Genomic DNA, 54,969 nt, shown 5'->3' on the forward strand with positions numbered 1-54,969 from the left:
CGCCACCACGATCACCCCCGACGGAGAAGTCATCGCTGAGCACATCATCAACCCGAACAAGGGCTACCAAGCCAAAGAATGAAAAACGGGCGAACCCCGAAAATGGGGGTTCGCCCGTCCACGATGTCGTGAGACATCACATGGTGCCCCTGGAGGGACTCGAACCCCCAACCCTTTCCTTAGGACGGAACTGCTCTTCCATTGAGCTACAGAGGCGGGGCCCGGGCCGCAGCCCGAGCGTGGTTCTAGCCTAGCCGCGACACCTCGGAGCGCGACTTCAACGATGCCGCCAGGCGCAAACCGCCCGCCGCGTACCGCCGCGCGCTGCTCACAACCGACCCTCGAGCGGTGCCAAAAGCGCGATCTGAGCGCGCAACATCGCACCTTTCGCACCGCTCGAGGGGGTATCGCACGCGCACGCGGTGCCCGCGTTCACAACTGCGGGGAACGACAGCTATGCGACGGCGGCGGTGATCAGCTCGACAACCCGCTTCTCGACCGCGGGCGTCCACTCGACGATCGCGAACGCGGTCGGCCACATGGCCCCGTCATCCAGGTTCGCCGCATCGTTGAAGCCGAGCGTCGCGTAGCGCGCCTCGAACTTCGAGGCCCCCTGGAAGAAGCAGACCACCTTGCCCGCCTCGGTCGCGTAGGCCGGCATGCCGTACCAGGTCTTCGGCAGCAGGCTCGGGGCGTGCTCGAGCACCAGCACGTGGATGCGTTCGGCGAGCGCCCGGTCGGCGTCCGGCATGGCGGCGATCGCATCGATCACGGCCTGAAGGTTGTCGGCCTTCTTCTGCCCGCCGCGGCCCTGCGCCCTCAGCTCGGCCGCGCGCTCTTTCATGGCGGCGCGCTCGAAGTCGGAGAAACCATCCGATGTGTCGGCCAAGACAACCTCCCGTGATGAGAGCTCCAGGCTAGCTGGGCGGCGCGAGGAACGCACTGACGCTCGACGCGGGAATGGTGCGCTGGCCGTACATGTGGGTGCCGCCCCAGTTGTACTCCTCGACGACGATCGTGCCGTCGCCGTTCACCGTCTTCACGTAGGCGACATGGTTGCCGCCGCCGAACCAGGCGACCCATCCGGGCTTCGGGGTGTTGGTCACGGCCCAGCCGTGCGACTCCCACTGGTACTTCCAGCTGATCGCGCTGCCGCCGCCCGGCGTCATCGAGCTCCAGTCCCACTTGAACGGCTCGCCATAGGAGCCCTGGTCGCGGTTGAGGCGCCAGGCGACGAAGTCGACGCATTCGCGGTAGTAGTAGCGCAGCGGCGACAGCCCGCCGCCCTGGCCGAGGTGCAGTGCCGCCGGCCACGGGTAGTCGTCGCCCGCCTCGCGCGCGCCGGAGCGCAGGTAGATCGCCAGGTTCGTGTCGGCGAGCGAGCTGCGGTACTGCGCCACCAGCTCAGCGGCGCTCGTCGCGTCGTACGAGTCGCGCTCGATGGCCGTCTCGCTCGCGGCCTCGCTCACCTCGAAGCTCTGCACGGCGGCGGCATCGGCGATCGCCACCTCGGCGGAGTCATCGCCCTCCGCGTAGGCGGGCAGCCCGAGCGCGGCGAACAGCCCTCCGATGATGACCATGGTGCCGGCGGCGGTGGCGCGGGCGCGGATCGGATGCCGCACCGTCTGGCGCCGGAACGACATGACGGGCACGACCGGGGCGGCCTTCTCGGCCGCGGGCGGAACCGTCGGCGCGACGGTCTCGGCCGACTCAGCCGGCTCGGAGGCCGCGGACGAGGTCAGCTCCGCGGCGCGCAGCGAACGCCGCGTCGGGTACGTCGCAGGAGCGACCGACGTCTCCTGCGGGGAAGCGAGGCCGCCAAAAAGGTCGCCCAGATTGTCTGAGCCCTCGGGTTCCGTCAAAAGTTCCTCCGGTGTGGCGCCGGAACAGACTACGTGACGAACCTGGAAAAATCACGTTGATGTAACGGTCCGTCCACCCGGCGGACACCTGGAGGATCAGGCCGCGGGGGCCAGGAATTCCTCCCACTGCGGCAGCGCGCGCTCGGTGCCGCGCACCATCCACGAGGTGCCGTGCGGCGCTCGGGGCTGCACCCGCAGGTTCCAGCCCATCTCCTGCGGCGTGCGGTCGCCCTTGATGTTGTTGCACTTGAGACAGCAGGCCACGAGGTTCTCCCACGAGTCGGCGCCGCCGCGCGAGCGCGGAACGATGTGGTCGATCGTGGTCGCGCTGACCCCGCAGTAGCCGCAGCGCTGGTTGTCGCGGCGCAGCACCCCGCGGCGCGAGACCGGCACCAGCCGGCCGTGCGGGATGCGCACGTAGCGGGTGAGCAGGATCACCGACGGTCGATCCCATGCTCCGGATGCGCTCAGCACCGGGTGATCATCGTCGCGCGCGACGATCGTCGCCTTCCCGCCCAGCACGAGCACCAGAGCTCGCTTGAAGGACACGACGGCCAGCGGCTCGTAGCCGGCATTCAACACCAGGGTGCGCACGGTTCTCCTCTCGAAGGCGCCCGCACGGCTTGCGGGCATTCGATGCATCCCGAGCCTCGGGACGTCAGGAGGAGCGCAAAAAAGGCGCCGTCGCGAACGACAGCGCCTTTTTCAGTCCCGGTCCGAACAGTGCACGACCGGGCGGATGCTCCGCCGTATTCCGAGCATCGCGCGCGCATCCATGGTGAGGATGTTGCGTGAGTTCGGCATCGGCTCTCCTGAGATCCGTTGGTTCAAGGCCTTCAGAATAGCCGACGGCGACTGAACAGCCGGCAAACGACGCGTTGCGCGTCATCGTGCCGGATCGGGCTCAGTACCGGACGAAGTAGTGGTTGCTGGTGTAGATCGCGCGCGCCTGGACCGTCTTGCCGGGGTACGGGGCGTCGATCATCTGGCCATTGCCGAGGTAGATGCCGATGTGGCCGCCGCCATCGAGCACGACCAGGTCGCCGGGCTGGGCGGCCGAGGCGGCGATCCGGGTGCCGCCGGAGGCCTGCGAGGCCGAGCCGTGCGGCAGAGAGATGCCCACCTGCGCATAGACGTACATGGTGAAGCCGGAGCAGTCGAAGCCCGCCGGGGTGGAACCGCCGAAGACGTAGGGCACGCCTTGGTACTGCATCGCGATCGACACGATCGTGCCGAGGTTGGCGCTCGCCGCGCCCGGGTTGGCGACGCCCGCGTAGGACGCAGCTGCCGCGGCCGCGGCCGCCTCCGCCGCGCGGATCTCGGCGAGCTCCTCTTCGGTGGTGGCCGAGATCTCGGAGCGCTCGACGGGCAGCTCGGTCACGGCGCTGTCGACGCGGAACGACTGCACCGCGGCGGCGACGCTCTCGGGGGTGGTCGCGTCGACCTCCGCCTCCGAGTCGGGGAGGGCGGCGTAGGCCGGCAAGGCGATCGTGCCGAACAGGCCGGGCATGATCAGCGACACGGCAGCAAGACGAATGGGTAGAGCCACGGGAGATCTCCGGCGCCTCGACCGCTGCTGAGGGCGGTCCCATCCTGAAATGGATCAGGTGCGCGAGCTCAGAGATGGGGTTGAGACGTCCGGCTCACGGTGCACCGCCGTACGGGGGGGGTGGCGATGCGACTCGGCGACACTACGTCGGGTCTTGCTGAGATCACGAACCGATAACGGGCATTCCGGGCTATTCCCAGCAACACCCAGGCGACTCACATGTCAGCTGGCGACGTAGATGTGCACCGCGACCTCGCGCGGCAGCTCGAGCCCATCGCCCACTTCGGGGGCCTCGATCGCGACGTAGGAGTCGGCACGCGTCAGCGTCACCGTCGCACCGGGGACGATTCCCGCGGCGTGCAGCTGCGCCAGCAGTTCCGGCTCGAACTGCACCGGCTCGCCGAGGCGGCGGATGACGCCCGTCACGGCCTCGTCGGCGTCGGCGACCGCATCCACGATGCTCGTCACGCCCTCCAGGAAGCGCCCGGCCGGAGTGTCGCCCAGCTCATCGAGCGCCGGGATCGGGTTGCCGTACGGCGACTCGGTGGGGTGGTCGAGGATCTCGAGCAGTCGCCGTTCGACCTGCTCGCTCATGACGTGCTCCCAGCGGCACGCCTCGTCGTGCACGTACGCCCAGTCGAGGCCGATCACGTCGGCGAGCAGCCGTTCGGCGAGACGGTGCTTGCGCATCACGTGCAGCGCGCGGGTGCGGCCGGTCGGCGTCAGCTCGAGATGGCGGTCGCCCTCGACGCGCACAAGACCGTCGCGCTCCATGCGGGCGATCGTCTGCGAGACCGTCGGGCCGGAGTGCCCGAGGCGCTCCGAGATGCGAGCCCGCAGCGGAACGATCGCCTCTTCCTCCAGGTCGAGGATGGTCCGCAGGTACATCTCCGTCGTATCGACGAGATCGGTCACGGCGTCCTCCTGAAAATCGCGCGGGCGTCAGAGGCCAGCCTATCCTCACCACGCTCTCCGGCGGTCGCGCTCCGGCGGTCGCATGCGAGGCCGCGGGCCATAGACTCGTGGCATGCCTGGCACGACGATTCCCGCCGAACTGCTGCCCGCCGACGGGCGCTTCGGCTGCGGCCCCTCGAAGGTGCGCCCCGAACAGCTCGCCCATCTCGCCGCGCACGCCGAGCTCCTCGGCAGCTCGCACCGGCAGGCGCCGGTCAAGGACCTCGTCGGGCGCGTGCGCACGGGCGTCGCCGACCTGTTCCGACTGCCCGAGGGCTACGAGGTGCTGCTCGGCAACGGCGGCTCGACCGCGTTCTGGGACGCGGCCGTCTTCTCGCTCATCGATCAGCGCAGCGAGCACCTCAGCTTCGGCGAGTTCGGGGCCAAATTTGCCGCTGCCTCGAAGGCCGCGCCGTTCCTCGACGAGCCGCACGTGGTGACGGCCCCCGGCGGCTCGCGCAGCGAGCTCGAGATCGTCGAAGGCGTCGACGTCTACGCCTGGCCGCACAACGAGACCTCCACCGGCGTGATGGCCCCCGTGCGCCGTGCCGCCGGCGACGCGGGCGCGCTCACCGTGATCGACGCGACGAGCGCCGCGGGCGGTGTCGACGTCGACCTCCGCGAAACCGACGTCTACTACTTCGCCCCGCAGAAGAACTTCGCCAGCGACGGCGGGCTCTGGTTCGCCATCGTCTCGCCCGCCGCGATCGAGCGCATCGAGACGATCGCCGCCTCGGTGCGCTGGATTCCCGAGTTCCTGAGCCTCAAGAACGCGGTCGACAACTCGCGCCTCAATCAAACCCTCAACACGCCCGCGCTCTCGACGCTGCTCATGATGGAGGCACAGCTCGACTGGATGAACGGCAACGGCGGGATCGCCTGGGCGGATGCCCGCACGCGCGAGTCGTCCGGCGTGCTCTACGACTGGGCGGCCGCCTCGAGCGTCGCAACCCCGTACGTTGAGAACCCGGAACACCGCTCGCAGGTCGTCGTCACGCTCGACTTCGACGACGCCATCGATGCCGCGGCAATCGCGAAGACGCTGCGCGCCAACGGCATCGTCGACACCGAGCCCTACCGCAAGCTCGGTCGCAACCAGCTGCGCATCGCGACCTTCACCGCGATCGACCCCGACGACGTGCGCAGCCTCACCGGCGCGATCGACTGGGTGATCGAGCACGCCGACGTCGCGGCCAAGTAGGAGAACCCGATGCGGCTCTGGATCCCCAAAGACGAACGGCGACCGACGCCGCCGCCGGTGGAGACCGACGACCGCACGCCCGTTCTGGTCGGCCTAGGCCTCTGGCTTCTGGCCACCCTGGGGCTGCTGAGCGCGCTTCCGGCGCTGACGGCGACCGGGAACGGCGACTGGCTCTGGATCGGCGTCAGCGGACTCGGCATCGGCCTCGTCCTGCTCGCCTACACGATCATCCGTCGGCGCTGACTTCTCGGCGGGCGCAGCCTCGGTCGGCGACTCCTCGTCATCGGGCTCGAAGTCGATGAGTTCACGCAGGTCAACGCCCGGCTTGTCGAGCTCATCCACATCGTCGAGGTCGTCATCCTCGTCGATCGCGTCGTCCTCCGCCGCGCTCTCAGCGTTCGCCTCCGCGGCGGCGGCCTGAGCGGCGCGGTACTCCTCGAGGCGCTCCGACCACGGCACCCAGTCGGGAGCGAGCAGGGCGCCCTCGTTCGGCAGCAGTTCCGCCTCGAGAACGGTCGGCTCCTCGCCCGGCAGCTCGGCGACCGCGACCGTCCAGCGCCAGCCCGGGTAGCCCAGCTGGGTGGTGGCAAAACTCAGCGTCGACAGGCCGTCGTCCGACGTCTGCTCCTCGAGCAGGTCGCCGACGTCTCCGGCGGCGGTGAACTCGGCGAGCGCCGCACGGGCGACCGCCTCGCGGGCAGCACTCCGCGGGTCAGGCATCCAGGTCGTCCGCGACCTTGCGCAGCACGGCCGCGATCTTCGCGCCGTGGCTCCGGTCGGGGTAGCGACCCCGGCGCAGGCCCGCGCCGATCCCGTCGAGCAGCTTCACCAGATCTTCCACCACGATCGCCATGTCGTCGGCGGAACGGCGCGACATCTTGGACAGGCTCGGCGCGGCCTCCAGCACGCGCACCGACAGCGCCTGCGCGCCGCGCTTGCCGTCGGCGATGCCGAACTCGAGGCGCGAGCCAGCCTTGACCGTCACTCCCGCGGGAAGTGCCGAGGCGTGCAGGAAGACTTCCTGCCCGTCGTCGGAGGAAATGAAGCCGAAGCCCTTTTCCTCGTCGTAGAACTTGACCTTGCCGGTAGGCATCGCAGGCCTCTCTCGATGTCGCGCGTGGGTGGTGGTGCGCACGCGGCCCGTATCCTGGTCAAGTGACCGACGAAACCCGCGTACCCCTCAATCGTATCGAACGGATCCTCGCCACGATGATCGCGACAGTCGGTGGACTGTCCGTCATCGCCATCGCGAGCGTCTTCATGGGGCGCGCGGCCGGCGCCGACATGGCGAGCGGGGTGTGGCCGGCGGTCGCGTTGCTGCCCTCGCTCGGGCTGCCGATCACGTTCGCCCTGATCGTCGCGTTCCTCATTGTGAGCGTGGTGCGCCGACGTCGTCTCGCGCAGGATGGCGCCGAGTAGTGGTTCGGCGCTCGCGCTCGCGGCCACGCTGCGGGCGCTCGATGACGATGCCCTCGAACGACTGATCCGCGAGCGCCAGGTCAAGCGCCAGGGCATCCGCGACTACTTCGATCTGGCCGAAGCGCTACTGGATCGCACCTCGATCCAGTCCGCGCTCTCGCGACTGGATCGCCCCACGCTCGCCCTGCTCGCGCTCGCGGGCGAGCTCGCCGGCGACACCGGCGCGCCGACGCTCGACCGGCTGAGCTCCACCCTGGGCTCGAACGCGGCCGACACCGAGGAGCGCGTCGAGCGCGCCTTTGCGGCGGGACTGCTCGGCCGTGAGTCGGGTCGCATCGTGCCGTGGGATGCGGTGGTCGAGCAACTGCGCTCCTGGCCGTCCTTCGGACTGCCGAGCGGCGCCGAGTTGCGACGCATCCCCGCCCCCGCCGCCCTGGAACCGGTGAGCGACGCGGATGCGCGTTTCGTCGACCGCGGTGCCGCCGAGCGGGCCTTCAGCACCGTCTCCACCGTGTTCGAGATCGTGCAGGCCCTGCGGGCGGAACCGGCGCGACGCGTCAGCCGCGGCGGCCTCGCCCTGCCCGATGCCCGCCGCCTCGCCGCCGCTGCCGACATCGAGGTCGAAGAACTCGACGTCATGCTCGACCTCGCCGAGCGAGCCGGACTCGTCACGGCCGCGCCACGCGCCTGGTCGGTCACCGATGAACCGGCGAGCTGGCTGGAGGCGACGCGCCTCGAGCGTTGGCGGGTCCTCGCGGCGGCCTGGCTGTCTCGCCTGCCCGAGGAGCTGCGCGAACTCCTGCACCAGCGCGCGCACGCCGTCTGGGGCGAGGGACTGCTCGACTACCTCGACTGGCGCTATCCGGCCGGGCGCGAGTGGGTGCGCGAACGCATCTCGCTGGCGCTCGCGGGCGCCGAGAAGCTCGGGATCATCGGCTCGAACCGCCCGAGCACCGCCGGATCCACCCTGCTCGCCGAGGGTCCCGATGCCGCCGCGGCCGTCCTCGCGGCGCACTTCCCCGCCGAAGTGGAGAAGGTCTATCTGCAGCACGATCTCTCGATCGTCGCCCCGGGACCGCTCGCCCCCGAGCTCGATCGGCGGCTGCGCCTCGTGGCCGACATCGACGCCCGCGGGCTCGCCTCCAGCTATCGCGTCACCGCCGCGACCGTCACTCGCGCGCTCATCGCGGGCGAGACCGGGGAGACGCTGCTCGACTTCCTCGCCGGCATCTCGCTCACCGGGGTGCCGCAACCGCTCGACTACCTGGTGCGCGACACGGCGAGCCACTTCGGCACCCTGCGGGTCGGGCCGGCTGGCGAGGTCGCCGAGGCGCAGTCGGTGATCCGCTCCACCGATCGTGCCCGCACTCACCAGCTGCTGGTCGATCCGAACCTGGCGCCGATCGCGCTCCGCGAGCTGGAGGATGGGCGACTCACCTCGCGATTCGCTCCCGAGGTCGTCTACTGGAGCCTGCACGACGCGCGCTACCCGGTGGTCGCCGAGAACGCGGCCGGGCAGATCGTCACCCTGCAGCGGGCGCGCGCCGTGGGGGATGCCGGTGGGGTCAGCGACGACACCGCCGCGATCGTCGTGGCGCGCCTGCGCGACTCCACCGGCTCGGTCGCCGAAAGCGGCGACGAGGGTTGGATCGCCCGCCAACTCGAACTCGCCGCCAAGAACAAGGTCGCCGTCGCGGTGCGCGTGCAAATGCCCGACGGCACCGAGCAGGAGTTCGTGCTCGAACCGGCGGCCGTCGCGGGCGGCCGCGTGCGCGCGCGCGACCGCAAGTCGGATCTGGAGCGCACGCTCCCGCTGTCCTCCATCACGGCGGTCGAACCGGTGGGCGACTAAACTCGATCGGATGACCGGACCCCTGATCGTGCAGAGCGATCGCACGGTGCTTCTCGAAGTCGCGCATCCGCAGGCCGAGGAGGCACGGCACGAACTCGCCGTGTTCGCCGAGCTGGAACGCGCCCCCGAGCACATGCACAGTTACCGCATCACGCGGCTGGGTTTGTGGAACGCACGGGCCGCCGGCCACGAGGCCGCGCAGATGCTCGAGACCCTTGAGCGCTACGCCAAGTTCCCGGTGCCGCAGTCGGTCGCGATCGACATCGAAGAGACCGTCGGGCGCTACGGGCGGCTCATCATCGACCGCGAGAAGAACGACGACGGCACCCCGGGCGAACTGATCATCACGACGACCGACCCGGCGGTGCTGCACGAGATCACCCGCAGCGGCAAGGTCGCGCCGCTGCTCGGCATCCGGCGCACCTCCACCGAGTGGACGTTGCAGCCGTGGGCCCGCGGGCAGATCAAGCAGGAGCTGCTGAAGCTCGGCTGGCCCGCCGAAGACCACGCCGGTTACACCCCCGGCACCCCGCACGACATCGACCTGGTCGAAGACGGCTGGGCGCTGCGTGCGTACCAGAAGCAGGCCGTGTCGAACTTCTTCGACGGCGGCTCCGGGGTCGTCGTGCTGCCCTGCGGCGCGGGCAAGACGCTCGTCGGCGCGGGCGCGATGGCCGAGGCCGACACGACGACGCTGATCCTGGTGACCAACACGGTGAGCGCACGGCAGTGGAAGGCCGAACTGCTGAAGCGCACCACCCTCACCGAGGACGAGATCGGCGAGTACTCCGGTCAGGTCAAGGAGATCAAGCCGGTCACGATCGCGACCTACCAGATCCTCACCGCGCGCCGGAAGGGCGAGTACGCACACCTGGCACTGCTCGACGCGCTGGATTGGGGCCTCATCGTCTACGACGAGGTGCATCTGCTGCCCGCGCCCGTGTTCAAGCTCACCGCCGAACTGCAGGCGCGCCGCCGGCTCGGCCTGACCGCGACGCTGGTGCGCGAAGACGGCCGCGAGTCGGACGTGTTCTCGCTCATCGGACCGAAGCGCTTCGACGCCCCGTGGAAGGAGATCGAGGCGCAGGGCTTCATCTCCCCCGCCTCCTGCTTCGAGGTGCGCATCGACCTGCCGCCGACCGAGCGCCTGGAGTACGCGGCGAGCGCCGACGACGAGCGCTACCGGATGGCCGCCACCGCGCCCGCGAAGCTCCGCGTCGTGCGCGACCTGGTCGCCAAGCACGCGGGCGAACGCATCCTCGTCATCGGGCAGTACCTCGACCAGATCGAAGAACTGGCGGATGCGCTGGGTGCCCCGCAACTGACCGGCAGCACGCCCGTCACCGAGCGCGAGCGGCTCTACCAGGAGTTCCGTGACGGCACGACGAAGGTGCTCGTCGTCTCGAAGGTCGCGAACTTCTCGGTCGACCTGCCGGAGGCGACCGTCGCGATCCAGGTCTCGGGTTCCTTCGGCTCCCGCCAGGAGGAGGCTCAGCGCCTCGGCCGACTGCTGCGGCCGAAGGAGAGCGGTCTGCCCGCCAACTTCTACACCCTCGTTGCGCGCGACACGGTCGACCAGGATTTCGCCCAGAACCGGCAGCGTTTCCTGGCCGAACAGGGCTACAGCTACACGATCCTCGACGCCGACACCCTCGCCGCGGCGTAGCCCCGGGTGCTCTCCCCCGCAGCCAGCGATCGGCCGCGGCAGTCCGGCCGCCGCTCCCTGGCTGATCCCGCGCCTCCTCTTCGCTGCCTCGCTGCCTGACGCAAAGTCGGAAGTCCGGCAAGTTCGCCCACGACTCGTGGACGAGGTGCGCAATTCTCCGACTTTGCGACGGGGGATGCCTCCACGAACGCCTGCCCGCGTCGCCCGTTCACCGGGTCGCGGGCCGGAGCGCCTACCGCGCCGCGCGCACCACGTGGCTGCGCGCGTGCGCGACGGCCGCATCCAGCTCGTCGAAAAGGTGGTTCTCGTGCCGCAGTGCGCGCAGCACCCCGGCGCGCGTGGCGAGCTTCAGGTGCTCGGGTTGGATGCCCTTCACCAGCACCGTGATGCCGCGCCGCTCAAGCGTCGCCATGAGCTCGGAGACGACGCGCGCGCCGGTCGCGTCGAGCATCTCCAGCTGCGACATGCGCAGGATGACGACCGTGACCCCCTCGATCGAGCCCACCTTCTCCAGCAGCTGCTCCGCACTCGCGAAGAACAGCGCACCGTCGAGGCGCAGCAGCGCGATGCGATCATCGCCCGGCTCGGCCGGGCCGGGCAGCGGCTCGCGGTGCACCGCCCCGGAGCGCGACAGCGTCCACAGCGCGAACGCCGCAGCGACCGCGATGCCGATCCCGACCGCGACGATGAGATCGAAGGCGACCGTCACGATCGCCGTCAGCACGAACACCACGGCGCTTGAGCGCGACGATCCGAGCACGGCGCGCATCGTCGAGACCGAGATCATCCGCACGGCGGTCACCATCAGCACTCCGGCGAGCGCCGCGAGCGGAATCTCGGAGACCCACCCCGCGGCGAGGGAGACGACCGCGAGCAGCACGACGGCGTGCGTGACCGCGGCGAGGCGGCTGCGGCCGCCCGCGCGCACGTTGACGGCGGTGCGCGCGATGGCGCCGGTCGCCGGCATGCCGCCGAAGAATCCGGAGGCGATCGAGGCGAGGCCCTGCCCGACGAGTTCCCGGTCGGCGTCGTAGGCCCCGGTGTCGGCGAGCGAGGCCGCCACGCGTGCCGAGAGCAGCGACTCGATCGCCGCGAGGGCGGCGATGGCGAAGGCGGGGCCGACGAGCGCCGAGAGCAACTCGGGCGTCACGGCGGGGATCGCGGGGGCGGGAAGCCCCTCAGGCAGCGCGCCGATCGTCTCCAGCGGCAGCGACGCCAGACTCGCCATCACCGTCACCACAAGAATCGCAATGATCGACCCGGGGATCCCCCGGTGGAGGCGCGGGGCCCCGACCATCACCACGGCGACGAACGCGACCGCCGCCAGCGCCCAGGCGAGGTGTTCCGCCTCGACGTGCTGGAGGGCATCCGCCGCCTCGAGAACAGCGCTCGAACTCGCCCCGGTCTCGACGCCGAGCGCCGAGGGAACCTGCTGCAAAAAGATGATGACGGCGATGCCGAAGGTGAAGCCCTCGATGACCGGCCACGGGATGATCGTGACCAGGCGACCCCAGCGCACGGCACCGACCGCCAGCACGATCACCCCCGCCATGAGGCTCAGCAGCGGCACGACCCCCGCGCCGGAGGTGGCGACGATCGGCCCGAGCACGACCACCATGGCCCCGGTCGGCCCCGAGACCTGGACGTGCGATCCGCCGAAGACGCCGGCGACGATGCCGGCGACGATCGCGGTGACGAGCCCGGCGGCGGCGCCGACGCCCGAGCTGACCCCGAAGGCGAGGGCGAGGGGCAGCGCCACGATGCCCACGGTGACCCCGGCGACGAGGTCACCGCGCCAGGTGCGCCCGAGGCGCGCGTAGTCACGCCGCGAGGGCAGCAGGGTGAGCGGTGAACGGCGCGTCATGGACGCGGGTCGTTCGACGGCGGGAGGGCGGGCAGCGCCCCGGCCTCGCTGAGGTCGTCGCGCGCGGCCATCAGAACCTCGGTGAGCAGTGCGCGCGCCACGGCGAGCAGGTCGGCGACCTCGGGAAAGGCGAGCCGGTAGTAGGCCTGGCTCGCGCGCCGCTCGGAGGCGACGAGTCGGTGGCGCTTGAGCACCCCGAGGTGCTGCGAGAGGTGTGAGGCCTCGAGTCCGGTCTCGGCCAGCAGTTCGCTCACCGAGACCTCGTCCGCCCCGGCCAAAACTTCGAGGATGCGCACCCGCACCGGGTGCGCGAGGCCTTTGAACAGGCCCGCCTTCACCTCGTAGAGCGGTCGCTGCGTGCGGGACGACCAGAGCGCGGCGCGCTCGTCATCACGAATGGATGAATTCATCAATTCATCATATGGCGATGCGCCCACGGGCGCAGGCTCCCAGATAACACACAGGCAACGCGCAGATACTGGCCCCATGAGCGACGGACCCAAGATTCTCATCGTCGATGACGAGCCCAACATCCGCGACCTGCTGACCACGAGCCTGCGTTTCGCCGGCTTCGCGGTCCGCGCCGTCGCCAACGGCGCCCAGGCGATCTCGGCGGTCCTCGAAGAGGAGCCCGACCTGATCATCCTCGACGTGATGCTGCCCGACATGAACGGATTCGGCGTCACCAAGCGCCTCCGCTCCTCCGGCTACACCGCGCCGATCCTCTTCCTCACCGCCAAGGACGACACGGAAGACAAGATCACCGGCCTCACGGTCGGCGGCGACGACTACGTCACCAAGCCCTTCTCGCTCGACGAGATCGTGGCGCGCATCAAGGCGATCCTGCGCCGCACCATGAACGACGAGCAGGACGCGATCATCCGCACCGGCGAACTGACGATGGACCAGGACACCCACGAGGTCACCGTCGGCGACGAGCCGATCGAGCTCTCCCCCACCGAGTTCAAGCTGCTGCGCTACCTCATGCTGAACCCCAACCGGGTGCTGTCGAAGGCGCAGATCCTCGACCACGTCTGGGAGTACGACTTCAACGGCGACGCCGGCATCGTCGAGAGTTACATCTCGTACCTGCGTCGCAAGCTCGACCAGTTCTCGACCGAGCCGATGATCCAGACCAAGCGCGGTTTCGGCTACATGCTCAAGACGCCCTCCAAGGCGTAGCCCGCCTCGGCGTGGGAGGATCGCCTACGTGTCTCCCCTCTCAGCGTCGTTCGACCGGTGGTGGAACGGCATCTCGCTGCGCGCGAAGATCACCGGCGTCACGGTCCTGCTGCTGACCTTCGGGCTGACCGTCGCGGGCGCCGGCACCATGACGGTGCTGCGCACCTACCTGCTGGAGCGAGTGGATGCGGAACTCGTCACCGAATACTCTGAACTCGACACGGTCATCCCGTTCCAGATGATCCAGGACTTCGACGAGGTCGACTCCGGCAACACCCCGTTCTACATCGCCGCCGTTTCCGCCTCCGGCCGTCTGATCGACGACAACCTCTCGAGCGCGCAGGCCGACCTCGGCCCCGACGTCTCCCGCCTCACCCTGCAGTACGTCATCGGGCTCGAGGGCGGGCTGACCCTCACCAACGAGGCGAAGACCAGCGAGTGGCGCGTGATCACCGCCCCGCTGCGCATCGGTGGCGGCTCCGAGCAGGCGACCCTCGTGATCGGGCTGAACCTACGCGAGACGAACGCCATCATCGCGCGCTACACGCTCATCTACTTCCTGTTCGCGCTCGCCGTCGTCATCTTCGGCGCGGCGACGACACAGCTGCTGGTCACGAGCACGTTCGCGCCGTTGCGCGACGTCGAAGAGACGGCGGCGAGATTCGCCAACGGCGACTTCGCCCAGCGCCTCGGCGGGGCGACACCCAACACCGAGGTCGGCCGCCTGAACCGCTCCCTCAACACGATGCTCGCGCGCATCGACCGCGCCTTCGCCGAGCGACAACGCGCCGTCGAACAGATGCGGCGCTTCGTCGGCGACGCCTCCCACGAGCTGCGCACCCCGCTCGTGTCGCTGCGCGGCTACGCCGAGCTGTACCGGATGGGCGCGATTCAGAAGCCGGAGGACGTCGCCCAGGCGATGGACCGCATCGAGCGCGAAGCGATCCGCATGGGCGGTCTGGTGGAGGACCTGCTCGAGCTCGCACGCCTCGATGAGGATCGGCCGCCGCAGCTCGTCGCCCTCGACCTGCTGCCGATCGCCCACGACGCCGCCCTCGATGCCGCCGCCTCGAACCCCTCGCGTCAGATCCGCGTGGTCACCCGGCCCGCGGTGGAAGCCCCCCGCGAGACCCCCGAGCACCCCACCGCCGACGCGCCCCCCGTTGAGGATGCGGCGACCGCCAAGCCGGCGCGCCGCGGCTCCCGCGGACGCGGCCGCAAAGAGTCCCCGGCCGAGCCGCCGGTCACCACCGGCGCGATCGCGATCGCGGGCTCCACCTGGGCGCGGCTGCGTCGCCGTCGTGGCGCGAAGGATCCGGTGCCGCCGCCGGTTCGGCCGCTTCCTCCGGCGCCGGAGCCCGACGCGATCGGCCCGATCGTTCTCGCCGAGGAGAACAAGATCCGCCAGGTCGTCACCAACCTGCTCGGCAACGCAACCCGCTTCAGTCCCGACGGCAGCCCGATCGAGGTGGAGGTCGGCGTGGACCGGGCCGGGGGCTACGGGCAGATCGCGATCATCGACCACGGCGAGGGCATCCCGCCGCAGTTGCGCGAGAAGATCTTCCAGCGCTTCTGGCGCGCCGACACGTCGCGCACGCGCGAGACCGGCGGCAGCGGTTTGGGCCTCGCGATCGTCGCCGGGATCGTGCAGAAGCACAACGGGCACGTCGAGGTGCTCGAGACGCCGGGCGGTGGCGCGACCTTCCGGGTGAGCCTTCCGCTCGTCCCCAGCGCGCCGTCGGTCGAGGTCTCACCCGACGAGGCAGCCGAGGGCGCGGAGCCGACCGCGCGCCCCTAGCCTCGCCGCATGACGCGATACCAGGTGGACAGTGAGGCGGTCGTCGCGGCGACCGCGAACGTTCGGGCGGCGATCGCCCGCATTCAAGGCGAAGTGAGCGCGCTGCACGCGCAACTCGTCGATCTTCAGTCGTCGTGGACCGGCCCTGCGGCCACGGCGTTTCACGGCGTCGTCGGCGAATGGCGTGCGACCCAGCAGCGGGTTGAAGAGAACCTCGCCGCGCTCAACGCGGCGCTCGCCCAGGCCGGCCAGCACTACGCCCAGGTCGAGGAGCAGAACGCGCGCATGTTCCTGCGCTGACCGCGGGGACGCGAAACGGGCGGCCCCTCCGTGAGGAGGGACCGCCCGTTCGTTGAGGCTGGGTTGAGATCTCGATACGGCCGTCGGCCTACTCGATCTTGACCCTTCAGCTGAACCTTCTACGAAGCTTCAGCTTGCGGGTCAAAAGTCCATGCCGCCCATGCCACCCGACGGGTCACCCATCGGGGCCGGGTTCTTCTCCGGCTTGTCGGCGACGACCGCCTCGGTGGTGAGGAACAGACCGGCGATCGAGGCCGCGTTCAGCAGCGCCGAACGGGTGACCTTGACCGGGTCGCTGATGCCCGCCGAGAGCATGTCCACATACTCACCGGTCGCGGCGTTGAGGCCCTGACCGACGGGAAGGTGGCGCACCTTGTCGACGACAACGCCGGGCTCGAGCCCCGCGTTGAGCGCGATCTGCTTGAGCGGCGCGTCGATGGCGACCTTGACGATGTTTCCACCGGTCGCCTCGTCGCCCACGAGCTCGAGCTTCTCGAACGCGGTCTTGCCGGCCTGGATCAGGGCGACGCCACCACCGGCGACGATGCCCTCTTCGACGGCGGCCTTCGCGTTGCGGACGGCGTCCTCGATGCGGTGCTTGCGCTCCTTGAGCTCGACCTCGGTCGCGGCACCCGCCTTGATGACGGCGACGCCACCGGCGAGCTTGGCGAGGCGCTCCTGGAGCTTCTCGCGGTCGTAGTCGGAGTCGGTGTTCTCGATCTCCTGACGGATCTGCTTCACGCGACCGGCGATCAGGTCGGCGTCGCCGGAGCCCTCGACGATCGTGGTCTCGTCCTTGGTGACGATGACCTTGCGCGCCTGGCCGAGCATCGAGAGGTCGGTGTTCTCGAGCTTGAGACCGACCTCTTCGCTGATGACCTGTCCACCGGTGAGGATGGCGATGTCCTGCAGCATGGCCTTGCGGCGGTCGCCGAAGCCGGGAGCCTTGACGGCGACCGACTTGAAGATGCCACGGATCTTGTTGACGATGAGGGTCGCGAGAGCCTCGCCGTCCACATCCTCGGCAATGATCAGGAGCTGCTTGCCCGCCTGGATCACCTTGTCGACGACGGGGAGCAGGTCCTTGATGTTCGAGACCTTGCCGTTGACGATCAGGATGTAGGCGTCCTCGAAGATCGCCTCCTGGCGCTCCGGGTCGGTGACGAAGTACTGCGACAGGTAGCCCTTGTCGAAGCGCATGCCCTCGGTGAGCTCGAGGGTCGTGCCGAAGGTGTTCGACTCCTCAACGGTGACGACGCCCTCCTTGCCGACCTTGTCGATCGCCTCGGCGATCAGGTCGCCGATCTCGGTGTCGGCCGCGGAGATGCTCGCGGTGGCCGCGATCTCTTCCTTGGTCTCGACCTCCTTGGCGTTGGCGACGAGCTCGGCCTCGACGGCCTTGACGGCCTTCTCGATGCCGCGCTTGAGGCTGATCGGGTCGGCGCCGGCCGCGACGTTGCGCAGGCCCTCGCGCACGAGCGCCTGGGCGAGCACGACCGAGGTCGTGGTGCCGTCGCCGGCCACGTCATCGGTCTTCTTCGCGACCTCCTTGACGAGCTCCGCGCCGATCTTCTCGAACGGGTCGTCGAGCTCGATCTCCTTGGCGATCGAAACGCCATCGTTGGTGATCGTGGGGGCGCCCCACTTCTTTTCCAGCACGACGTTGCGACCGCGCGGGCCGAGCGTGACCTTGACGGCGTCAGCGAGAATGTTCAGGCCGCGCTCGAGGCCGCGGCGGGCCTCTTCGTCGAAAGCAATGATCTTTGCCATGGGTTGGTGTCGTCCCTCCCGGACGTTGTCCACTTCACGTGGATCTGCACTGAGTCAGCGAGCGCCCGTTTCGGGCGTCCTTTAGCACTCACAATGCGCGAGTGCCAGAGGCCATTCTGGCACTCGCCCTAGGCGAGTGCAAGCCGCGTCACGAGCCGGACGGCGCGTCGATCGAAAGCGAGCCGGAGTTGGGCATCAACTCGATCCAGGTGTTGCCCGGTGCGAGCCGCACCACGAACCCATTGAGGTCGGTCAGAACGATCGGCGCGGTCTGCGACGACTTGGACCAGCGCACCGCCAGCGACTGGCCACCCGAGAACACCCAGGCGTCGCCGCCGCCGATCATCTCCGTCTTCGGCACGCCGAGTCCGTACGAAATCGGGACTGTCATCACGAGCACATTGGTGGCGCTCAACTGGTCGCCCTGGGAGTCGCGGTCGACGTTGCCCAATTGCGACCGCAACCAGGTTCCGGACTCCTCGTCCCACCGCCACGAGGGAGAGGACGCATCGCTGAAGCGGGCCGTGAGACCCGTGGCCGGCGTGCCCTCGACGACAGCGCTGGATGAGGACGCATCCGGCGCGAACGCGAACTGCTGCGCCGGGGCCGCGATGTCCAGGTGGCGGTCCACGAGCGTGCTCGCCTTCACGAGCACGTTGTGCGGCGAAGTCTTCGTCGGCGTGCGGAACATCAGGTCGTCGGTGTCGGCCGCGCCGTGAATCGCGTTGTAGACGTTCGTCTGCTGCATGAGCACAACGAAGCGGTACTGGCCGCCGGAATACGCGATGATTCCGCCGAGCGGCGAAACGATGTCGGGATCCATCGGTCGGATCGATCGGACCGGACCGATCTCGCCGGGAATGTCGGAATGCCAGACGGCGACATACCGCGTCAGCCCGCCCTCGACCAGTTCCTCGAAGACGATGTCGGTGCGCTCGAGTCCGACCTGCGGGCGGGCCAGCTCGTGGTTGTCGATCTTGGCGGCGAGCGAAGGATGCGCGAGCGATCCCGCCTCGACGACCTCCCCGGTCAGGGGCGCAAGATCGTAGGGCGCCGGGGTCAGGTAGCTCGAGCTGTAGCTCGGCGTCGGGGTGGGCGCCGGGGCGGCGGTCTCGGTGCTGGCGCACGCGGCGAGCGCGGTGGCGAGCGCGCCGATCAGCCCGAGGGTCACCCCTCGACGAACAGTTCCCGCACCCCGCATGGGCTCATCGTAGGGTGCGCCCGCGGGAGCCCCCCGAGCACGCCTCGGCGCGCCTTCGTGAGCGGTCGGGTGGCTCAGGCCGGTCGCACCGACTCGGCCTGCGGCCCCTTGGAGCCGGTGCCGACCTCGAAGGTCACCGCCTGGCCCTCTTCGAGAACCTTGTATCCGCTCATGTCAATGGCGGAGTAGTGCACGAACACGTCGGCCCCTCCACCGTCCACGGTGATGAAGCCGAAGCCCTTCTCCGCGTTGAACCACTTGACGATTCCGTTCGCCATTGCGTTACTCCTGCCGTGTTTCTGCGGGCCGAACACGGCTCCACAACGGGAAGCGTACTGGCGCAGATTGCCCGGTCAACGGGCAAGTTCCCGTCGGCGAGGGAAATTTACGAGGAAATACCGAAGCTTAAACACGCGCGAAACATCGCGGCCGCTTCGGCATCGCCACGGCGCGGATGCCGTCCGCGCAGACCTCAGCCGGCGGAGGGTGCGAAGTCGGCACCGAGCAGCACCGTGATCGGCGCTCCCTGGTACGCATCCGAGAGCACGACGGTCCCGACCCCGAGCGCCTCGGCAACGCCGCGCGCGAGTCCTTCGAAGTCGGCGTTCCAGTAGTAGATCGTCGTCGACTCGATGTCGGCGGCGGCGGCGCGGGCGCGCACCGCATCCGGCCACCCGGCGGCGACGAGCTGGTCGGCCGCGACGTCCTGCTGCCCGGTCGTCTCGGTGCCGTTCAGAATCGACAGCGTCAGCTCGGGATCGGTGGAGACGGTCGACGGATCGGTCACCGCGTCGGCGACGGGCAGCGGCGACGCCGAGACCTCGACGGTCGCGTCCTCGCTGAAGTCGGGGAGGTCGAGCGTGAAGCTCGGGTCGAGCCGGGAGAGCCCGTACAGGCCGGCGACGACGAGCACGGCCGCCGCGAGGATGCCGAGGCCGAGGTTGATCCATCCGCGGCCCTTGCGGCGCGGGGCACGGTGCGCGCCGACACGCTCAAGGTCGCTCGGGATGTTGTCGAACTCGTCCTGAGGGAATCTGGCCATCTACTCGGTCTCGTCCTGGCTCGTGGTCGTGGGGCCGGGTCCGAACGTGCGCGAGCGACGCGCACGAACCCGGCTGTCACGCAATCGCTGGAGCCGACGGACGAGAAGCGGGTCGTGGCGCAAAGCCGACGGTCGCTCGATCAGCGTGTACAGCAGTTGATAGTAGCGGGCCGAACTGAGTCCCAACTCTGCGCGGATGGCGGCCTCCTTGCTGCCCTGCCGGTCCGGCCAGCGCCGTTCGAACTCGAGCAGTTCAAGGTCGCGCTCGCTCAACTCCGCATCCACGAGGGGCGCGGAGGGCTGGCGCGCCGCCTGCGTCATCCGTACCTCCGTCGCGCCGAGTGTAGGCACGACGCCGCGTCCCGTTGCGGTGGCGCGCGGGCGGGAGGCATCCACGCGGATTGCGCCGCGTTGCGGGAACACAGCAGACCTCGGCAACGCTGATTAGAGTGACCAAGCGAAAGGCGAGGAGAAACCGATGGCCTACGAAGTCGAAAAGACCGAAGAGCAGTGGCGCGAGGAGCTGGGCGAGGAGCGCTACCGCGTGCTGCGGCAGGCGGGCACCGAGCGCGCCTGGACGGGCGAGCTGCTCGATGAGTCGCGCGCGGGCCTCTACACCTGCGCCGCCTGCAACGCCGAGCTGTTCAAGAGCGGCACCAAGTTCGACTCCGGTTGCGGCTGGCCGAGCTTCTACGACTCCGTCAATCCGGATGCGGTGGAACTGATCGAAGACACCTCCCTCGGGATGGTGCGCACCGAGGTGCGCTGCGCCAGTTGCGGTTCGCACCTGGGCCACGTCTTCGACGACGGCTTCGGCACCCCGACCGGACAGCGTTACTGCATGAACTCGCTCTCGCTCGGGTTCCAGGCCGAGCCCGAGGCATGACGGACTCCCCCGGCCCTGTCTTCAGGGCGGTCGAGGCGCGCCGCTCGCACCCGTCGGTCGGCGGGTCCGCCCCGAGCGACGACCAGCTTCGACCGCTGATCGCCGCCGCGGGGGCGGTCGCCGATCACGGGGCGTTGCGCCCGTGGCGCGTGATCGCGCTGCGCGGGGAGGCTCGCGAGCGGCTCGGAGCGGCGATTGCGGTGGCCGCGGGCCTGGAGGGCCCGGCGGCCGAGAAGCTCGCCGCCAAGCCGCTGCGCGCTCCCCTGCTGCTCGCGATTGTCGCGAGCCCCACGCCGAGCTTCAAGGTTCCCGACTGGGAGCAGGAGGCGGTCGCCGCGGGCGTCGCCCACACCCTCTCGCTCCTGCTCGACGAGGAGGGCTGGGGCGTGATCTGGCGCACCGGCATCCACACGCGAAGCGCGCCGGTCGCGACGCTGCACGGCCTCGCCGAGGGCGAGCGACTGCTCGGCTGGCTGTACGTCGGTGAGCGCCTGCCGGACGCGAAGACCTCGCGGCGCGCGCCGATCGACGTCGACGCGCACTTCGGCACGATCTAGCGCCGCACGGTGGAGCCCCCTGTCGGATTCGAACCGACGACCCTCGCTTTACAAGAGCGATGCTCTGGCCAACTGAGCTAAGGGGGCGGGTCGGCCCGATTGTAGTCGGGCCGGGAACTACTCGGTGGGCGTGGGCGTCGGGGTCGGGGTGGCGTTCTGGGTGAATTCCTCGCCGGCGGCCCGCAGCACGAACTGGCGGAACTCGTTGGCGTCGAAGCCGGCGGTGTAGTTGAACTGCTCGCCGTTGACGAGGATCGTCGGCGTGCTCACCACCGCCTCGACCTCAGTGCCGGGAATCGGGCCACTGATCGCCCGCGCGGTCGCCGCGCGCACCCAGGAGCGGAAGCGTCCGTCCTCGATGCACTGGCCGACGGTCGTGAGGTTCGAGACGCCCACCGCGGTCGCCCGTGCCAGCAGCTCCTCGTCGCTCAGTCCGACGGAGCCCTCCTCGGGCTGATCGGTCAGAAGCGCCTCGTGGAAGTCGAAGAACGTGTCCGGCGAGAGCTCGGCGACGCAGGCCGCCGCGTTGGCCGCCCGCAACGAATACTGGGTGCCGGCCGACTTGGTCGTCAGCACCGCGATCGGGTGGATCTCGACCGTCGCAGCGCCCGACTCGATCCAGGCGCGGATGCTTTCGCCGTTGTTCTCCTCGAACTGACCGCACTTGGCGCAGAGGTAGTCGACGTAGATCTGGATGTCGATGACGTCGGTCGGGTTCTCGGCCGAGGGGGTCGGGTCGTTTCCGGCCGCAAGCGCTCCGGTGCGCTCGGCGACGTAGTCCTGACCGATCTTGATTCCGTCGCTTTGCATGTTGAGCGGCCCGCGGCCGCCCGGCTGATTGAGCGCCAGCAGCACGAACGAGACGATCACCAAGATCGCGAGGATGCCTCCCGCGACGCTTCCGCGCACGATCAGCTTCCGACGTCGATCCTTCTTGCGGTGGAGTTCGCGCAACTCCTTGGCGCGCTCGCGCGCCTCGTCCCGGACGCTTCCGCGCGCCGCGGGGCCGGGTTCGCCACCGTAGGTCATGGGTCCTCATTTATGTCTCGAGTTCGCGGCGCCAAATTACAGGGGATTCGCCGCACGGCCAAGCCGTATGCCGCCCCGATGCTAGCGGTCGGGACTGGACGCGAACCGGATGCGGGGGCCCGCGATCAGTGCGTGCGTCGCACTCACCCCCGAACAAGGGCATAATGGCGGGGTGGCTCTCGGCACCGATGCCGGGGTTCACGCTTCCATTCACTACGGATCGTCCGGCACGTACCTGCCGGTGAAGGAGTTAGTACCGCTATGGCAACTGTCACTTTTGACAAGGCAACCCGTCTCTACCCGGGTTCCACCAAGCCGGCTGTCGACGCAATCGACCTGCACGTCGCGGACGGCGAGTTCCTCGTCCTCGTCGGCCCCTCGGGTTGCGGAAAGTCGACCACGCTGCGCATGCTCGCCGGCCTCGAAGAGGTCAACGACGGCCGCATCCTGATCGGTGACCGCGACGTCACCGACGTGCCCCCGAAGGACCGTGACATCGCCATGGTCTTCCAGAACTACGCGCTCTACCCGCACATGACGGTCGCCGAGAACATGGGCTTCGCGCTCAAGATCGCCGGCGTCAACAAGGAAGAGCGCGCCCAGCGCGTCCTCGAGGCCGCCAAGCTGCTCGACCTCGAGCCGTACCTGGCGCGCAAGCCGAAGGCGCTCTCCGGTGGTCAGCGTCAGCGCGTCGCCATGGGCCGCGCCATCGTGCGTCAGCCCCAGGTCTTCCTCATGGACGAGCCGCTGTCGAACCTCGACGCCAAGCTGCGCGTGCAGACGCGTACCCAGATCGCGAGTCTGCAGCGCCGCCTCGGCGTCACCACGGTCTACGTCACGCACGACCAGACCGAGGCGCTTACCATGGGTGACCGCATCGCGGTGCTCAAGGACGGCGTGCTGCAGCAGGTGGGCACCCCGCGCGACCTGTACGCATCGCCGAACAACGTCTTCGTCGCCGGCTTCATCGGAAGTCCGGCCATGAACCTGTTCACCACCGACGTGGTTGAGGGCGGCCTCGCCTTCGGCACCACGGTCGCCAAGCTCGAGCGCGACGTGATCGCGCACCTCTCGGGCAAGACCGCCACGGTCGGCGTTCGCCCCGAGGACCTGGTCATCGCGACGGACGGCAAGGGTCTCTCGGTCGAGGTCGACGTCGTCGAGGAGCTCGGCGCCGACGGCTACCTCTACGGCCACGCGGAGGTCAACGGCCAGCGCGTCGACGTCGTCGTGCGTGTCGACGGTCGCAACCACCCGGAGGACGGCGAGACGGTCATCGTCGCCCCGGCTCCGGAGCACGTCCACGCGTTCGACGGCGAGACGGGCGAGCGCCTGACCAAGCCGATCGACACGCCGGCCACCGCGTAGTCACACCTTTTCTGGCCGCGGGCCCCGCCGCTCGTTTCGAGCTGCGGGGCCCGCGCTGTTTCCGCTTCACACCACGTCGCCCGCGGGCGGCACGGGAGGTTCCGCCCATGGCCTCGGCTCTGTCGATCACCGCCGCCGTTCCCGACTCGGCGCTGCTGGATCTGCCCTGGGACCTGCCGCTGGATCTGTGGCCGGACGAGACGATCGCGAGCCTGCCCAAGGGGATCTCTCGTCACCTGGTGCGGTTCGCCCACCTAGGCGGTTACGTCGTCGCCATCAAGGAGACCTCGGCCGAGCTCGCCAAGCGCGAGTACGAGATGCTGCGCACGCTGCAGCGTCTCGACATCCCGTGCGTCGACCCCGTCGCGGTGATCACCAATCGTGCGACGCCCGAGGGCGAGGAGCTTCAGCCGGTGCTCGTGACCCGGCACCTCAAGTTCTCGCTGCCCTACCGCGCCCTCTACTCGCAGACCCTGCGACCGGACACCGCGACGCGGCTCGTCGATGCGCTCGCGGTGCTGCTCGCGCGCCTGCACATCATCGGGTTCTTCTGGGGCGATGTCTCGCTGTCGAACACCCTGTTCCGACGCGACGCGGGCGCCTTCGCCGCCTACCTCGTCGACGCCGAAACCGGCAAGCTGTACGAGGGCGGGCTCTCCAACGGTCAGCGCGAGAACGACCTCGAGATCGCGCGCGTCAACATCGCCGGCGAGCTGCTCGATCTCCAGGCGGGCGGACGGCTCGACGAAGAGCTCGACCCGGTGGCGATCGCCGACGGCATCGTCGCCCAGTACCGATCGCTGTGGGCCGAGCTCACCGGCTCGGAGTCGTTCCCCGAGGCCGAGCGTTGGCGCATCAACGAGCGCGTTCAGCGCCTCAACGATCTCGGCTTCGACATCGAAGAGCTGTCGATCCGCAAAGACGACACCGGCACCCAGGTGCGCATTCAGCCCAAGGTCGTGGATGCCGGGCACCACTCCCGCCGACTGCTGCGCCTCACCGGCCTCGACGCGGGCGAGAACCAGGCCCGCCGGCTGCTCAACGACCTCGACTCCTATCGGGCCACCGGCGAGCGGGCCAACCTCGATGAGGAGCAGGTCGCCCACGAGTGGCTGGCGCGGGTCTTCGAGCCCGTGATTCGCGCCGTGCCGCGCGATCTGCGCGGCAAGCTCGAACCCGCCGAGCTCTTCCACCAGCTGCTCGACCACCGCTGGTATCTCTCGCAGAACACCGGACGCAACGTGCCGCTCGCCGAGGCGCTCACCTCCTACATCGAGACGATCCTGCGTCACCGCCGCGACGAAATGACCGTCGTCGCCCCGGTCACCGGACTCATCGACGTGCCGGTCGAGACCTCGGCCATGCCGATCATCTCGCCCGATGAGGACGAGGAAGACTGGCGCGCGAAGGTCTAACCCTTCGAGCCGGACTCCGCCCGCAGCTTCGCCACCTCGTAGAGGGTGACGCTCACCGCGATCCCGGCATTGAGGGATTCGGTGCTCGACTCGATCGGGATCGACACCACGGCGTCGCACTTCTCGGTGACCAGACGCGAGAGCCCCTTGCCCTCGCTGCCGACGACGATCACGATCGGCGAGGTCGCCAGCTCGAGGCCCGGCAGCGACACGTCGCCCCCGCCGTCGAGACCGAGCACGAAGACACCGCGCTGCTTGAGCTCCTCGAGCGCGCGCGTCAGATTCGCGGCCATCGCCACGGGAACGCGCGCCGCCGCGCCGGCGCTCGTCTTCCAGGCGCTTGCGGTCATGCCGACGCTGCGGCGCTGCGGCACGATCACGCCGTGCGCACCGAAGGCGGCGGCCGAGCGCACGATCGCGCCCAGGTTGCGCGGGTCGGTCACGCCGTCGAGCGCGACCAGCAACGGCGGGCGCCCCGAAGAGATCGCCGCGTCGAGCAGGTCGAGCGGATGCGCGTACTCGTACGCCGGCACCTTGAGCGCAATGCCCTGATGCACCGAGTCGGGCCCGCTCAGACGGTCGAGCTCGGGACGCATGACCTCGAGCACGTTGAGGCCGCGCTTGGTGGCAAGCGACAGCGCCTCCTTCACGCGGTCATCCATCTCGATGCGGGAGGCGATGTAGAGCGTGGTGGCGGGAATCTTGGCGCGCAGCGACTCGAGCACCGAATTGCGGCCGGTCACCATCTCGCTGTCGTCCGTCTTCGGGCGCGCGGTGCGGCGCACGGGCGCATCGGAGCCGCCGCGGCCGGACTTGGCACGAGCGGCGTCGAGACGCTCCTTCGCGGCCTTGCGCTTGCCGGCGACGTGCCAGCTGCGATCCTCCGCCTTCGGCGTCGGCCCCTTGCCTTCGAGGGCGCGGCGGCCGTGGCCGCCGGTGCCGACCTGGGGGCCCTTCTTCTTCGGCTTGCCGGCCCCAGCTCGTCCTGGCTTATTCATGTGATGCTCCATCTGGTTCCGTCGGGCGTGTCGTCGAGGGCGATCCCCGCGGCCGTCAATTCGTCGCGGATGCGATCCGCGGCGGCAAAGTCTTTGTTCGCGCGTGCGCTGGCGCGGTCGGCGATGAGACGCTCGACGAGCGCCCCCAGCACCGTGTGCGCCTCGCCGTCGTCGCCGGCCGCCCACTCGGGCGCGTGCGGGTTGATGCCGAGCACATCGAGCATCGCGACCACCTCTTCGCGGCGTTCCTCGGCGATCGCGAGCGTGCCCGCGTCGAGGGCGATGTTGCCGGCGCGCACGGTGTCGTGCAGCACGGCGAAGGCCTGGGGCGTGCCGAGGTCGTCGTCCATCGCCTCAGCGAAGGCGGCCGGAACGCGTCCGGGAACCCCGGCGCTCGCGGCGGGCAGACCCTCCACCGCGCGCACCACCCGCTCGAGGAAGCCCTCGATGCGCGCAAACGCGGTCTCCGCCTCGCGCAGCGCGCCCGGGTGATAGTCGATCGTCGAGCGATAGTGGGCGCTCGCCAGGTAGGCGCGCACCACGATCGGGCGGGCCATCGACACCAGTTCGGAGGCGTAGATCGAGTTGCCGAGCGACTTCGACATCTTCTGGCCCTCGATGTTGACGAGGCCGTTGTGCACCCAGTAACGCGCGAAGCCCTCGCCGGCCGCAGCGGACTGCGCGAGCTCGTTCTCGTGGTGCGGGAAGCGCAGATCGAGCCCGCCGCCGTGAATGTCGAAGGTGCCGCCAAGGTAGCGCTTGCTCATCGCCGAGCACTCGATGTGCCAGCCGGGGCGCCCGGCGCCCCACGGGGAATGCCAGGACGCAGATTCGGGCTCCTCGGGCTTGCTGCCCTTCCAGAGCGCGAAGTCGTGAGGGTCCCGCTTGGCGCGCGTCGGCGCATCCGCCGCATCCGACATGTCGTCGAGCTTCTGGTGGGTGAGCGAGCCGTAGTCGGGCCAGGTCTTCACGTCGAAGTAGACGTCGCCGCTGCCGTCGTCCGCGGGGTAGGCGTGGCCGCGCTCGATGAGTGCGGCGATCAGCTCCTGCATCTGCGAAATGCTCGCCGTCGCCCGCGGTTCGTACGTGGGCGGCAGGATGCCGAGGGCGCGGTAGGCGGCCGTGAACTCGAGCTCGATGCGATACGCGAGCGCCCACCACTCCTCGCGTCCACTCGCGTGGGCCAGGATCTTGTCGTCGATGTCGGTGACGTTGCGCACAAAGGTGACGTCGAAACCGCGCATGCCGAACCAGCGTCGCCACAGATCGTAGGCGAGCGCCGAGCGCACGTGCCCGATGTGCGGCGAGGACTGCACCGTGGGACCGCAGACGTAGATGCCGACCTTGCCGGGCTCAAGCGGCTCGAATGGGCGCAGCGCGGCCGAGCGAGTGTCGTAGAGGCGGATCGTCACTTGGCGAGTTTAGCCGGGGTGGGGGCTCGTTACCCCAGAATCAGGGCGGTCGCGACGGCTTGCACGCCTTCGCCGCGCCCCGTGAAGCCCAAGCCGTCGCTCGTCGTCGCGGCGACGCTCACCGGCGCGCCCACCAGAGTCGACAGGTGTGCCTCCATGTCGAGCCGTCGCCCGGCGAGCCGCGGCCGCTGGGCGACCACCTGGACGGCAACGTTCTGGATGCGGTAGCCGGCGCCGCTCACCAGCGCGAGCGTCTCCGACAGAAACACCTCGCTGCGGGCGTCGGCGAAGCGCGGATCGGCGGTGCCGAAACGCGACCCGATGTCGCCGAGCCCCGCCGCCGAGAGCAGCGCGTCGCAGATGGCGTGGATGACCGCGTCACCGTCGCTGTGCCCGGCAAGCCCCGGCTCGTCCGGCCAGTAGAGCCCCCCGAGCCACAGCGGCGCCGACTCGTCGTAGGCGTGAACGTCGATTCCGATGCCGGTTCGCATGCGCTCCGTGCCTCCGACCAGGTGTTCGGCCCGCTCCAGATCGGCGGGCGTGGTGATCTTGAACCCGAGCGCGTCGCCGTCGACCGCGACGACGGTGCCGCCCGCGGCCGCGAAAAGCGCCGCGTCGTCGGTGTGCTCGGTGCTGGCGGCGTCGTACGCGGCCTGCAGGGCGACGCGCGGGAATCCCTGCGGCGTCTGCGCAGTGACCAGCTCGGCGCGGTCCACCGCCTGCACGATCTGTTCGGCATCCAGCGGGTGGTGCTGCGGCGCGGCGGCGACCCGCTTGAGCGTGTCGACCACGCGGAGCCCCGGAACGACGCCGACGCCCCGGTCGCGCACGGCGCGCGCGACACGATCGATGACCGCGCTCGGGGTGAGGGCTCGCGCGGCATCGTGCACGAGCGCGATGTCGACCGAGCCGGGCAACGCGGCGAGCCCCGCGGCGACCGACCCCTGCCGCGTGGCACCGCCGACCACGACCTGCGTCCCCGGGCCGGCGCGCTCGGCGATGCGCGTCGCCTCCTCGAGACGATCCGCGGGCACCACGATCACGATCTGGAACTCTTCGGCCGCCGCGAGCACGCCGTCGATCGCGCGCTCCAGCAGCGTGCGCGCGCCGAGCGTCACAAACGCCTTCGGCACCGGGTGACCGAGTCGAGTGCCGCTGCCGGCGGCGACGATGACGACGCCGAACGGTGACGGCGCGCCAGAAGTCATGCTCCGAATCGTAGCCGGAGCAGGCGAAGCCTTAGGAAGCGAGGACCTCGTCGAGAACCGTGGAGGCCTTCTCTTCGTCGGTCTTCTCGGCGAGCGCCAGCTCGGAGATCAGAATCTGGCGAGCCTTCGCCAGCATCCGCTTCTCTCCCGCGGACAGGCCGCGGTCCTGGTCGCGACGCCACAGGTCGCGGACGACCTCGGAGACCTTGATGACGTCGCCCGAGGCGAGCTTCTCGAGGTTCGCCTTGTAGCGGCGGCTCCAGTTGGTGGGCTCTTCCGTGAACGGTGCGCGGAGCACCTCGAACACGCGGTCGAGGCCTTCCTTGCCGATGACGTCACGAACGCCGACCAGGTCGACGTTCTCCGCGGGCACCTCGATCGTCAAGTCACCCTGGGTGACATTCAGTTTGAGGTACAGCTTTTCCTCACCCCGAATGGTGCGCTTCTTTACTTCAATGATCTTTGCCGCCCCGTGATGGGGGTACACGACCGTCTCGCCGACCTCGAACAGCATGGAGTTGTTCCTTCCCGCAGACCTCCCATTTTAGCACAGTCGGGGTACGAGTTAGGATTGCCTAAGCCAGTGGTGCGCCTTGCCCCCGCTAGGCTGAGAGACGCTGTCTACTGACTGACTCGGAGGGTCTTGTGAACGCACGTGCCGCGATGTCCATTGTGCTGGCCGGCGTCACCGCCGCAGTTCTTGCGGGATGCGGTTTCGTCACCCCGATCGCGACGCAGTACCAGTACGACCCGAGCGACGGGGTGAGCGCCGAGGTCGGCGACGTCACCGTGCAGAACGCGCTCGTGCTGACCGAGGACGGCACCGACGGCAACCTGCTCCTCGTCGCGGTCAACCACGGCGACGACAGCGTCGACCTGGGCGTGCAGTACGTCGTCGACGGCGAGAAGGTCAACCTCACCCTCGAACTTGAGGGCAAGTCGTCGACGAGCTTCGGCTTCGGCGACAGCGGCCAGCTCTTCCTCGAAGGCATCAACAGCCCCGCCGGCAGCCTCCTCGCGATCTACTTCCAGTACGGCAACGAGGTCGGCAGCCAGATCGACGTGCCCGTGCTGGACGGCTCGCTCGAGCAGTACGCGCCGTACCTGCCGACGCCGACGCCCACGCCCACCCCGACCGAGACTGCCACGGAGACCGACGACGTCGAGCCCGAGCCGACGGAGACCACCGCGCCGTAGTCCGGCGGGCACCGGCCGAGCGGCCGCGGCGCCCTATGACTCGAAGCGGTAGCCGAGTCCGCGCACCGTCACCAGCAGCGTCGGCTGCGCCGGGTCGGGTTCGATCTTGGCCCGCACACGCTTGATGTGCACATCGAGCGTCTTAGTGTCGCCGAAGTAGTCCGCACCCCACACCCGATCGATCAGCTGACCGCGCGTGAGCACGCGCCCGGCGTTGCGCAGCAACAGCTCCAGCAGTTCGAACTCCTTAAGCGGCATCGAGATCTCGGCGCCGTTCACCGCGACCGAGTGCCGCTCGACGTCCATGCGAACCGGCCCCGCCTCGAGGATGCCCTCCTGCTCCTCCTCGACATCGGCGCGGCGACGCAGCACGGCGCGGATGCGGGCCAGCAGTTCGCGGGAGGAGTACGGCTTGGTGACGTAGTCATCCGCTCCCAGTTCCAGCCCGACGACGATATCGACCTCGCTGTCTTTCGCCGTGAGCATGATGATCGGGACCGTCGAGCGCGTGCGCAGCTCGCGGCAGACCTCGGTGCCGGGGAGGCCCGGGAGCATGAGGTCGAGCAGTACCAGGTCGGCGCCCTGACGCTCGAAGGCGACAAGCGCCGACGGACCGTCGGCGGCGACCTCGATCTCGTAGCCCTCCCGTTCGAGCAGAAATGCGAGCGGCTCGCTGAGCGAGGGCTCATCCTCGACGATCAGGATGCGGGTCATGGGCGGTGCTCCTTCAACTGGCGATTCGATCGGCGGCGGACTCGGGAAGTCGAATCGTGAAGGTCGACCCGTTGCCGGTCTGCGACCAGACTCGGACGTCGCCGCCGTGGTTCTTGACGATGTGCTTGACGATGCTGAGGCCGAGGCCCGTCCCGCCGGTCTGCCGACTGCGGGCGCTGTCGAGCCGGAAGAAGCGCTCGAACACCCGGTCGCGCTCCGACTCGGGGATCCCGATGCCCTGATCGGTCACCGCGATCTCGACGACGCCGTCCGCTCGTGAGACGCCCACGCCGACGCGCGACCCGTCGGGCGAGTACTGGATCGCGTTGACGACAAGGTTGTGGACGGCGGTGGCGAGCATGTTCTCGTCGCCGAAGACCTGGGCGCCGGCGTCACCGCCGGAGACCAGCGAGATGCGGTGCGCCGCCGCGGCGACCCGATTGCGGTCGACCGCCTGCGCGATGACCGAGTCGATGTCGACATTGTCGGCATCGTGCAGCGCGTCGTCGGCCTGCAGCCGGCTCAGCTCGATGATCTCCTGCGTGAGCCGGGCCAGCCGCTCGGCCTCGACGGTTAGTCGCTGGGCGAACCGGCGCACCTCGTCCGGGTTGTCGGAGCTCGCCTCGATCGCCTCGGCGAGCAGGGTGACGGCCCCGATGGGGGTCTTCAGCTCGTGGCTCACGTTGGCGACAAAGTCGCGGCGCACCTCGTCGAGTCGGTACGCCTCGGTGCGGTCCTCGGCCAGCAGTAGCACGTAGCGGGTGCCGAGTCGCGCCACGCGGACCATGATGTGCAGGTTCGCGTCGCCGAAGGGCCCGCGCGACAGGTGCAGTTCGCGACTGATGGTCTGACCGGTGCGCCGCACCTCGTCGGCGAGCTCGAGCAGTTCGGGGTGCACGAGGGCCTGATTCCAAACCAGCCCGAACGAGAGGGCCCCCATGGAGGCCTTGACGACGTTGTGCGAGGCGTCGAGCACGACGCCGACCGACTCGAGCGCGTCGATGACCTCTTCGACGCCGTCGGGCACGGTCGGTGAGACCACCGCGACCGCGCGCTGGCCGCGCCGGTGCGCGAGAACGGCGATCGCAGTGATGCCGATCCCGACGATGAGTCCGAAGAACACAGCGAGGAGCACGAGCCAGCCTTGAGGCATGGGTCTAGATTAGGGGGACAAATGCACGCGCTCGACGCCGGTTTCCCGCCGGAGGCCGCGTCGGGCCGCAGAATTCACTCCGCTGACACCGATCGTTCACCTCGACTCGGAAGGCTGACGGAGATCGGCGTGGCTCATGTTGCCCGAGACGATGCAAGACGCGAGAGGATCCGAAAATGCGCGAGGTGTTCCAGCAAGAGCTGCGAGAGGTGCAAGACCGACTCGTGGAGATCTCCTCGCTCGTGGCCGAGTCGATTGAGAACGCGACGAAGGCGTTCGGCGAATCGAACGTGGCCCTCGCCGAGAGCGTCATCGAACAGGACAGCCGCATCGACGCCGCAGCGCTCGCCCTCGATGAGCTGGCGATCCAGATCCTCGCCCGCCAGCAGCCGGTCGCCCGCGATCTGCGCATCGTGGTCACGGCGTTGCGCGTGAGCGCGTCGCTCGAGCGCATGGGCGACATGTCGACGCACATCGCCCAGCTCGCCCGCTACCGCTTCCCCGAGAAGGTCGTGCCGAAGGGCCTGCGCAAGACCTTCGAGGAGATGGGCGCGCTGGACTGCGAGATCGCGCACAAGCTCACCGAACTGCTGCGCACCGAAGACGTCAAGCTCGCCGAGGAGATCCGAGACGAGGACGACAAGATCGACGCGCTGCACCTCAGCGTGTTCGACAAGGTGCTCGGCGAGACCTGGAAGGGCGGCGCGGAGGACACGGTGGATGCCACACTCGCCTCGCGCTACCACGAACGCTTCGCCGACCACGCCGTCTCCATCTCGAAGAAGATGCAGTACCTGGCGACCGGCGACTGGGCTCCCCAGGACGACTGAGCCGCAACCTCAACGACGAAGCGCGTCACCCCCGCGGGGATGACGCGCTTCGTCGTTGCGGGGCGCTGCGCCCGCTCCTGCGCGCAAAGTCCGCGCGCAAAGTCGGAGAATCCCGGCGCTCGTCCACGAAAGGTGGACGAGCGCGCCGGATCTCCGAGTTTGCGCGAGCTTGAGGCGCGTGCGCCTTACTTTTTGCCCTGGCTGGCGACCGCGGCGGCCCCGGCGGCGGCGGCCTCGGGGTCGAGGTAGCGGCCCGGCGCGAGCGGACGGAAGTCGTCGTCGAGCTCGTAAACCAGCGGAATGCCGGTCGGGATGTTGAGCTCGGAGATCTCGTCATCCGCGATGTCCTCGAGGTGCTTCACGAGCGCGCGCAGCGAGTTGCCGTGCGCGGTCACCAGCACCGTCTCGCCGGCGGCGAGGCTGGGGATGATGTCGGACTCCCAGTACGGCAGCATCCGCTCGATCACGATCTTCAGGCTCTCGGTGCGCGGCACCTCGCCGTCGATGTTCGCATAGCGCTCGTCGTGCACCTGGCTGTACTCGGCGTCGTCGTCGAGCGGCGGCGGCGGGGTGTCGAAGCTGCGACGCCAGGTCATGAACTGCTCCTGGCCGTACTTCTCCAGCGTCTCGGCCTTGTCGAGGCCCTGCAGCGAGCCATAGTGGCGCTCGTTGAGGCGCCAGGAGCGCTTGACGGGAATCCAGAGGCGGTCGGCGACCTCGAGCGCGAGGTTCGCGGTCTGGATCGCGCGCGTCAGGAGGCTCGTGTAAAGGACGGTCGGGGCGAAGCCGGACTCGGCGAGCAGCTCGCCGGCGCGCTTCGCCTCGGTGACGCCCTGGTCGCTCAGGCGGACGTCCACCCACCCGGTGAACAGGTTCTTTTGGTTCCAGTCGGAATTGCCGTGACGAAGAAGGATGAGCGTGGTGGTCATGCCTGAAGCCTACCGAGACAAGAATGGATGCATGCCAAGATCCTCGTCTCCGCAGGGGCGCGTCACCCGCGGAACGACCGGGGTGAATCGCCTGCGGCGCGTGGATCGCTGGGTCGCGCAGCTTCCCGCGTTCCGCACCGCACAGACCCCGCTCGTCGTCGATCTGGGCTATGGCGCCTCGGCTCGCACCACCCTCGAGCTGCACGAACGACTCACACGGGTCAACCCTCGCGTCGAGGTCGTCGGCATCGAGATCGACCCCGAGCGGGTGCGCCTGGCGAGCGCCGAGGCTCGCCCCGGGGTGAGCTTTCGTCTCGGCGGATTCGAGACCCCGCTCGACGGGCGACGGGCGACCGTCATCCGAGCCTTGAATGTGCTGCGCCAGTACGACGAGTCGGAGGTGGAGGCGGCCTGGGCGACCATGCGCGCCCGGCTCGCCCCCGGGGGCGCGCTCGTGGAGGGCACCTGCAGCGAGCTCGGCCGGGTCGCCAGCTGGGTGACCCTCGACGCGGAAGGCCCCGTCACGTTCACGATCTCGTTGCGGCTTTCCGAGCTCGAGGCGCCGTCGATCGTGGCCGAGCGCCTGCCCAAGGTGCTCATCCACCGCAACGTGCCGGGCGAACGCATCCACGAGCTGCTGACGACGCTCGACCGGCTGTGGGCGACGCACGCGCCGCTCGGCGTCTACGGGCCCACCCAACGGTTCATCGCCGTGGCCGAGTCGCTGCGCGGCGAGGGCTGGCCGGTGCTCGGCGCGCGGTCGCGATGGAAGCTCGGCGAACTCACGGTGCCGTGGAGCGCCGTCGCCCCCGCCTGAGTCAGGAAACCGGCGGCAGGAGCTTTCGCGCCTCGTCGATCGGCATGCCCGCCCCGACCAGCAGGTCGACCACGAGCGGGCGAAGCAGCAGCAGCACGGTCGCGTCGGTGACGACGAGCGCGCCGGGCAGGCTGACCGCCGGGTCGAGTCGCGCCGCGAGGGTCGAGAGCACCCCGCGCGCCGACTCGGCGATCTCCAGCTCGACGACCGTGCGCGCGTCGAGCGCGGTCGCGAGCAGGCGCATCGCCCCCGCCACATCCGCCACCAGGCCCGCGAGTGCCGGACGGGGAACGCCATCGCGCACCAGAAACTCGATGCGCCGCGCCACGAGCCGCAAATGCCTGCTCGCGAGATCCGCGGTCGCCTGCAGACGCTGTTGGCGGCGCACCATAACCAGATGCCGCCGCAGGAATGGCGACAGCCGCGTCACCGACACCGCGGTGTCGGCGGAGGCGGCCCACTCATCCAGGAGCGGCTGGGTGCGACGCAGTCGCGCGAGCGCCAGCTCTCCGGCGGCCGGGTCGGCGTCGGCGAGGGCGTCGTGAAGGGAACCGAGCGCCTCATCGAAGACCGAGAACACCCGGCGTCCGTCGCGCGCCGCCTGGCGGCGCGGGTCGCGCGGAATCAACGCCGTCACGAGCAGCGCCACGATGCCGCCGACCAGACCGTCGAGGGTGCGGCCGAAGGGGCTGCCGTCGATCTGCGGCAAGAGCACGACCAGGGCGGCCGGAATCGCCGTCGCAAGGGCGAAGGCGGGGTTCGGCGACACGGCGCGCGCCACCACGAAGGTGACGAGCATCGCCACGAGCAGCTGCCACAGGCCCGCCCCGAGCAGCACCATGAACGCGTTGGCGAGGGCGATCCCCAACAGGATCGCAACGACGCTGCCGGCGACGCGGCGTGGTCGGGCATCGCGCGAGAACCCCAGCGAGGTGACGACGACCGTCACCGCGAGCACCGGCAACTGGTGGCCGAGCCCCCAGTGCGCGATCGAATACGACGCGGCGATGCCCGCCAGGATCTGCAGGATCGCCGGCAGCGACTCCCACACCCGGCGCACGGCCACGCGGGCGTCGATGCGGCGACGAACGCGGCGTTCGAAGGTGCGGAGGTTGTCGAGGGCGTCCACGGTCACTCGCGGCGGACAGCGCCGAGCCGCGGCAGCCGCGGCACGTTCGCCGACGCGCCCGCCTCCGGCGGCACCACGATCTCCTGGGCGGCGGCGAGCGGAGTTCCGTCCCCCGCGATGACCGTCAGCTCGGTGTCGACCGGCGCGGAACGCTTGACGACGGCGAGCGCGATCGGGCCCAGCTCGTGGTGGCGCGCGACGCTCGTCACGCGGCCGACGGCCTTCTCTCCCGCGTGCACCTCGTCACCGGCGGCGGCGGCAACGCCCTCGCTGCCGTCGAGGTGCAAAAACACCAGGCGCCGCGGCGGGTGACCCAGGTTGTGCACCTTCGCGACCGTCTCCTGGCCGCGATAACAACCCTTCGCCAGGTGCACGGCCGAACGCAGCCAGTCGAGTTCGTGCGGCAGCGTCGTGGAATCGAGTTCGGTCGACGCGCGCGGGCGCCAGGCGGCGACGCGCAGGGCCTCGAGCGCGAGCGTTCCGGCCGCTGGCACGTCGCTTTCGGCCAGGTCGGCCAGTCGCTCGCGCGGCACCAGCACCTCAAGCGCGCGCCACTCGGCGCCCGGATGCTCGGCGACCGTCGCGTAGGAGTGCCCACCCGCGGCCACCTCGGCCCAGCCGTCGCGCCAGATGAGCGGGATGCCGGCCGGCGCGGCGACGAACGCCTCGAGCGCGGCGGGGATCTCACCGAGCGCGCCGACGGTGGCAAACTCGGCCGTGCGGTCGGCGACCTCGACGCGGAGCATGAAGCGCATCCGGTCGAGGAAGGCGCGGAAGCCCTCGCCGAGCCCGGCGTCGAGCAGCAGCCAGGTGGTCTCGCCGTCGTCGAACACGCGTGCGGCGAACTCGATGCGCCCGCTCGGGTCGAGCAGGAGGGTCTCGCTGGAGCCGCCCGGCGCGAGACGGGTGAGCGCCTGCGAGGTGAGCGAGTCGAGCCAGCTCAGGCGATCATCGCCCGTGATTGACAGCACGTCGCGGTCGGAGAGGTCGACGATCGCCTCGCCGCGGGCGAGCGCGCGCTGCTCGGCGATCGGGTTGCCGTAGTGCTCCGGCGGGGAGGAGACGGCGCCGGGGCGGGTTGAGAACGGGCTCGCGTCGGGCTGAGTGGTTTCGACAAGCTCAACCGACTCAGCCGCGTCGGGCTGAGTGGTTTCGACAGGCTCAACCGGCTCAACCGACTCAGGCGTGGGCTCAACCGGCTCAGTCGACACGGGCGAGCCTTCCGGAGGCGTGGGTGCGCAGGTCGTGGCCGAGCGCCGCGATGTCCCATGCCCACAACAGGTGGTCCTCCACGAGTCCGTAGATTCGCGTCGCGGCCGAGTAGTCCTTGGCGCTCGCGGTGCGCACGACGGCATCCGTGGCGAGATCGATGCGGGGTCCGGCGACGGCCCCCAAATACAGCTCGCTCACGCCCGCGGCGTGCAGGATCGACACCTCGATGTCGAAGGAGCCGGCGGCGTTCCGCAGCGTCTCCACCTGTTCGGCGGTCGTGAAGTCCGACTCCCCGACACCCGGGATCATGCCGGGGCCGGCGTCGGCCGCGGTCGCCGGGCGCGCCAGGCTCCAGTAGCCGAGCTCAGAGAAGTAGGGAAGCGCCTCGGAGGCTTCCGCCTCCGCATCGAGCGCCCACACCGTGCAGCTGTACTGCAGGTGGCGCCCGCCGTCATGACTGAAGGCGACGCGCTGGCCGAACTCGCCCTCATGCATCTGGTCGCCGGCCCGATAGGCGAGCACGCCCGTGCCCTCCCACACACCGATCAGCCAGGAGAGCGGGACGAGCTCTGCCGGAACCGCCGGGTCGAGCTCGAACATGCCCTAGCGCTGCCCGCGGAAGAGGTTGTACACCACCACGACGGAGACGAAGCCGATCGACAGCGTCGCGAGACCGAGGAGCGCGATGAAGAAGAGTTCGAGGGCGAGCATGGCCTCAGTCTAGTGACGGGAGCAGCGTGACGTCGGGGTGCACCGCGATGAGCACGAGCGAGGCGATCACGAGAATGACGAGTCCGCCGCCGAGGCTGGCGATCATCCGCGTCACGAAGCCTTCGCGACGGTGAATCGCGAGCTGAATCGCGGAGGTCATGATGACGAGCGCGCCCAGCACGACCGGGATCCAGACCAGGAACGCGTTACCCGCGAAGACCCCCACCAGGACGGCGCCGACGAGCGCCGCCACCCAGACGATGCCGATGCTCCCTCGTAGCCAGTTCACGCGCCCATAGTATGCGTCACTACACTGTCCACAGACTCTCGGGAGGGCGTTCGTGGCGCAGTTGTTGATTTTGACCTCGACGGTCGACAGCGATGTGCTCCCCGCGCTCGGACTCCTGAACCACCGCACGCGCAGCATTCCTGCCGAACCGGCCTCGCTCGTGACGGCGCCCACAGCGGATCTGATCCTGGTGGATGCGCGACTCGATCTGGCCAGCGCCAAGTCGCTGTGCAAGATCCTCGTCACCACGGGCGTCACCGTTCCCGTCGTCCTGGTGCTGACCGAGGGCGGCCTCACCGCGGTGCAGTCCGACTGGGGTGTCGACGATGTGATCCTCGAATCCGCCGGTCCCGCCGAAGTGGATGCGCGCATCCGCCTGGCGATCGGGCGCCTCGCCGAAGACAAGACCTCCAGCAAGATCCAAACCTCCGGCGTCGTGATCGATGAGGCGAGCTACTCGGCCAAGGTGCACGGGCGTCCGCTCGACCTCACCTACAAGGAGTTCGAGCTCTTGCGTTTCTTCGCCTCGCACCCGAGCCGGGTGTTCACGCGCGAGCAGCTGCTGAGCGAGGTGTGGGGCTACGACTACTTCGGGGGAACCCGCACCGTCGACGTGCACGTACGTCGCCTGCGCGCCAAGCTCGGCGATCTGGAGTCGCTCATCGGAACGGTGCGCAACGTCGGCTACCGCTTCAATGTTTATGAAGATGATGAGAGACTCACGCCGGCCGGCTGAGGTTTTACCTGTCGTTCATTGAGCGGTGCCAGGATGGTGAAGTGGACGACATCAACCCTCTCGGCGATCCGACGATCGCGGCGGACCTCCTCGACGACTACGAGGCAGAGCCGGTCATCGTCGACGACGGGACCCTCCCCCACGACCGTTTCCTCGACCGCGAGCTGAGCTGGCTGGGGTTCAACCAGCGCGTGCTGGAACTCGCCGAGGACGAGAGCCTGCCGATCCTGGAGCGGGCGAACTTCTTGGCGATCTTCGCCTCCAACCTCGACGAGTTCTTCATGGTGCGCGTCGCCGGCCTGAAGCGCCGCATCGCCACCGGGCTCGCCGTGCCGACGAACGTGGGGCGTGCGCCGAGTGAGGTGCTCGCCGACATCAGCGCCAAGGCCCACGAGCTACAGGATCGCCACGCGCGCGCCTTCGGCGAACTGGTGAAGCCCGCCCTCGACGCCGCCGACATCCACATCGAGAACTGGAGCGATCTGGAGGAGCGCGACCGGGTGCGCGTCGACGAGATCTTCTCGACCCAGATCTTCCCGGTGCTGATGCCGCTCGCGGTCGACCCCGCGCATCCGTTCCCCTACATCTCCGGGCTCTCGCTCAACCTGTCGGTGCGGGTGCGGAACCCGAAGACCGACAAGGAGGAGTTCGCGCGTCTTAAGGTGCCGACGAACCTCCCGCGTTTCGTGAAGCTTCCGGATGACGGCAGCGGCCGGCTGCGTTACCTCCCCCTCGAGGACGTCATCGCCAATCACCTCGGCGAGCTGTTCCCCGGGATGGAGATCCTCGCCCACCACGAGTTCCGGGTCACCCGCAACGAAGACGTCGTCGTGGAGGAGGACGAGAGCGAGAACCTCATCCAGGCGCTCGAGAAGGAGCTGCTGCGACGCCGCTTCGGCCCGCCGATCCGGCTCGAGATCACCGACGACATGGACGAGGTCACGCTCGGCCTGCTGATGAGCGAGCTCCAGATCACGGCGCAAGAGGTGTACCGCCTGCCGGCACCGCTCGACCTGGGAGGGCTGTTCGAGCTGATGAAGCTCGACCGCCCCGATCTCAAGTACCCCAAGCACGTGCCCACGACGAGCGTGCATCTGCAGCCCGCCGACCCGACCGCGGCGCCCGATATTTTTGCCTCGATCGATCGCGGCGACATCCTGCTGCACCACCCCTACGAGTCGTTCGCGACGAGCGTGCAGGCGTTCCTCGAGCAGGCCGCGGCCGACCCGAACGTGCTCGCCATCAAGCAGACGCTCTACCGCACGAGCGGCGACAGCCCGATCGTGGAGGCGCTCATCGCCGCCGCGCAGGCGGGCAAGGCGGTGCTCGCCCTCGTCGAGATCAAGGCGCGGTTCGACGAGCAGGCCAACATCTCGTGGGCGCGCAAGCTCGAGAAGGCGGGCGTGCACGTGGTCTACGGCCTCGTCGGGCTGAAGACGCACTGCAAGCTGGCCCTGGTCATCCGTCAGGAAGGCCACCAGCTGCGGCACTACAGCCACATCGGCACCGGCAACTACAACCCCAAGACGAGCCGGATCTACGAAGACTTGGGGCTGTTGACCGCCGACAATCAGGTCGGAAAAGACCTGACGCGCCTGTTCAACGAACTCTCGGGCTACGCGATCGAGAAGAAGTTCAAGCGACTGCTGGTCGCCCCGCTGCATCTGCGCAAGGGACTGCTCAAGCACATCAACGCGGAGGCGAAGAACGCCCGCGAGGGCAAGCCGAGCGGCATCCGCATCAAGGTGAACTCGATGGTCGACGAACAGATCATCGATGCGCTCTACCGGGCGAGCCAGGCGGGCGTTCCGGTCGAGGTGTGGGTGCGCGGCATCTGCTCGCTGCGTCCCGGTGTTCCGGGGCTCTCGGAGACGATCCGGGTGCGCAGCATCCTGGGCCGCTACCTCGAGCACTCGCGCATCTTCGCGTTCCACCACGATGGCGACCCGCAGGTGTTCATCGGCAGCGCCGACATGATGCACCGCAACCTCGACCGCCGCGTCGAGTCGCTCGTGCGCCTCACCTCGCCCGAGCACATCGACGAGCTGAATGGGATGTTCGACCTGGCGATGTCCGACAAGGCGGATGCCTGGCACCTCGGCGAGGACGGCGTCTGGACACGCCGCAACCGCGACGCGGCCGGCGAGTCCCTCCTCGACCTGCAGGATGAGCTCATGCGCCAGATCGGGGAGCGACGCCGGGCGGTCCTGCGATGACGGCCGCCAACACCGTACTGGCGGCCGGCGCGGTCGTGTGGCACGAGCTGCCCGACGGCCGCATCGAGATCCTCGTCGTCTACCGCACGCAGCACAAAGACCTGTCGCTGCCGAAGGGCAAGGTCGATCCCGGCGAGTCGCTGCCGCAGACGGCGGCCCGGGAAGTCGAGGAGGAGACCGGGCTCTCCCTCGCGCTCGGGGTGCCGCTCGGCACGGTCGACTACACCCTGCCCAACGGCCGCCCCAAGCGCGTCTACTACTGGGCCGCGGAGGCGGACCGCGACGCGATCGCCAACTCCACGTTCCGCTCGAATGACGAGATCGAGGAGCTGCGCTGGGTCGACCTCGCGAAGGCGCGCAAGATCCTGAGCTACGAACACGACGTCGATGTCGTCGACCGGTTCGCCGGCCTCGTGGCCACCTCCAGCGCCCGCACCTTCGCCATCATCGCGGTGCGACACGGCAAGGCGGTCGCCCCCCACGACTGGCGCGGCCCGGATGCGACGAGGCCGCTCATGCCCCGCGGCCACGAACAGGCCCGCCGCACCGCCGCCGGCGTCGCGGCCTTCCGCCCGCGCAAACTGATCTCCTCCACCGCGGCGCGCTGCCTCACCACGATCGCACCGGTCGCGGCCTCGACCGGGCTGGCCGTCAAGCTGTCGGAGCAGATCAGCCAGGACGCGTTCCAGCCCTCCGGGAAGGCCGTGAACGCGGTCGTGCGCAAGCGCCTGAAGCGACGCCAGACCGTCGTGCTGTGCAGTCACGGCCCCGTGCTGCCGCAGATCATCGAGGCGGTCGCCTCCCACGGCGGGGACCGGAAACTCGACCAGTTGCCGCGCGCGAAAGCGCTCGGGACGGGCGAGTTCGCGGTGCTGCACGTCGCGGCGGCACACCCGGATGCCGGAATCGTCGCCATCGAGGTGCACAGCCCCTTCGAGTGAGGCGTCGGGCTGTTCGCGGCTCGTTCACCTTCCGTTCACCATCCCGGTCGAGTCTGGACACGAGGCGTTCCTAGCGTGACCTGCGGGTCGCACCGACCCTCACCTGAATCCAGACATTCCCGAAGGGAACACAGTGAACATCACGCGCATCGGCAGCGTTGCTGCCATTGCCATCGCAAGCACCCTCGTGCTCGCGTCTTGTGCCGGAGCCAGCGAAGGCGGCGAGGGCAGCAGCGACCTCACCGGCACGCTCATCGGCGCCGGCGCCTCGTCGCAGCAGTCGGCTCAGGAGGCCTGGGTCGTCGGCTTCCAGACCGCGAACCCGGATGTCACCGTCGAGTACGACCCGATCGGTTCGGGTGGCGGCCGCGAGACGTTCATCGGCGGCGGGAGCCAGTTCGCCGGTTCCGACCGTGCGTTCAAGGCCGAGGAGATCGCCGAGGACAACTTCGCCTCCTGCGTCGCGGGCACCGGCATCCTCGAGATCCCGGCCTACATCTCGCCGATCGCCGTCATCTTCAACCTCGACGGCATCGACTCGCTGAACATGGACGGCGCCACGATCGCCGGCATCTTCGCGGGTGAGATCACCAACTGGAGCGACGACGCCATCGCCGCGCAGAACGAGGGCGTCGAGCTGCCCGACCTCGCGATCACGGCCGTTCACCGCGCCGATGACTCGGGCACCACGGCCAACTTCACCGACTACCTCGCGGCCGTCGCCCCCGACGTGTGGACTGTGGGCGTCATCGAGACCTGGCCGACCGAGTACGGCGGAGAGGCTGCCCCGCAGACCTCCGGCGTGATCGACGCCGTCACCAACGGCACCGGCACCATCGGCTACGCCGACGCCTCGCGCGCCGGTGACCTCGGCACCGTCGCGGTCAAGGTCGGCGACGAGTACGTTCCGTACTCGCCCGAGGCCGCTGCCGCCATCATCGACGCCTCGCCGCGCGAAGAGGGTCGTGGCGACACGGACATCGCGATCGCGATCGACCGCTCCTCGAGCGCGCCGAACGTGTACCCGATCGTTCTGGTCAGCTACCTCATCGCGTGCAACGAGTACGCCGAGGGTGCCCCGGTCGAGCTCGTGAAGGCGTACCTCTCCTACGTGATCAGCGCTGAGGGCCAGGCCCTCGCCGCCGAGTCGGCCGGCTCGGCCCCGATCTCGGAGGCGCTCTTCACCGAGGCGCAGGCCGCGATCGACGCGATCAAGTAGCACGCAGTTCCCCAATCGGCCCCGCCGCTCGTTAGATTGAACGGCGGGGCCGGTTTCTTCCCCCTCGCGCTTCCCCTTACGCCCGACACGGAGCACACTCGAGATCATGTCTTCCCCCGCTGCGAAGCTTCGCCCCAAGTCCGCTCAGCGGCCCGGAGACCGGGTCTTCTCCGCCAGCGCACTGACCGCCGGAAGCCTGATCCTCGCGATCCTCGCCGCGGTCGCGGGCTTCCTCATCCTCGAAGGCATCCCCGGCGTTCTCGCCGACCCGAACGATGTGTCGATCTTCGACGACGGCGTCGACTTCGTCTCGTTCGTCATCCCCCTCATCTTCGGCACGCTGTGGGCGGCGGCGCTCGCCCTCGTCATGGCGATGCCGGTCGCGCTCGGCATCGCGCTGTTCATCTCGCACTACGCCCCGCGCAAGCTCGCCGCCGGCCTCGGCTACACCATCGACCTGCTGGCCGCGGTGCCCTCGGTGGTCTTCGGACTCTGGGGCGCGAACGTGCTGGCCCCCATGATCCAGCCGGCTTACACCTGGCTCGCCGAGAACCTCGGCTTCATCCCGCTGTTCGCCGGCCCCGCCTCCGGAACCGGCCGCACCATCCTGACCGCCGCCATCGTGCTCGCCGTCATGGTGCTGCCGATCATCACCGCGATCAGCCGCGAGGTGTTCCTGCAGACGCCGCGCCTCTACGAGGAGGCCGCCCTGGCGCTGGGTGCCACGCGCTGGGAGGTCATCCGCACCGTCGTGCTGCCGTTCGGTCGACCGGGCGTCATCTCGGGCGCGATGCTGGGCCTCGGCCGCGCACTCGGCGAGACGATGGCCGTCGCGATGGTGCTCTCCGGCAGCGGCATCATCAACTTCGACCTGATCAGCTCGGTCAACCCCACCACGATCGCCGCCAACGTCGCGCTGCGCTTCCCCGAGGCCTACGGCATCAACGTCAACGTCCTCATCGCGACCGGCCTGATCCTGTTCGCGATCACGCTGGTCGTGAACTCGATCGCGCGCTACATCGTCAACCGTCGCAAAGAATTCTCGGGAGCCAACTGATGTCGAGCGCCACCGCCACGTCGCCGGTCACGAACGCGTTCGCGGCGAGCCGTCTTCCCCGCTTCTCGACCCTCTGGATCCTGCTCGCGAGCCTTGCGGTCTCGGGCGTCGTGGTCGGGCTGGTCACAATGGCCGGCGACGCCGAGTTCAACGTCGGCCTCGCCGTGTTCTTCGGCGCGGTGATCTTCGCCGTCGCCAACTACGTGATCTCGCTTCTGGTCGAGGGTTCTCGCCGTGCGGCCGACCGTCTCGTCACGACCCTCGTCGTCGCCGCCTTCACGGTGGCGATGATCCCGCTCGTGTCGCTCGTCTACACCGTCGTTGTGATGGGCTCGGGCCGCATCGATTGGGACTTCTTCACGCTGTCGATGCGCAACGTGCTCGGCGAGGGCGGCGGCGCGGCCCACGCGATCGTCGGCACGCTGCTCATGACCGGACTCGCGACCGTCATCTCGGTGCCGATCGGCCTGCTCACCTCGATCTACCTCGTCGAGTACGGTCGCGGCCGCCTCGCCCAGGCGATCACCTTCTTCGTCGACGTCATGACCGGCATTCCCTCGATCGTCGCCGGCCTGTTCGCCTTCGCCCTGTTCGAGTTGATCCTCGGCCCCGGAACGCGCGTCGGCCTCTCGGGCGCGATCGCGCTCACGGTGCTGATGCTCCCCGTCGTGGTGCGCTCCAGCGAAGAGATCCTGCGCCTCGTGCCGAACGAGCTCCGGGAAGCCTCGTACGCGCTCGGCGTGCCGAAGTGGCTGACCATCCTCAAGGTGGTCATCCCGACCTCGATCGCGGGTATCTCGACCGGCGTCATGCTGTCGATCGCGCGCGTCATCGGCGAGACGGCCCCGCTACTCATCGCGGCCGGCTTCTCGAACAACTTCAACTACGACCTGACCGAGGGCCGCATGCAGAGCCTGCCGGTCTACGTGTACTACTCGTACATCAGCCAGGGCACCGACTTCGCGCCGTACATCGAGCGCGCCTGGGCCGGTGCGTTGACCCTCATCGCCATCGTCATGATCCTGAACCTGATCGCGCGCCTCGTCGCACGAATCTTCGCCCCCAAGCTCGGTCGCTGAGCGAGAAAAGGAAGACTCCCACTGTGTCCAAGCGAATCGAAGTCAACGACCTCAACGTCTACTACGGCAAGTTCCGCGCCGTCGAGGGCGTGACGCTCACCATCGAGCCCCGCTCCGTTACTGCGTTCATCGGCCCGTCCGGCTGCGGCAAGTCCACCTTCATCCGCACGCTCAACCGCATGCACGAGGTGATCCCGGGCGCCTACGTCGAGGGCGAGGTGCTCATCGACGGCAACAACCTCTACGACGCGAGCGTCGACCCGGTGAACGTGCGCCGCCAGGTGGGCATGGTGTTCCAGCGCCCCAACCCGTTCCCGACGATGTCGATCCGCGACAACGTGCTCGCGGGCGTCAAGCTCAACAACCGCCGCATCAGCAAGAGCGAGGCGGACGAGCTGGTCGAGTCCTCGCTGCAGGGTGCCAACCTCTGGAACGAGGTCAAGGACCGCTTGGAGAAGCCCGGATCGGGCCTGTCGGGCGGTCAGCAGCAGCGCCTCTGCATCGCGCGCGCTATCGCGGTCAAGCCGGAAGTCATCCTGATGGACGAGCCCTGCTCGGCCCTCGACCCGATCTCGACCCTCGCGATCGAGGACCTCATCGAGGAGCTCAAGTCGGAGTACACGATCGTGATCGTGACCCACAACATGCAGCAGGCCTCGCGCGTGAGCGACAAGACGGCGTTCTTCAACATCGCGGGCACCGGCAAGCCGGGCAAGCTCATCGAGTACGACGACACCACGACGATCTTCTCGAAGCCCAGCGTGCAGGCGACAGAAGACTACGTCTCGGGCAAGTTCGGGTAGCGAGCACCAGACCAGCGCAGAAGGGCCGAGGCGATCGCCTCGGCCCTTCTCGCGTGGTGTGGCGGTCTAGGCACCCAGCACGACGATCGGATCCGTCGAGGGCGTCTCCGAGCCGCCCGCGGGCTCGATGGTGACGCCGACGGCATCGCCGGCATGCATCACGCCCTCGAGAACCACGGTGACCGTGTCGCCCTCCATCGTGAACGTGCCGGCCGGGATCGCCTGCCCGTCGCGCAGGTACCAGAGCTCGTAGGTCTGGTCGCTCGGCAGCTCGCCCATGCCCTCGGCGATGAGCGCCGAACGCCCCAGCTCCCCCGACCAGACGAGCGTCGCGTGCCCGCCGCCGTCGAGCGGCACGCTCGCGCGCTGGAAGTCGCTCGCGGCGGTGATCTCAGCGATCTGCTGCGCCTCGAGATCGACGGCGCCCCGGTCAACCAGGAGCCCGCCCGAGAACGCCAGCACGATCGCCGCGGCGGCCGCGGCCAGCGCGACGGCGGGGTGGCGGAACCAGCGCGCCTGGGCGCGCTCCGTGGGAGCAAGAACCTCACCCGCGGCGGCGGGCGCCGCGTCGGTCGTGTCCGCGGCCGAAACCTGCGCCGTCTCGGCGGGGAGTTGCGGCATCCCGGCGATCGACGCCAAGATGTTGGCCCGCAACGCGGGACTCGGGGCCTCCGGGGCAACCGCAAGACCGAGTTCGACCGCCGTGTCGCTGAGGCTGACGACCTCGGCGCGCAGGTCGTCGGACTCGCGCAGGCGCGTCTCGAACGATGCCCGCTCCTCGGGCCCGAGCGCATCGAGCACGTAGGCGCCGCTCATGTCGTTCTCGTCGTCCGGGCGCTCAGGCGTGGAGTTGGTCGTGGTCACGATGCCACCCCCAATACATCTCTCAAACGGATCATGCCGTCCCGAAGACGGGTCTTCACGGTTCCGACCGGAACCTTGAGCAGGGACGCCACCTCGCTGTGGGTGAGCCCCCGGAAGTAGGCGAGCGAAACGGCTTGGCGCTGCAGTTCGGTCAGTCGTTCCATCGCCTTCTCCACCCTTTCGCTCTCCAGTCTGATTTCCACGTTCTCGGCCACCGAGTCAAAGCCCGGGGCAAAGTCCCGGATTCCCACCTTGGTGTCGCGGTCGCGGCTCGATTGCGAGGCGCGCACACGGTCGACCGCCCGTCGGTGGGCCATCGTCAGCATCCAACTGACGGCGCTCCCGCGGCCCGGTTCGTACCTGGTGGCGCTCTGCCACACCTCGAGGAAGATCTCTTGCGTCACTTCCTCCGACTGCGCGTGATCGCGCAGCAGACGTTTCACCAGACCGAAAACGCGCGGAGCGGTTTGGTCGTAGAGTTCGGCGAAGGCGGCCTGGTCGCCCCCCGCGCATTTCGCAAGAAGCGCCTCGGGCGTGACGTCGGCACGGCTCTCGGAGCGCAGGTCGACATCCTCGGACACGAGTTTTAGCATTCCACACCGTTCCTCGATGTTCTCTAGAAAGTCATTCGGAACGGAAGTCGAAACGGTTGGGTGCGGATCGCGGGCACAGAAAAACCGGGCCGCAGAACGCCTCTCGGCGGAAGGCCGCTCGTAGCGGCGAAATTTGGAGCCCGGGGTTACTGCGGCCCGGCCAGAAGAGTCTACGTTCAGTCGAGCGAGTCTGCACGGGCGAGCGCCGCACTCGCCGCAAGATCGTCGGCGATCGTCGCGAGCCGCAACGCGCGACGGGTGAACTCGGCCGCTCGATCGCTTTCGACGCCGTCGGAGTCGTCGGCGAGGCTTGTCGTTCCGGCGGCCGCGACCCGGCAGAACGCCGCCGCGCGGTCGAGCGCGAGGGCGAAGTCGCCGTCGAAGACGCCGCGCAGGATCTGGTCGGCGAGTTCGACGATCTCCTGCGGACCGGTCGGGCTCGGCGCCCCCGCCACCAGGGCGTCGATGGTGTGAAGCACCTCGGTGCCGCGTGTGTAGACGAGGCTCACCTCATCCGGGTTGCTGCGGATCATCAACCGCACCAGGTAGAGCCGCCACAGCGCCCCCGGCAGGCTGTGCGCCGTCGCGTGCGCCCAGAGTTCCGCGAGCGCGTCGATGCCGTGCTCGTCGGTGTAGTGGACGAGGCGTTTCACGACACTCGGGTCCGCGGAATCGCGGGCGCGGGTGAGGATCGCCGCCGCGCTCTCGTGCGCGGCCCGGGTCTGCGTCGCCGGGTCGGTGCCGCCCTCGTAGGCCTCGAACTCGCGGCCTCCGAACAGGGCAGGTTTGTGGAACTCCGACGACATCCCTCCAGGGTACGCGGGAGCGCGCGCCCTTACCCGAACGTGAACGAGTAGGCCTCGACGCCCGGCTCGACGGTCACCTCGATCGTGCCCTCGGTCGGCCCGTCCAGCTCGATCAGCTGGTAGGAGTCCGGCACACCCGCGACCTGAATGGTGCGCGGGTCGCCGCCGTCGACGCGCACCGTGACCGTGCCCGAACCGCCGAGCACCATCCGCACCTCGCGGGTCGCGGTGAACTCAAGCCGCACCATTCCCGGCGATGCGATCGGTGTCGCGTTCTGGAAGTCGATCTCCCATTGCCCGTCGAGGGCGAAGGTGTCGCGGGCGAGACCCTCGGGAGTCCGGTAGTCGTTGATGCCCGAGCGGTACGCCTCCTCGCCGCCGAAGTTCACCACCTTGCCGAGACTCAGGTAGGTCTCCGGCGTCGTAGAACCGAGTTCGGGAGTGTCATCCGAGATCTCGGTCGGGGCGGGCAGCTCGACGTCGGGGTTGGCGAGCACGAGCAGTTCGCGGATCAGCTTCTCGGTGGTGGCGTAGCCACCCTCGCCGAACTTGATGTGGCGCACCGTGCCCTCGGCGTCGATCAGGTAGTGGGCCGGCCAGTAGCGGTTGCGGTAGTTGGTCCAGGTGGAGAGGGAGTTGTCGAGCGCCACCGGGTACTCGATCCCGAACCCGCGGGCGCCCGCCTCAACGTTCCGCTGCTCCTTCTCGAAGGCGTACTCGGGCGAGTGGATGCCAATCACCTGCAACCCGAGGTCGCGATAGGTCTCATCCCACGCCACGGCGTGCGGCAGCGAGCGCTGGCAGTTGATGCAGGAGTAGGCCCAGAAGTCGATCAGCACCACCTGGCCGCGCAGCTCCTCGAGCGCGATCGGCTCGTTGCCGGGGGTGTTGAACCAGGCCTCGATGCCCCGGATGTCGGGGGCCGTGCCGCATCTCTCCAGCTCGGTCGCGCCCTGCGTGCAGAGGTCGAGATCCTTGTTCTGCTCGTTCTCCAGCCCCCCGAGGTCGAGCGCCTCGGTGATCGCGTCCGACTCGGCGATCTGCTCCTGCAGCGCGCTCGTGTAGTCGGGGATCAGGCGCTGCAGGGTCTGCGGCAGGTTGAAGACGAGGCCGACGGCGAGCGCGATCATCACCACGCCGCCAGTGACGCGGATCGTGTTCTGGCGGGCACGGAACGCCTTCACCCGCTCCGCCACCCGGCGACCGGCGAGGGCGAAGACGAGCAGCGGCAGGGCGGCGCCGATCGCGAAGGTGACCGTCAGCACCACGGTCTCGGCGCCGATCCGCCCGGTGGCGCCCGCCACCGTGATCGCGGCGAGCACCGGTCCGGCGCACGGTACGTAGACGGCACCGAGGGCGAAGCCGAGCATGAAGCCGGAGCGGTCGGTGTCGACGCTGCGCTGCGGGATCCACGAGAAGGGCTTTTCCAGCAGATGCTGGAACGCCGGCACGATCAGCCCGACGCCGATCAGGATCAGCACGACGATGCCCGCCCAGCGCAGCACGTCTTGCGGCAGCCCGAGCACCGCGAGCAGCAGCGAACCGGCGAGCGTGATGAGGCTGAAACTTGTGACGAGCCCCGCGATCACCAGGTAGGGCCTCCACCTCGAAACCTGCGTTGCGGCCCCCTCGTCGCGGGCGCTCTGCGCGCCGCCCGACAGGAAGATGACCGGCAGCACCGGGATGATGCACGGCGAGATTCCGGTGATGAGACCGCCGAGCAGTCCGATGAGTCCGAGAGTGATGAGCATGTTCCGTGTTCGGAGCCGTCACCGAAATCGGAGCGGTCGAAGGCGGACTTTCTGCGAATCCGGAATTCGACCCAACCGGTTCTGCCACTGCTCCGAAGTGCCTTGTACAGGAACCGTCCACACGGAGAGTCGCCCACCGCGGCTTTCCCGCACTGAGGAGAAACCCATGCGAACCCACTCGCGCACCAAGCTCGCCGCCATCAGCATCGCCGCTGTGGCCATGTTCGGCCTCGCGGCCTGTACCACCGCGGCCGAGGACGTCACCGACGAGCCCGTCATCGAAGAAGAGATGGATGACTCGATGAGCGATCCGGCCTTCGCCAACCTGGTCGGCCCCGGCTGCACCGCCTACGCGGAGTCAGTGCCGGACGGCGCCGGCTCGGTCGTCGGCATGTCGCAGGACCCGGTCGCCGTGGCGGCGAGCAACAACCCGCTGCTCACCACTCTGGTGGCGGCGGTGTCCGGTCAGCTGAACCCCGACGTCAACCTGGTCGACGTGCTGAACGGTGACGAGTTCACCGTCTTCGCCCCGGTCGATGACGCCTTCGCGGCTCTCGACGCCGAGACCGTCGACGCACTCGCGCAGCCCGAGAACGCCGAACTGCTGACCTCGATTCTGACCTACCACGTGGTTCCCGGTCAGATGCTTCCTGCCGACATCGCCGGTCAGACCCTCACCACGGTGAACGGTCAGACCCTCGTGATCGGATCCGATGTCGACACCCTCACCGTGAATGACGCGAACGTCATCTGCGGAGGTGTCATGACGGCCAACGCCACCGTGTACCTGATCGACGCGGTGCTGTTGCCGGCGAGCTGAGTCCCCGGCTCGTCGAACGGACGGGGTCGGATGTCGTGGTGGCATCCGGCCCCGCTTTCGTGCATCTGCGGCTCCGAGGACAGTGATCAAGGCGCCGTCGGTCTCGTTTCGTGCCGCTCAAGCGCACGACGCCGCGCGAGCCGCGTGCGCCCACTACGCTGGTGAGCCGAGGGCCTGTAGCTCAGTTGGTAGAGCAGCGGACTTTTAATCCGTGGGTCGTGGGTTCGAGCCCCACCGGGCCTACTCTCTTCTCGCCCTGCTCGTGATGGGCTGTCCCCGTGATCGGGGTCACGGTCGGCACCCGCGGCATGTGCATGACAGGAGTCCCCAGAACCGTTCGTTGGCCTGGTCACGTCACGCGCCCGTGCTGACGAGGTCAAGATCAGCGACGCGTGCTCCGGCGGCAGCGGTACTGGCACGGGCCCAGAGGAAGTGTCACACTGTTTCTAGATCTAGAAGGAGTTTGACATGCACGAGATGTCGGTTGCCACGCTCGCACGACAACTTGGCGTGACCCAGCGACGAGCGAATCAGCTCGTGGCCGGTGGACAGATCAGCGCACGCCGGACCGACAGTGGCGCCTGGCTAGTGGACGCGGCCAGCGCCGACGCATACACGCGCAGGCGGCGTACGACGCGGGGGCTGACAGCGGATGCGGCGTGGGCGCTGCTGTTCATGCTCTCGAACGAGCGGGCGGAGTGGACGAGCGAAAGCACCCGCGCTCGGCTGAGGCGCCGAATCCGAGCCCACTCTGCCGAACTCATCGCCCAGGAGGTCGCGGGGCGCACTCGCGTGTACCGCTACCGGGCGTCGAACCTCGCGCTCGCTGAAGACGGACTGCTCCTGACCGGGCGGTCCGCAATCGAGGCACTCAACACGGACCTGCTCCCGGATCGTGGCCGCCTCTCCGGCTACGTGCCTGCCGGAACCTCGGTCGACGAATGGGCGACGACTCGCTTCATGGTCGCGGACCCGGCCGGCGCTGTCTTTCTGTTCGCCAACACGATTCCCGCCGACGGATCCGATGCACGACTGCCGGGCGCGGTCGTGGCCGCCGACCTCGCAATCTCCGCTGATGCTCGTGAGCGCGAAGCCGGACTTGAGGCCATCGAAGAAATGAGATCGCGATGGCTGAGTTCGACCGAGTAGTACAACTTGCTGGCGATGAAGCGCTTCCGGCGTGGCAGAGCATCGTGGAATTAGACCGAGCAGGTCTCGCCGAGTCGCTGACGCTCGTCGGCGGACTCATGGTCTACGGCCATGCACGAGCAGCCCAGCTGATTGCGCCGCGCCCAACTGCCGATGCCGACGTCGTGGTCGACCTGCTGGCAGCGCGGACCAGTCTGAACGTGGTCTACGCCGTGATCTCAGAGATGGAGTTCGAACTCGACACCGAGTACGCGACTGCCTACCGCTTTCGGCATGCCGACGGTCGCGTCATCGACGTGTTGGTTGCCGACCACCTCCCGTCACACATCCGCGCTCGGCTGGCAGGGCGCCCCGCGTTTCCGGCGCCAGCGGGACAGCAAGCGATCAATCGACGCGAAGTTTGGCGACTCGAGTTCTCACCCGAGCTCAGTTGCCTGGTTGGGATTCCCAACGTGCTCGGGGCGCTGATCGCGAAGGGCGCGGCCTGGGTCGCCGACACCCGCAACCCAGAACGTCACATCCAGGATGCCGCCACCCTTCTCGCGACGGTCGAAGACCCATCGACGCTCGACTACGGCCTCTCGACGAGAGATCGTCGACGGCTCCGAGCGATCCACGAACCCTTGCAGGATTCGCGCCATTTCGCATGGGGACTGCTCGATCCCCCTGAGCGGCTGTCGGGTCAACAGAACCTGGAACTCATCGCCAGGGCGGCTCGCCTGTAGGACCTACCGCACCGACGTGCGCGTCGCGACTCGCGCGACTGCCGGCCCCCTCGCGGTTGTCAGCGTGGCGAACCCGCGCTCGACCGAAGCCGGTCCCTCGTCATCGACGAACGCGGTGAGTCACAGGGAAGTCGGCCCACAGCGACCCGACCCGAGCGTCCCGGTGAGGACTCGGAGTCCGTCGGCCGTGGGTTCGAGCCCCACCGGGCCTGCCGTCGAAACTCCCGCCGCGGCAGCTCTCAATCCGAGGCGCTGACCGAAATCCCGATCTTGCCGCGCGCGTGCTGCTCGCCGAAGTGGCGCAGCGCGTCGGCGGCCTCGGCGAGGGGATAGTTGCGCTCGATGCGCGGGCGTAGCTTTCCCGCGTCGATGAGGGCGGTCAGCTCGTCCAGATCTGCGGCGTTTGCGGCGGCGGACAGGGGGCGGATCTGCTGGCTCACGAAGGTGTTCTGCACGGCGCCGGCGAGGATGCGGCCGATCGGGCCGAGCACGCGGCCGCCGTTGCCGGAGGCGAGCACCAGGATGCCCTTCGGGGAGAGCACTCGCCGCAGGCGCGAGAGCGGGTGGTTTCCGACGAGGTCGAAGATCACGTCGAACCTCTCGTCACCCTCGGTGACATCGCGCTCGGTGTAGTCGATCACCTCGTGCGCTCCCAGCTCCCGCACCATCTCGACGTTGCGGGTGCTGCACACGCCGGTCACGGTCGCACCGAGCGCGGCGCCGATCTGCACCGCAAAAGAGCCGACGCCGCCGGAGGCGCCGTTGACGAGCACCCGATCGCCGGGAGCGACGTGGGCGACGTCGCGGAGGCCTTGGAGTGCGGTCATTCCGGCAAGCGGCACGCACGCCGCCTCCTCGAAGCTGAGGGCTCGCGGGCGACGGGCGAGCAGGCGGGCAGGCGCCACCACGTACTCGGCCCACGTGCCCGACGCGACCTCGCCGAAGACCTCGTCGCCGACGGCGAAGCCGTTCACCGCGCTGCCGACCGCCTCGATGACACCCGCCACATCCCGCCCGGGCGTCGCGGCCTTCGGGGCGCGCAGTCCGAAGGCGAGACGCACCAGGTACGGCTCGCCGCGGGTGAGCAGCCAGTCGGCGGCGTTGACGGAGGCGGCCCGCACGCGGATGAGCACCTGATCCGGCTTCGGGGAGGGCACCGGCACCTCGTCGTAGTCGAGGGTTTCCGGTCCGCCGTATCGCTGCTGGGTGATCGCCTTCATGACTTCCTTCGTCGATTCGCTTCTGGTGTGACACTATGGTGTGTGCTACACAGTATCGTGTTACTCACTCAACCTCTACCTCGAAATGGACCGCCATGAAGCTCTTCGCCCCGACCAGCCGCCCCGCACTGCTGTCGTCCCTCTGGATCGTCCTGATGTTCAACTACCTCTACTGTGACGTGCTCGGCCTCTACGACCCGGAACATCTGGTCGCCCTGCAAGAAGGAACCATGGGCGGCCTGCCGTTCACCCCCGAGGCGCTCGTCGCGGCCGGCGTACTCATGCAGATCCCGATCGCGATGGTGCTGCTGTCGCGCGTGCTCCGGCGCGGCCTCGCTCGCGGGGTGAACATCGCCGCCGCCACCGCAATGGGCGCCGTGCAAGTGAGCACCCTGTTCTTCGGCACCCCGCCGACACCCGTCTACATCTTCTTCTCCACCATCGAGATCGCGCTGGCGATCACGATCGTGGCGGTCGCGCTCACCTGGCCCCGCGCATCCGAACAGGTGTCGCACGAGAATCACGCCGTCGCCGCGGCATGACGGCCAGTAGCGTAAAGAAGTGCTGAACGACGACGAGCTTGCGACCCACCGGCAGGAACTGCGCCGGGGGACGGTCGTGGCCGCCTGCCTGGTGCTGCTCGATACGCCCAACTACGGCTACGCCTTGCTCACCGCGCTCGAGGACGCGGGCTTCACGGTGGATGCGAACACGCTCTACCCGCTGCTGCGTCGGCTCGAAAAACAGGGCCTCGTGACCGCCGAATGGAACACCGACGAATCCCGACCGCGCAAGTTCTACGTCACAAGCCCCGAGGGTGCGGAACTCGCCCGCACCCTCACCGCCGACTGGCACCAGCTGACCACCGCTTTCACGGCCCTCACGGAGAAGCCATGACCACCGCATCCACCCTCACCGACCGCTACGTCGCCGAGGCGCTCCGCGGGATGCCCGCCGCCCAGCGCGCCGACATTGAGACCGAACTGCGGGCCTCCATCGCCGACGCGATCGATGACCTCGTCGAGTCGGGCGTGGATGCCGCTGCCGCCGAATACGACGTGCTCACCGAACTCGGCGCCCCGCGCCACCTCGCCGCCGGCTACTCGTCGCGCCCCACCGCCCTCATCGGGCCGGAGCTCTACCCCGACTTCGTGCGCGTGCTCAGCGCGCTACTCGCGACGGTGGTGCCGATCTGGTTCCTGTTCAGCGGGATCGTCACCTTTGTCGACGGCGCCACCCCGCTCGACACCTTCGGCGCGGCCCTCTTTGGTTCGCTAGAACTGGCGATGACGATCGCGTTCTTCACGGCGCTCGTCTTCGTGATCATCGAGCGCACCCCCGCCATGCGCTCGCGCCAGCAGGCGAGTTGGAGTCCGGCATCCCTGCCCGCGGTGCGGGATCGACGCGGCTACCTTCAGGAGCTCGTCGGCGGCGTCATCCTGCTCGTTGTGCTCGCCGGTGCCGTGATCGCGCTGC

58 protein-coding genes and 3 tRNA genes (1 of these 61 only partly in view) are annotated in these 54,969 nt (G+C 68.9%); 28 read left to right on the forward strand and 33 right to left on the reverse strand.

The genetic code is table 11. From position 1 onward, the window contains the following. Nucleotides 1–141 precede the first annotated feature (141 nt). From QZ258_RS07160 to QZ258_RS07185, 6 genes are all read right to left on the reverse strand, one after another. Nucleotides 142–216: transfer RNA gene (locus QZ258_RS07160), tRNA-Arg, on the reverse strand. 238 nt (nucleotides 217–454) lie between these two features. Continuing rightward, a complete protein-coding gene (locus QZ258_RS07165) occupies nucleotides 455–844 on the reverse strand; it encodes an iron chaperone (RefSeq protein WP_294180115.1) in 390 nt (129 codons plus the stop codon). A 73-nt stretch (nucleotides 845–917) separates the two neighbouring features. Then, nucleotides 918–1,862 (reverse strand): CHAP domain-containing protein, encoded by a 945-nt coding sequence (locus tag QZ258_RS07170; protein WP_294180004.1) that lies wholly within the window; start codon nucleotides 1,860–1,862, stop codon nucleotides 918–920. Between the two features lie 96 nt (nucleotides 1,863–1,958). Further along, complete coding sequence (locus QZ258_RS07175; protein ID WP_294180005.1) at nucleotides 1,959–2,456, reverse strand: HNH endonuclease; 498 nt, start codon at nucleotides 2,454–2,456, stop codon at nucleotides 1,959–1,961. Between the two features lie 310 nt (nucleotides 2,457–2,766). Then, nucleotides 2,767–3,411 (reverse strand): C40 family peptidase, encoded by a 645-nt coding sequence (locus tag QZ258_RS07180; protein WP_294180006.1) that lies wholly within the window; start codon nucleotides 3,409–3,411, stop codon nucleotides 2,767–2,769. Nucleotides 3,412–3,633: 222 nt separating this feature from the next. After that, the gene (locus QZ258_RS07185; protein WP_294180007.1) at nucleotides 3,634–4,326 is read right to left on the reverse strand and encodes a metal-dependent transcriptional regulator; all 693 of its coding nucleotides are present in this window, start codon (nucleotides 4,324–4,326) and stop codon (nucleotides 3,634–3,636) included. A gap of 112 nt (nucleotides 4,327–4,438) precedes the next feature. Between QZ258_RS07185 and serC the strand changes: the two genes are divergently transcribed. Beyond that, nucleotides 4,439–5,566 carry a phosphoserine transaminase gene (serC, locus tag QZ258_RS07190; protein ID WP_294180008.1) on the forward strand — a complete coding sequence of 376 codons (1,128 nt, stop codon included), beginning with the start codon at nucleotides 4,439–4,441 and terminating at the stop codon, nucleotides 5,564–5,566. 93 nt (nucleotides 5,567–5,659) lie between these two features. On the opposite strand, the gene QZ258_RS07195 is transcribed toward serC, so the two are convergent. Beyond that, nucleotides 5,660–6,286 (reverse strand): DUF3027 domain-containing protein, encoded by a 627-nt coding sequence (locus tag QZ258_RS07195; RefSeq protein ID WP_294180009.1) that lies wholly within the window; start codon nucleotides 6,284–6,286, stop codon nucleotides 5,660–5,662. After that, a complete protein-coding gene (locus QZ258_RS07200) occupies nucleotides 6,279–6,659 on the reverse strand; it encodes a cold-shock protein (RefSeq protein WP_294180010.1) in 381 nt (126 codons plus the stop codon). Before QZ258_RS07200 ends, QZ258_RS07195 begins: the two co-directional genes overlap by 8 nt. A 62-nt stretch (nucleotides 6,660–6,721) precedes the next feature. Between QZ258_RS07200 and QZ258_RS07205 the strand changes: the two genes are divergently transcribed. Genes QZ258_RS07205 through QZ258_RS07215 form a run of 3 tightly spaced genes read left to right on the forward strand, consistent with a single transcriptional unit; the run spans nucleotide 6,722 to nucleotide 10,503 of the window. Beyond that, a complete protein-coding gene (locus QZ258_RS07205; RefSeq protein WP_294180011.1) occupies nucleotides 6,722–6,985 on the forward strand; it encodes a multidrug ABC transporter ATPase in 264 nt (87 codons plus the stop codon). Then, on the forward strand, nucleotides 6,972–8,837 hold the full coding sequence (locus tag QZ258_RS07210; protein ID WP_294180012.1) for a helicase-associated domain-containing protein: 1,866 nt from the start codon (nucleotides 6,972–6,974) through the stop codon (nucleotides 8,835–8,837). The genes QZ258_RS07205 and QZ258_RS07210 overlap by 14 nt, the downstream gene beginning before the upstream one ends. A gap of 10 nt (nucleotides 8,838–8,847) precedes the next feature. Then, the gene (locus tag QZ258_RS07215; RefSeq protein WP_294180013.1) at nucleotides 8,848–10,503 is read left to right on the forward strand and encodes a DNA repair helicase XPB; all 1,656 of its coding nucleotides are present in this window, start codon (nucleotides 8,848–8,850) and stop codon (nucleotides 10,501–10,503) included. Between the two features lie 232 nt (nucleotides 10,504–10,735). Here QZ258_RS07215 and QZ258_RS07220 read toward each other — a convergent pair whose 3' ends face one another. Beyond that, nucleotides 10,736–12,367: a SulP family inorganic anion transporter gene (locus tag QZ258_RS07220; protein ID WP_294180014.1), complete on the reverse strand. Its 1,632-nt coding sequence runs from the start codon at nucleotides 12,365–12,367 to the stop codon at nucleotides 10,736–10,738. After that, entirely contained in the window at nucleotides 12,364–12,777 is a 414-nt protein-coding gene (locus QZ258_RS07225; RefSeq protein WP_294180016.1) for a metalloregulator ArsR/SmtB family transcription factor, read from the reverse strand. The genes QZ258_RS07220 and QZ258_RS07225 overlap by 4 nt, the downstream gene beginning before the upstream one ends. Before the next feature lie 76 nt (nucleotides 12,778–12,853). On the opposite strand from QZ258_RS07225, the gene QZ258_RS07230 reads away from it, so the two are divergent. Genes QZ258_RS07230 through QZ258_RS07240 form a run of 3 tightly spaced genes read left to right on the forward strand, consistent with a single transcriptional unit; the run spans nucleotide 12,854 to nucleotide 15,647 of the window. Continuing rightward, nucleotides 12,854–13,549 (forward strand): response regulator transcription factor, encoded by a 696-nt coding sequence (locus QZ258_RS07230; RefSeq protein ID WP_294180018.1) that lies wholly within the window; start codon nucleotides 12,854–12,856, stop codon nucleotides 13,547–13,549. A gap of 28 nt (nucleotides 13,550–13,577) precedes the next feature. Then, a complete protein-coding gene (locus QZ258_RS07235; protein WP_294180020.1) occupies nucleotides 13,578–15,347 on the forward strand; it encodes a HAMP domain-containing sensor histidine kinase in 1,770 nt (589 codons plus the stop codon). Between the two features lie 9 nt (nucleotides 15,348–15,356). Continuing rightward, nucleotides 15,357–15,647: a WXG100 family type VII secretion target gene (locus QZ258_RS07240; RefSeq protein WP_294180023.1), complete on the forward strand. Its 291-nt coding sequence runs from the start codon at nucleotides 15,357–15,359 to the stop codon at nucleotides 15,645–15,647. Between the two features lie 141 nt (nucleotides 15,648–15,788). Here the strand turns inward: QZ258_RS07240 and groL are convergent, their stop codons facing one another. The 5 genes from groL to QZ258_RS07265 form a co-directional block, all read right to left on the reverse strand. Continuing rightward, entirely contained in the window at nucleotides 15,789–17,417 is a 1,629-nt protein-coding gene (gene groL / locus QZ258_RS07245; RefSeq protein ID WP_294180025.1) for a chaperonin GroEL, read from the reverse strand. A gap of 148 nt (nucleotides 17,418–17,565) precedes the next feature. Continuing rightward, on the reverse strand, nucleotides 17,566–18,618 hold the full coding sequence (locus QZ258_RS07250) for a DUF3048 domain-containing protein (protein WP_294180027.1): 1,053 nt from the start codon (nucleotides 18,616–18,618) through the stop codon (nucleotides 17,566–17,568). 74 nt (nucleotides 18,619–18,692) lie between these two features. Further along, complete coding sequence (locus QZ258_RS07255; protein ID WP_294180029.1) at nucleotides 18,693–18,896, reverse strand: cold-shock protein; 204 nt, start codon at nucleotides 18,894–18,896, stop codon at nucleotides 18,693–18,695. Between the two features lie 194 nt (nucleotides 18,897–19,090). After that, the gene (locus tag QZ258_RS07260) at nucleotides 19,091–19,660 is read right to left on the reverse strand and encodes a LytR C-terminal domain-containing protein (protein WP_294180031.1); all 570 of its coding nucleotides are present in this window, start codon (nucleotides 19,658–19,660) and stop codon (nucleotides 19,091–19,093) included. Beyond that, entirely contained in the window at nucleotides 19,661–19,981 is a 321-nt protein-coding gene (locus QZ258_RS07265) for a DUF3263 domain-containing protein (RefSeq protein WP_294180032.1), read from the reverse strand. A 157-nt stretch (nucleotides 19,982–20,138) separates the two neighbouring features. Here QZ258_RS07265 and msrB point away from each other — a divergent pair, with 157 nt between their 5' ends. Both msrB and QZ258_RS07275 read left to right on the forward strand, forming a co-directional pair. After that, nucleotides 20,139–20,546: a peptide-methionine (R)-S-oxide reductase MsrB gene (gene msrB, locus QZ258_RS07270; RefSeq protein WP_294180034.1), complete on the forward strand. Its 408-nt coding sequence runs from the start codon at nucleotides 20,139–20,141 to the stop codon at nucleotides 20,544–20,546. After that, entirely contained in the window at nucleotides 20,543–21,103 is a 561-nt protein-coding gene (locus QZ258_RS07275) for a nitroreductase (RefSeq protein WP_294180036.1), read from the forward strand. Before msrB ends, QZ258_RS07275 begins: the two co-directional genes overlap by 4 nt. Nucleotides 21,104–21,113: 10 nt before the next feature. On the opposite strand, the gene QZ258_RS07280 is transcribed toward QZ258_RS07275, so the two are convergent. Both QZ258_RS07280 and QZ258_RS07285 read right to left on the reverse strand, forming a co-directional pair. After that, nucleotides 21,114–21,190: transfer RNA gene (locus QZ258_RS07280), tRNA-Thr, on the reverse strand. A 30-nt stretch (nucleotides 21,191–21,220) separates the two neighbouring features. Next, nucleotides 21,221–22,132, reverse strand: coding sequence for a thioredoxin domain-containing protein (locus QZ258_RS07285; protein WP_294180038.1), 912 nt, complete (start codon nucleotides 22,130–22,132; stop codon nucleotides 21,221–21,223). Nucleotides 22,133–22,393: 261 nt separating this feature from the next. Here QZ258_RS07285 and ugpC point away from each other — a divergent pair, with 261 nt between their 5' ends. Both ugpC and QZ258_RS07295 read left to right on the forward strand, forming a co-directional pair. After that, a complete protein-coding gene (gene ugpC / locus QZ258_RS07290) occupies nucleotides 22,394–23,500 on the forward strand; it encodes an ABC transporter ATP-binding protein (protein WP_294180041.1) in 1,107 nt (368 codons plus the stop codon). A gap of 107 nt (nucleotides 23,501–23,607) precedes the next feature. Next, nucleotides 23,608–24,915, forward strand: a complete 1,308-nt coding sequence (locus QZ258_RS07295) for a DUF4032 domain-containing protein (RefSeq protein ID WP_294180043.1) — start codon at nucleotides 23,608–23,610, stop codon at nucleotides 24,913–24,915. Here the strand turns inward: QZ258_RS07295 and rlmB are convergent. Genes rlmB through QZ258_RS07315 form a run of 4 tightly spaced genes read right to left on the reverse strand, consistent with a single transcriptional unit; the run spans nucleotide 24,912 to nucleotide 29,047 of the window. Next, nucleotides 24,912–25,913: a 23S rRNA (guanosine(2251)-2'-O)-methyltransferase RlmB gene (gene rlmB / locus QZ258_RS07300; protein ID WP_294180045.1), complete on the reverse strand. Its 1,002-nt coding sequence runs from the start codon at nucleotides 25,911–25,913 to the stop codon at nucleotides 24,912–24,914. The two genes, QZ258_RS07295 and rlmB, sit on opposite strands and share 4 nt — an antisense overlap. Continuing rightward, a complete protein-coding gene (gene cysS, locus QZ258_RS07305; protein ID WP_294180047.1) occupies nucleotides 25,910–27,325 on the reverse strand; it encodes a cysteine--tRNA ligase in 1,416 nt (471 codons plus the stop codon). The genes rlmB and cysS overlap by 4 nt, the downstream gene beginning before the upstream one ends. Before the next feature lie 29 nt (nucleotides 27,326–27,354). Continuing rightward, entirely contained in the window at nucleotides 27,355–28,533 is a 1,179-nt protein-coding gene (gene ispD / locus QZ258_RS07310) for a 2-C-methyl-D-erythritol 4-phosphate cytidylyltransferase (RefSeq protein ID WP_294180048.1), read from the reverse strand. A 31-nt stretch (nucleotides 28,534–28,564) separates the two neighbouring features. After that, on the reverse strand, nucleotides 28,565–29,047 hold the full coding sequence (locus QZ258_RS07315; RefSeq protein WP_294180050.1) for a CarD family transcriptional regulator: 483 nt from the start codon (nucleotides 29,045–29,047) through the stop codon (nucleotides 28,565–28,567). Nucleotides 29,048–29,178: 131 nt separating this feature from the next. On the opposite strand from QZ258_RS07315, the gene QZ258_RS07320 reads away from it, so the two are divergent. Beyond that, on the forward strand, nucleotides 29,179–29,730 hold the full coding sequence (locus QZ258_RS07320) for a hypothetical protein (RefSeq protein ID WP_294180051.1): 552 nt from the start codon (nucleotides 29,179–29,181) through the stop codon (nucleotides 29,728–29,730). A 33-nt stretch (nucleotides 29,731–29,763) separates the two neighbouring features. Here QZ258_RS07320 and QZ258_RS07325 read toward each other — a convergent pair whose 3' ends face one another. Together QZ258_RS07325 and QZ258_RS07330 are read right to left on the reverse strand one after the other, a co-directional pair. Next, the gene (locus QZ258_RS07325; protein ID WP_294180053.1) at nucleotides 29,764–30,444 is read right to left on the reverse strand and encodes a response regulator transcription factor; all 681 of its coding nucleotides are present in this window, start codon (nucleotides 30,442–30,444) and stop codon (nucleotides 29,764–29,766) included. 13 nt (nucleotides 30,445–30,457) lie between these two features. Then, nucleotides 30,458–31,597 carry a cell wall metabolism sensor histidine kinase WalK gene (locus QZ258_RS07330; protein WP_294180054.1) on the reverse strand — a complete coding sequence of 380 codons (1,140 nt, stop codon included), beginning with the start codon at nucleotides 31,595–31,597 and terminating at the stop codon, nucleotides 30,458–30,460. Nucleotides 31,598–31,773: 176 nt separating this feature from the next. Between QZ258_RS07330 and phoU the strand changes: the two genes are divergently transcribed. Then, on the forward strand, nucleotides 31,774–32,427 hold the full coding sequence (phoU, locus tag QZ258_RS07335) for a phosphate signaling complex protein PhoU (protein WP_294180056.1): 654 nt from the start codon (nucleotides 31,774–31,776) through the stop codon (nucleotides 32,425–32,427). 185 nt (nucleotides 32,428–32,612) lie between these two features. On the opposite strand, the gene QZ258_RS07340 is transcribed toward phoU, so the two are convergent. Continuing rightward, the gene (locus QZ258_RS07340) at nucleotides 32,613–33,356 is read right to left on the reverse strand and encodes a phosphoglyceromutase (RefSeq protein ID WP_294180058.1); all 744 of its coding nucleotides are present in this window, start codon (nucleotides 33,354–33,356) and stop codon (nucleotides 32,613–32,615) included. A 31-nt stretch (nucleotides 33,357–33,387) separates the two neighbouring features. Here QZ258_RS07340 and QZ258_RS07345 point away from each other — a divergent pair, with 31 nt between their 5' ends. Continuing rightward, nucleotides 33,388–34,173, forward strand: coding sequence for a trans-aconitate 2-methyltransferase (locus QZ258_RS07345; protein WP_294180059.1), 786 nt, complete (start codon nucleotides 33,388–33,390; stop codon nucleotides 34,171–34,173). A 1-nt stretch (nucleotide 34,174) separates the two neighbouring features. On the opposite strand, the gene QZ258_RS07350 is transcribed toward QZ258_RS07345, so the two are convergent. From QZ258_RS07350 to QZ258_RS07365, 4 genes are all read right to left on the reverse strand, one after another. Continuing rightward, complete coding sequence (locus tag QZ258_RS07350) at nucleotides 34,175–35,308, reverse strand: aromatic acid exporter family protein (RefSeq protein ID WP_294180062.1); 1,134 nt, start codon at nucleotides 35,306–35,308, stop codon at nucleotides 34,175–34,177. Then, the gene (locus QZ258_RS07355) at nucleotides 35,305–36,513 is read right to left on the reverse strand and encodes a folate-binding protein YgfZ (protein WP_294180064.1); all 1,209 of its coding nucleotides are present in this window, start codon (nucleotides 36,511–36,513) and stop codon (nucleotides 35,305–35,307) included. Before QZ258_RS07355 ends, QZ258_RS07350 begins: the two co-directional genes overlap by 4 nt. Beyond that, on the reverse strand, nucleotides 36,503–37,114 hold the full coding sequence (locus tag QZ258_RS07360; RefSeq protein ID WP_294180066.1) for an FABP family protein: 612 nt from the start codon (nucleotides 37,112–37,114) through the stop codon (nucleotides 36,503–36,505). The genes QZ258_RS07355 and QZ258_RS07360 overlap by 11 nt, the downstream gene beginning before the upstream one ends. A 115-nt stretch (nucleotides 37,115–37,229) precedes the next feature. Continuing rightward, nucleotides 37,230–37,514, reverse strand: a complete 285-nt coding sequence (locus tag QZ258_RS07365) for a hypothetical protein (protein ID WP_294180068.1) — start codon at nucleotides 37,512–37,514, stop codon at nucleotides 37,230–37,232. 52 nt (nucleotides 37,515–37,566) lie between these two features. Between QZ258_RS07365 and QZ258_RS07370 the strand changes: the two genes are divergently transcribed. From QZ258_RS07370 to pstB, 7 genes are all read left to right on the forward strand, one after another. After that, nucleotides 37,567–38,250, forward strand: coding sequence for a response regulator transcription factor (locus QZ258_RS07370; RefSeq protein WP_294180070.1), 684 nt, complete (start codon nucleotides 37,567–37,569; stop codon nucleotides 38,248–38,250). Between the two features lie 41 nt (nucleotides 38,251–38,291). Further along, entirely contained in the window at nucleotides 38,292–40,466 is a 2,175-nt protein-coding gene (locus QZ258_RS07375; protein WP_294180072.1) for an RNA degradosome polyphosphate kinase, read from the forward strand. Then, complete coding sequence (locus tag QZ258_RS07380; RefSeq protein ID WP_294180074.1) at nucleotides 40,463–41,407, forward strand: NUDIX domain-containing protein; 945 nt, start codon at nucleotides 40,463–40,465, stop codon at nucleotides 41,405–41,407. The genes QZ258_RS07375 and QZ258_RS07380 overlap by 4 nt, the downstream gene beginning before the upstream one ends. A gap of 133 nt (nucleotides 41,408–41,540) precedes the next feature. Next, nucleotides 41,541–42,626 carry a phosphate ABC transporter substrate-binding protein PstS gene (locus tag QZ258_RS07385; protein ID WP_294180076.1) on the forward strand — a complete coding sequence of 362 codons (1,086 nt, stop codon included), beginning with the start codon at nucleotides 41,541–41,543 and terminating at the stop codon, nucleotides 42,624–42,626. 106 nt (nucleotides 42,627–42,732) lie between these two features. Continuing rightward, on the forward strand, nucleotides 42,733–43,683 hold the full coding sequence (pstC, locus tag QZ258_RS07390; protein ID WP_294180078.1) for a phosphate ABC transporter permease subunit PstC: 951 nt from the start codon (nucleotides 42,733–42,735) through the stop codon (nucleotides 43,681–43,683). After that, nucleotides 43,683–44,762: a phosphate ABC transporter permease PstA gene (pstA, locus tag QZ258_RS07395; RefSeq protein ID WP_294180080.1), complete on the forward strand. Its 1,080-nt coding sequence runs from the start codon at nucleotides 43,683–43,685 to the stop codon at nucleotides 44,760–44,762. Before pstC ends, pstA begins: the two co-directional genes overlap by 1 nt. A 23-nt stretch (nucleotides 44,763–44,785) precedes the next feature. Beyond that, nucleotides 44,786–45,565: a phosphate ABC transporter ATP-binding protein PstB gene (gene pstB / locus QZ258_RS07400; protein ID WP_294180082.1), complete on the forward strand. Its 780-nt coding sequence runs from the start codon at nucleotides 44,786–44,788 to the stop codon at nucleotides 45,563–45,565. Between the two features lie 66 nt (nucleotides 45,566–45,631). Here pstB and QZ258_RS07405 read toward each other — a convergent pair whose 3' ends face one another. From QZ258_RS07405 to QZ258_RS07420, 4 genes are all read right to left on the reverse strand, one after another. After that, nucleotides 45,632–46,429, reverse strand: coding sequence for an anti-sigma factor (locus QZ258_RS07405; protein WP_294180084.1), 798 nt, complete (start codon nucleotides 46,427–46,429; stop codon nucleotides 45,632–45,634). Then, nucleotides 46,426–47,022: a sigma-70 family RNA polymerase sigma factor gene (locus tag QZ258_RS07410; RefSeq protein ID WP_294180086.1), complete on the reverse strand. Its 597-nt coding sequence runs from the start codon at nucleotides 47,020–47,022 to the stop codon at nucleotides 46,426–46,428. Before QZ258_RS07410 ends, QZ258_RS07405 begins: the two co-directional genes overlap by 4 nt. Nucleotides 47,023–47,198: 176 nt before the next feature. Further along, entirely contained in the window at nucleotides 47,199–47,828 is a 630-nt protein-coding gene (locus QZ258_RS07415) for a DNA-directed RNA polymerase subunit beta (RefSeq protein WP_294180088.1), read from the reverse strand. Nucleotides 47,829–47,857: 29 nt separating this feature from the next. Then, a complete protein-coding gene (locus QZ258_RS07420; protein WP_294180090.1) occupies nucleotides 47,858–49,579 on the reverse strand; it encodes a cytochrome c biogenesis protein CcdA in 1,722 nt (573 codons plus the stop codon). A 166-nt stretch (nucleotides 49,580–49,745) separates the two neighbouring features. On the opposite strand from QZ258_RS07420, the gene QZ258_RS07425 reads away from it, so the two are divergent. The 4 genes from QZ258_RS07425 to QZ258_RS07440 all read left to right on the forward strand — a co-directional run bounded on the left by QZ258_RS07425 (nucleotide 49,746) and on the right by QZ258_RS07440 (nucleotide 52,273). Continuing rightward, on the forward strand, nucleotides 49,746–50,399 hold the full coding sequence (locus tag QZ258_RS07425) for a fasciclin domain-containing protein (protein ID WP_294180093.1): 654 nt from the start codon (nucleotides 49,746–49,748) through the stop codon (nucleotides 50,397–50,399). 170 nt (nucleotides 50,400–50,569) lie between these two features. Beyond that, a tRNA-Lys gene (locus QZ258_RS07430) sits at nucleotides 50,570–50,642 on the forward strand. A gap of 225 nt (nucleotides 50,643–50,867) precedes the next feature. Next, a complete protein-coding gene (locus tag QZ258_RS07435; protein ID WP_294180094.1) occupies nucleotides 50,868–51,548 on the forward strand; it encodes a hypothetical protein in 681 nt (226 codons plus the stop codon). Then, nucleotides 51,527–52,273 (forward strand): hypothetical protein, encoded by a 747-nt coding sequence (locus QZ258_RS07440; RefSeq protein WP_294180096.1) that lies wholly within the window; start codon nucleotides 51,527–51,529, stop codon nucleotides 52,271–52,273. The genes QZ258_RS07435 and QZ258_RS07440 overlap by 22 nt, the downstream gene beginning before the upstream one ends. A 239-nt stretch (nucleotides 52,274–52,512) precedes the next feature. On the opposite strand, the gene QZ258_RS07445 is transcribed toward QZ258_RS07440, so the two are convergent. Beyond that, nucleotides 52,513–53,493 carry an NAD(P)-dependent alcohol dehydrogenase gene (locus QZ258_RS07445; protein ID WP_294180098.1) on the reverse strand — a complete coding sequence of 327 codons (981 nt, stop codon included), beginning with the start codon at nucleotides 53,491–53,493 and terminating at the stop codon, nucleotides 52,513–52,515. Nucleotides 53,494–53,588: 95 nt separating this feature from the next. Here QZ258_RS07445 and QZ258_RS07450 point away from each other — a divergent pair, with 95 nt between their 5' ends. The 3 genes in view from QZ258_RS07450 to QZ258_RS07460 are tightly spaced (at most 22 nt apart) and all read left to right on the forward strand, a layout consistent with a single transcriptional unit that may run on beyond the window. Then, nucleotides 53,589–54,035: a DUF6326 family protein gene (locus tag QZ258_RS07450; protein ID WP_294180099.1), complete on the forward strand. Its 447-nt coding sequence runs from the start codon at nucleotides 53,589–53,591 to the stop codon at nucleotides 54,033–54,035. A gap of 22 nt (nucleotides 54,036–54,057) precedes the next feature. Beyond that, complete coding sequence (locus QZ258_RS07455; protein ID WP_294180117.1) at nucleotides 54,058–54,390, forward strand: PadR family transcriptional regulator; 333 nt, start codon at nucleotides 54,058–54,060, stop codon at nucleotides 54,388–54,390. After that, nucleotides 54,387–54,969, forward strand: the 5' portion of a protein-coding gene (locus QZ258_RS07460) for a permease prefix domain 1-containing protein (protein WP_294180102.1). Its footprint extends 377 nt past the window's final position; the window shows 583 of its 960 coding nt (coding positions 1–583); the start codon lies at nucleotides 54,387–54,389; the stop codon falls past the right edge of the window. The genes QZ258_RS07455 and QZ258_RS07460 overlap by 4 nt, the downstream gene beginning before the upstream one ends.

The organism is uncultured Schumannella sp. (assembly GCF_905479755.1).
In the GTDB taxonomy this organism is placed as follows: domain Bacteria; phylum Actinomycetota; class Actinomycetes; order Actinomycetales; family Microbacteriaceae; genus DCRR01.

Coding starts and splice junctions, on each gene's coding strand:
- phoU (WP_294180056.1), top strand. CDS start 31,774: ATGCGCGAGGTGTTCCAGCAAGAGCTGCGAGAGGTGCAAGACCGACTC.
- QZ258_RS07230 (WP_294180018.1), top strand. CDS start 12,854: ATGAGCGACGGACCCAAGATTCTCATCGTCGATGACGAGCCCAACATC.
- QZ258_RS07345 (WP_294180059.1), top strand. CDS start 33,388: ATGCCAAGATCCTCGTCTCCGCAGGGGCGCGTCACCCGCGGAACGACC.
- rlmB (WP_294180045.1), bottom strand. CDS start 25,913: ATGAATAAGCCAGGACGAGCTGGGGCCGGCAAGCCGAAGAAGAAGGGC.
- QZ258_RS07340 (WP_294180058.1), bottom strand. CDS start 33,356: ATGACCACCACGCTCATCCTTCTTCGTCACGGCAATTCCGACTGGAAC.
- ispD (WP_294180048.1), bottom strand. CDS start 28,533: ATGACTTCTGGCGCGCCGTCACCGTTCGGCGTCGTCATCGTCGCCGCC.
- QZ258_RS07215 (WP_294180013.1), top strand. CDS start 8,848: ATGACCGGACCCCTGATCGTGCAGAGCGATCGCACGGTGCTTCTCGAA.
- QZ258_RS07275 (WP_294180036.1), top strand. CDS start 20,543: ATGACGGACTCCCCCGGCCCTGTCTTCAGGGCGGTCGAGGCGCGCCGC.
- QZ258_RS07425 (WP_294180093.1), top strand. CDS start 49,746: ATGCGAACCCACTCGCGCACCAAGCTCGCCGCCATCAGCATCGCCGCT.
- QZ258_RS07265 (WP_294180032.1), bottom strand. CDS start 19,981: ATGACGCAGGCGGCGCGCCAGCCCTCCGCGCCCCTCGTGGATGCGGAG.
- QZ258_RS07195 (WP_294180009.1), bottom strand. CDS start 6,286: ATGCCTGACCCGCGGAGTGCTGCCCGCGAGGCGGTCGCCCGTGCGGCG.
- QZ258_RS07285 (WP_294180038.1), bottom strand. CDS start 22,132: ATGACCTACGGTGGCGAACCCGGCCCCGCGGCGCGCGGAAGCGTCCGG.
- pstA (WP_294180080.1), top strand. CDS start 43,683: ATGTCGAGCGCCACCGCCACGTCGCCGGTCACGAACGCGTTCGCGGCG.
- QZ258_RS07225 (WP_294180016.1), bottom strand. CDS start 12,777: ATGAATTCATCCATTCGTGATGACGAGCGCGCCGCGCTCTGGTCGTCC.
- msrB (WP_294180034.1), top strand. CDS start 20,139: ATGGCCTACGAAGTCGAAAAGACCGAAGAGCAGTGGCGCGAGGAGCTG.
- groL (WP_294180025.1), bottom strand. CDS start 17,417: ATGGCAAAGATCATTGCTTTCGACGAAGAGGCCCGCCGCGGCCTCGAG.
- QZ258_RS07440 (WP_294180096.1), top strand. CDS start 51,527: ATGGCTGAGTTCGACCGAGTAGTACAACTTGCTGGCGATGAAGCGCTT.
- QZ258_RS07415 (WP_294180088.1), bottom strand. CDS start 47,828: ATGTCGTCGGAGTTCCACAAACCTGCCCTGTTCGGAGGCCGCGAGTTC.
- QZ258_RS07435 (WP_294180094.1), top strand. CDS start 50,868: ATGCACGAGATGTCGGTTGCCACGCTCGCACGACAACTTGGCGTGACC.
- QZ258_RS07220 (WP_294180014.1), bottom strand. CDS start 12,367: ATGACGCGCCGTTCACCGCTCACCCTGCTGCCCTCGCGGCGTGACTAC.
- pstC (WP_294180078.1), top strand. CDS start 42,733: ATGTCTTCCCCCGCTGCGAAGCTTCGCCCCAAGTCCGCTCAGCGGCCC.
- QZ258_RS07420 (WP_294180090.1), bottom strand. CDS start 49,579: ATGCTCATCACTCTCGGACTCATCGGACTGCTCGGCGGTCTCATCACC.
- ugpC (WP_294180041.1), top strand. CDS start 22,394: ATGGCAACTGTCACTTTTGACAAGGCAACCCGTCTCTACCCGGGTTCC.
- QZ258_RS07200 (WP_294180010.1), bottom strand. CDS start 6,659: ATGCCTACCGGCAAGGTCAAGTTCTACGACGAGGAAAAGGGCTTCGGC.
- QZ258_RS07360 (WP_294180066.1), bottom strand. CDS start 37,114: ATGTTCGAGCTCGACCCGGCGGTTCCGGCAGAGCTCGTCCCGCTCTCC.
- QZ258_RS07325 (WP_294180053.1), bottom strand. CDS start 30,444: ATGACCCGCATCCTGATCGTCGAGGATGAGCCCTCGCTCAGCGAGCCG.
- QZ258_RS07315 (WP_294180050.1), bottom strand. CDS start 29,047: ATGCTGTTCGAGGTCGGCGAGACGGTCGTGTACCCCCATCACGGGGCG.
- QZ258_RS07260 (WP_294180031.1), bottom strand. CDS start 19,660: ATGGCCAGATTCCCTCAGGACGAGTTCGACAACATCCCGAGCGACCTT.
- QZ258_RS07255 (WP_294180029.1), bottom strand. CDS start 18,896: ATGGCGAACGGAATCGTCAAGTGGTTCAACGCGGAGAAGGGCTTCGGC.
- QZ258_RS07450 (WP_294180099.1), top strand. CDS start 53,589: ATGAAGCTCTTCGCCCCGACCAGCCGCCCCGCACTGCTGTCGTCCCTC.
- QZ258_RS07240 (WP_294180023.1), top strand. CDS start 15,357: ATGACGCGATACCAGGTGGACAGTGAGGCGGTCGTCGCGGCGACCGCG.
- QZ258_RS07295 (WP_294180043.1), top strand. CDS start 23,608: ATGGCCTCGGCTCTGTCGATCACCGCCGCCGTTCCCGACTCGGCGCTG.
- QZ258_RS07380 (WP_294180074.1), top strand. CDS start 40,463: ATGACGGCCGCCAACACCGTACTGGCGGCCGGCGCGGTCGTGTGGCAC.
- serC (WP_294180008.1), top strand. CDS start 4,439: ATGCCTGGCACGACGATTCCCGCCGAACTGCTGCCCGCCGACGGGCGC.
- QZ258_RS07165 (WP_294180115.1), bottom strand. CDS start 844: ATGAAAGAGCGCGCGGCCGAGCTGAGGGCGCAGGGCCGCGGCGGGCAG.
- QZ258_RS07330 (WP_294180054.1), bottom strand. CDS start 31,597: ATGCCTCAAGGCTGGCTCGTGCTCCTCGCTGTGTTCTTCGGACTCATC.
- QZ258_RS07210 (WP_294180012.1), top strand. CDS start 6,972: ATGGCGCCGAGTAGTGGTTCGGCGCTCGCGCTCGCGGCCACGCTGCGG.
- QZ258_RS07250 (WP_294180027.1), bottom strand. CDS start 18,618: ATGCGGGGTGCGGGAACTGTTCGTCGAGGGGTGACCCTCGGGCTGATC.
- QZ258_RS07445 (WP_294180098.1), bottom strand. CDS start 53,493: ATGAAGGCGATCACCCAGCAGCGATACGGCGGACCGGAAACCCTCGAC.
- QZ258_RS07410 (WP_294180086.1), bottom strand. CDS start 47,022: ATGCTAAAACTCGTGTCCGAGGATGTCGACCTGCGCTCCGAGAGCCGT.